The following is a 57,671-nucleotide window of genomic DNA, read 5'->3' as shown; positions in this document are numbered from 1 at the left end:
TACTTACCAAATGGCATGGTTTGGTTAATCGCTTCAATTAACGCTTGCTGATTTTCTAACACAAATACTCTCTTTTCTTATATGGTTATCACTAACTTACTTGACTCTGACATAAAAGTGTCATGTATTCACCGTACTATAACGTCAATTTTTGAATTTATCATTATCAACAACAAGAAAAGACTATGTTAATTATTAGAAAGCGTAGTGCGCATTACTGATATTACCTTATAATTTTTTGCCATATATTTTCTAATGAATCATTCACCTAATGTTACTAATATGCCTCAGTAACACACCTTAACCAGTATGGTTTTCAAATAACCACTTGAAATTGTGACAATTAATTTATTTTTACGTTAGCTTATTACTGATCCCTCTTAGTAATATCCAACTATTTATAAAAAAATGACTATTTACAGTTTTTAATAAATAGTTGGATATTATGGGATATTAATATAAATTAATGAGTATTTATGGTGCGGACATTACTGAAACGTACCCATAATGAGCGGTTATGCGCAGGGAGTGTGATTGACGACGATGGGGATATTGTAAGAGCCTTGGGCTTTGTGAACCCTAAATGCATCATATTTAGAAGAGCAAATTGAACTATTAATCGACCTTCTTGAGCCTGTAAAACAGTACTCAAAGGGGTTGCAAATCAGTAGTAAAATAACACACACTAGAAAGGCCATTCGTAAAATATCAGGGAATCAATTTGATAGTTTACTTGTAACTATTTACCTATCGTCACTCCCGAGGTCTTTAAATCGGGAGTCTAGAATGTTAAACACTGAGATTCCAGCTTAAGACACAACTGGAATGACGGGAATACTAGGTATGGTGAATAGATACGTTTACTTGAAGATTTAAATATTTGTACTCATCTATTTCTATCTAGAAATGAGTTAACTCACGAAAGAATTTATAGTGGAATAAATCGCCAGACACTCTTAAATCAAATCGTCCGGAGATATCAGATAGGGCTATTATTTCAGCCGAACTATATCAACTAGCGAATGAATTAACTAATTTCAGGGCTGTTATTCATAGACACATGCTATCTGAACTTCCAAGAGCAATAGAGGTTTGGTCACATGATTGCGCATAACAAGCGTTTTAACAAGGGCAAAAAAAACAGTTGGTTTTTGCTCCTGCGTCACTATTTTATTGCCCATTAAACGGGCATTATGCAACTAGGGAATATCGCAATTTGAACTCACAAGAAGTCATCGAAAATATGGAAAGTTGGTTGTCATCATTCTCTGAAGACACCCCCGATAATATTTGTGCTTTATATGATGAAAAAGCATTCTTGTGGGGAACTTTGTCACAATTAAAGCTAGATAATACAACCCTTATAAAAGGTTACTTTAAAAATATTTTTAAGTATCGAAATCGTTATGTTGAGTTTAATAACTCAACGATTCGTCTTTTTGGTGATATAGCAGTATGTAATGGGCAGTATACGTTTAGATGGTTTAATGATGATGTGAAAGTAACAACAGTAGCTAGGTTTAGCTTTGTATACAGAAAGAAGCACGGTCGTTGCTTTATCATTGACCATCATTCATCAATTATACCTACTAGCTGCATAACAAACTGTTAATCAAGGAGAATTCAGTGTCTATTACTGGTGAATGTTTTTGCGGAGAAGTTAGATATAAAATTTCAGGTACATTACGTGATGCCCGTTCATGTCATTGCTCTAGATGTCGAAAGGCATTCAGTTCTCAAGCCTCAGCCTATGCTCTAATTGATGCTAGTGAATTTGAATGGTTATCTGGTCATCATTTACTTACTTCATATTTAGGGAAACACGGGTTTGGTCTCCAGTTTTGTAGTAAATGCGGCTCTACTATTTGTGGCGTATTTAATGGTGTAGTCCATGGAGTAACTTTAGGTTGCATCAATGGTGATCCTCACATTGAATTAGGCAGGCATATATATGTCGGTTCTAAAGCTAATTGGGAAACAATTGCTGATGGTATTCCTCAATATCATGAAGATGTCATTGAAAATGCATAACAATATACTATGAATTAGCAGTTACACCATATTCAGACGCTTTGAGTAACGCCATTCGTTTAAACTCAGCAGGGTATCGTTGATAACTTTTGGCTTTTGTCATGAAACACCTCCTGTTATATCTCTACAACAATTATAGTGTGTCCACGGAAATGGGGTAAAACTAAACAGCTTCAATTAACGCTTGCTGATTTTCTAACACAAATATACTCTCTTTATTTTCTTGTTTATACAAAAATCTCTTGTCATTAATTTACCATAAATCTGACATAAAAATATCATATATTCAGCTTACTATAAGATCAATTTAAGATACTTATCATTATCAATAGCAAGGATATACCATGTCAATTATTAGAAAGCGTAGTGCGGCTCATAAAAGTTATCTCCCTAACAGCGCTCGCGATAATCAATATATTTTAGCCGAATTTACCATTAGCGATGAGCTAATTAAACGGTTCTCAGTAAAAGCTAGCACAAAAAAAATAACACCATCTACCACAAATAATTCATCAGAGAACTATTGTGAGTTTTATCAAAATTTAGCCAAGGTGTTATTTGATCTATCGGAGCTTTTTGAAGTGGAAAATTGCCTTTTTATTGCCAATGATAAACTGACTCGGGTGCGCTTTAATCAAGAAATGCACCAATGGCAAACCAATCAACAGATTTTGTTTTATTATAATCCTGAAAGTCATCAATTAAAAAAGTCGTTTTATGATGCCAATAAACGTGCAAAAAAAATATCGTTATTATTTCTGACTACGGGCACAAACATTAGAGAGAATGCTGCTGGATTTCATGCAAAAATATCACAATTGGTAACAGCCTTTTCGAATAAAACAGCAATTGAACTAAGTGATATTCGTCTACGCGATCACCAACATATTACTTACGACTTATTTAATGAAAACAAGCTTAACAAAAATAAACCGACTAATAATAAACACTCAAGAACACAAGAGCATAAGTTACGCTCTCTCATTAATCGCTATGCTAGCCAACAAGTAACACTACCTGAGTTTCATAGTTCGATGACCTACGCGATAATTAATTTACCTATATCAAATAGGCTACTCAATATGGTTGATGTTGATCCAAATTCAACGGATCCATACAACCCACTTTATACCTATTTAACAGATACCTTTACCCAATCAGCAAAACGCTATAATTTAAATAACGGTGCTTTGATCGCCAATGGTTTAGTGCCTATTGTTCGTTATAGTATCCATGAAATTACCTCTCGGATGGGCGAATTACAAATGCTTGGCTATAACCCAGCACAAAACCCTTGTGGTATTGTCAGTAAGTGGGATGCAAGTGAATTAGTTGATAATGTGCAATTGGTTTTTGTTGCTACCGATAAAAATCAAACCGAGCACGGCTTTGGCCGTTTTCTTAATCAAATAGAGCAGGCAATAAAATTAATGGCTACTGAACTAGAAATGGAACCTCACAAAGAAGAAGTTATTGTTAGGTTTCATCAACATGTTGCTTATAATTTTTAAATACTCTTACTTAGCGTGATTTCATAAAAAGCTCAAATGGGACAGCGTCTGACAATTTCATCCGCGCTAATCTGCAAAAATCTATGGACAAAAAAAGCTCACTATCTTTAACCGAAGGAGCTCTGAGTTAATTAATTTTTTATTGTTGATAATAACACCGGTAAAATTTCTTTTACTGGTAATGCTTTAGCAAACAAAAAACCCTGATATTGACCGCAGCCATAGGATTTTAACTCGGCTAATTGCTGTTCAGTTTCTACACCCTCGGCAATTACTTTTAGGTTAAGGCTGTTTGCCATAGCAACAATGGTTTTACAAATGATTGCATCATCTGGGTCGGTGGTAATGTCTCTTACAAAAGAACGATCGATCTTCAATGTGTCAAGCGGAAAACGTTTAAGGTAACTTAAGCTGGAATAACCGGTTCCAAAATCATCAATGCTTAATTGCACCCCTAATGCATGAATTTGATTCAACGTATCAATAGTTCTTTCAACGTTGTTCATCATCGCGCTTTCTGTTAACTCCAATTCTAATAATTCAGGAGGCAGTCCGACCTCTTCTATAACCTGCTCAATTTGTGCAACAATATCCGACTGACTGAGTTGCATCGCGGATAGGTTGACTGAAACCACTAAGTTTTTTATTCCCTCTTGGCGCCATTGTTCTGCTTGGGCCACGGCCTGTTGTAGCACCCAGTGACCAAGTGTGTTTATATAGCCGGTTTCTTCGGCAACAGGAATAAATTCGGCTGGGGAGATAAAGCCTTTTTCAGGATGGATCCAGCGCAATAGTGCCTCAACGCCGCGTATCTCATTTTTGTTAATGCAAACTTTTGGCTGGTAATAAACCTGTAGTTGGTTGCGCCCAATAGCTTGATAAAGTTCACTTTCAAGTTCAATACGTTGATTGATATGTTGATCGATGCCGCGATTAAAGAACTGATAACAATTTCGCCCATGAGACTTACTATGGTACATGGCTGCATCAGCATTTTTCATTAGGCTGGTGAAGTCTTTACCATCTTGTGGATACACACTAATACCCGTGCTCAGTGTCATATATACTTCCTTTGTCCCAATACTGATGACTCCTTCGAAGGCGGCTTGTAGTTTGTTAACAATAATTTCAGTGTCAACATCACTGGTAATGTGAGTTAACACAATAATAAACTCATCCCCTCCAAAACGGGCAACGGTATCGGTTTCACGAACGGTTTCTGTTAAACGTTTGGCGACCTCTTTAAGCAGAGCGTCTCCCTGCTGGTGGCCTAATGAATCATTGATGTTTTTAAAACGGTCCAAGTCGATAAATAGTAATACCACTTGTTCTTGGCTTCGATTTGCATGAAGTAATGCTTCGTTCAACCTGCATTCAAGTAGATTGCGATTAGGTAGGCCTGTAAGTGGATCGTATAGTGCAAGGTGTTTAACTTTTTCTTCAGCAAGTTTACGTTCTGCAACTTCGTCGTGTAATAGCTCAATGGTGCTATTAAGCTCATGAGTACGTTGTTTGACGTGTAACTCGAGTTCTTGATAAACTTGTTTACGTGATAGTTCGATTTTTTTTCGTTCGGTAATATCCATGAAAATCCAGATAATACCTTTTTCAATATCATTTGGGTCGCAGGCACTTCCGCGTACATCACACCAGATTTGGCTTCCGTCTTTACAGCGCAGTAACATCTCTTCTGAATAGCTTTCGCCTTTATTTATTGGGCCGTAACAGCGTTCTCCAGCTAATTTCCAGTCAACATCATTCATGTACCATAGTCGTGAAGAAGCACCCTCAACTTCACCACATTGATAGTCGAAAATTTCTTCAAAACGGCGGTTGCAGCGTGTCAGTTTATTATCAATCATGCATATAATTCCAACCATTGCATGATCTAGAATGACGCGTTGCTCATCAAGTAGCTTGTTTAAGGCCTCTTGAGCGAGTATTTCTTCATTAATATCTTTGCTAATCCATATCGTCCCCTTACTTAAATCGGAGGAATCAATGGCTCTGCTTTGAACTTCGCACCAAACGGGCGTGCCATCTTTTTTGCCTAATAACATTTGAGCAGAAAATGTTCGCCCGGTTTGTAATGGCTCGTAACAAAGTTCGCCGGCATTGTTCCAATCTTCGTCTGATAAGTACCACAGGCGAGAAGAACCACCTTCTAATTCACCAAAAGTGTAGCCGAACATTTCTTCAAACCGCTTGTTGCACTGAGTCACTTTACGGTCTTTTAAAAACACAATCCCAACCATGGCATGGTCTAGGATCAGTTGTTGCTGGGCAAGAATATCATGCAATGCATCTTGCGCCAGCTTAAATTCATGTATGTCTTCAACAATCCAAATAGTTCCTTCATCTGGGTTGTCAGGATCAATTAACTTGCCGGTTAAACTTGCCCAGAAAAGCTCGCCATTACGGCGCTTCATTTGTATTTTAGTTCTGTAGCGTAGTCCTTTATTGAGTCTCAGATAGGCTTCAACACCTAATTTTCTATATGTTTCTTTATCTGGATACAAGATTAAACTTTTGTTATTAACCAGCTCTTCATGAGAGTAATCAAAAATTTCCTCAAAGCATTTATTGCAGCGTAATATGCGACGGTCACGAATAAAGCCAATGCCAATACTGGCATTATCAAGTACCGCATCATGCTCTTTAAGGGAGGTCAGTAACTGTTGTTCATTTTCTAAGTAGTTGTGAACATCATATTCGAATACATGAAAGTTGATAGAACCATCATTCCAAATGATTTTTTCAATACTAATATGGTGCCACCTATCGCCATTACGGGTATGAACTTCCATATCCCCTGAGAAGCTTTTGGTTACCCTTAGCTCATCCCATACTTTTTGTGCCTCATTTAGAGAAGAAAAATGGTCGAAAAACTTTTGATCTGACTTTAAAAAATGTTCGTTAGCGGTATTAGAGCGCTCGATCAATTCACCACTTTCGTTATACAGTGATGATATTCTTTGTGACATTTTAACAACGTCTGAAAATTTTTCTCCTGATCTATCCCTCGCTTGTGATGGGTGTGCTTGAAATAGATACTCATGTTGGCCAATCTTAAGAAAAGAAATCTCATAAAGAGTGTTGTTCTGTTCTGGAAGAGTCAGTTCAAAAGCTGGTCTATCTTCTAAAGAAATAAGTTGCCATTCAGTTGGAGGGGTAAGTTGACAAAAATCTGCCTGTGTTTGACAGTCCCAGAGTAACCAAGCGGCCTTATTTCCCCATACATAACATCTCGTTTCGATGTTATAGCACCACACAGGTTGTTGTTTGTTATCCTTAGACAAAGCGGGTACAGCTTGAATATCTGCTGTCTTTATTTCCTTTAAAGAAACCATCTCTTAACTATATAATTATTATTAATAAAACTAGAGTACATTTTTGTGAGTCAGATCACTACATGTATTCTCTAATTAAGACTAAGGTATAAACATCTAACACAACACTAAGTATCTCTATCCCTTACCCTAAAAGTCACTCATCTGCGAGAATCTGTGGACAAAAAAACTCTCTATCTTTGCCCAAGCCCCCCTAAGTATCCCTAGCCCTTATCCTAAAAGTCACTAATCCGCGTTAATCTGCGAGAATCTGTGGACAAAAAAGCTCTCTATCTTTGACCAAAGGAAATAAGCATTCAATATTTTTCAGTATTGAACAGCTCTGTTTATGCCGCGCCTTGAGGCCTTTTTTGCAGTTTTCTTTGTAATGTTCTTCTGTGCATAGACAGTTGTCGAGCAGTGGCAGATATATTACCGTCATTGGCTTTCAATACTTGTTGAATATGTTGCCACTGTACTTGCTCTGCTGATAGCGTTTCACCATCAAGTTCAGTATTTGTTGAAATTTCACAAGCTTTGCTTTCATTAAGTGCGGCTAATAAAGTTTGTGTATCAAGCGGCTTAGTTAAATAATCATCTGCGCCTAATTTAATAGCATCTACGGCTGTTGCAATACTCGCAAAACCCGTCAGTAGAACAATACGACTTTTTGGACGTAGTTGGCGAATAGGTGTAATGATATTCAAGGTTGTTTCTTGAGCTAATTTCATATCCAGCAATATATAATCAGGCATGTGTCGGTGGCAAGCTAGCAATGCTTCTGAGTTTGTTTCAACATGAACGCAATCAAAGTCATGCTTGGTTAAACGGCGCTTTAACGTATTGGCAAAAATAATATCATCTTCAACTATCAATAATTTTTTCATCTTTTTAACTGTTTACCGGTAAACTTAACGTGACTAAAGCGCCACCTTGATGATGATTAGTTAAGGCTAACTTTCCGCCTAACCGTTCTAAACTTGCATGACTTAACAATACAGCCATACCTAAACCTTGTTCACTATTGACCGGCTTTACACCTAGCTTTTTAAGCTTCTCCAAGGTAAAGCCAACGCCATAATCTCGAATAATAAATTGCCAGTTACCACTGCCAACTTGGCTGATTAACGTGATTTCATTACTGTTGTTGGCTTTCGTTGCCCGAACAGCATTATTAATTAAATTCAAAATAGCAGGTAGTAATGCCGCATCAGCCATTATTTCAGTATTTAGTGGTTGCTGCTCTACTAATTCAACATTTATTTCAGGATAATTTACGCGCAAATTATCTAGTAAATTTTTAAGTAAATCGCCAATATTTGTAGCAGCAATAGTTTGCTCTTTAATATCGAATACCATAGCACGAAAAGCATCAAGACTATCACTGCAACGAGTTAACTGGCTTTGTATGTCATTAATAATCTCATTATTTGGAAAATCTTCACTGAGTTCATCAGCAAGCAATTGCACGGTTGCAATAGGCGTAGCAAGTTGGTGGGTTATTTGTGCAGACGCAACACCCAAAGAAGTGACCTGTTCTTGCTTTAATAAATTTTCTCGATAAGCTGCAATGGCTAATTCTCTTTGATTAATACTACGGGCCATTTTTCCAACCACAATTGCCACCACCAAAGCAGAAAACAAAAAGTTAATACCCATGCCAATAAAGTGCCCTTGCATATTACCGTGCATAACACTCATCGGTAAATACCAGAGTAAAACGCTATAAGATAGTATTGCTAAAAATGCGACTAGTGCTAGCAAAACTGGTGTTAAAGTAACCGCTGCAATAGCAATAGGGAGCAGTAACAACGACACAAAGGCATTGGTTGCTCCACCACTAAAAAAGAGTAATAACGACAAAAACAGAATGTCAGCACAAATTTGCATCAATAAAGCCAACTGGCTTATTTGATCTTTATTACGATAATAAATAAAACTGACAAAAGTGAGCCCAAGCTCTAAAACAATAACACTAAATAAGGGCAGCCAAGGTAATTCGTATTCTAATCCCAAATTAACGAAAAGAATCAAAAAAAACTGAATTACAATAGCAGCACTACGTAAAACGAGTAGAAGCTGAATTTGATTATTCATTTTAGAGATTGTTGGCATATTCTTTATTTTGAAAAATGATGGCATAAATTGTTTATTCGATAAGTCTATATAGTTTAAATGCAATATTATACTATCGTTAATATTAGCGAATGTAATGAGAGAAATCATAAAAATGGCAAATATTACTGACAAAAGCCACCTACAACATGCCACTTTAGCAGGCGGTTGTTTTTGGTGTATAGAAGGCGCATTCTCCCAAATTAAAGGAATACATTCAGCTATTTCAGGATATATGGGGGGTCACAGTGAAAATCCCACTTATGAAAATATTTGCACCGGCAACAGTGGGCATGCAGAAGTAGTACAGTTAAGTTTCGATCCTCAGAAAATTACTTACCAAGAAATTATTGAAATATTCTTTACCTTGCACAACCCAACCCAGCTAAATAGACAAGGTAACGATATTGGCAGTCAATATCGCTCCGCTATTTTTTATCATGATGAATCTCAACAGTCTACCGCTGAAAAAACCATTAGAGAAATGAGTGCAGCAAAAATATTTGAGCAAAACATCGTCACACAAGTATGTCCTGCCGAACTTTTTTATTCTGGTGAAGAGTATCATCAAGGTTATGCTAACAAAAATCCACAAAATCAATACTGTCAGGCTGTTGTTTCACCTAAGCTAGCTAAATTTCGACAAACTTTTGTTGATAAATTGAAGTAACTTATCGTTAATTGGTAAACTGATTTGAACATAGCGCTATTCCCCTGACATGCCTCTTATACTTCAATACGCAAGATTTAGCATCTTGAAGTGTTGTGGGTATAAAGCCAGCATCCCAATAACTTCACACATCATAAAATCACAGAATACTTGTTGATCGCAGTAAATAATGAGATCTGCGACAGAAAATGAAATTTAGGTGTTCTACACAATATTCACTTATGCCACCAAATCCGACATTAGCTTTTGAGTTCCTAATGTCGACTTGGAGCATCAAAGCGGTCGTAACGAGCCTGTAGAATTACTCGTTTTTTTATATTATTTTTTAATCAAAATACTCTAACTGGATTATTTTCTTTTAACAATCAAAAACGTTTACGTTTTTGGCGATTTTAATTTTGCCATCGTTGATCATGGAATATTGGCTGACTTTGTACTTATTTTCTGATTTTGAAACTATTTCCGAGGGAAAATATGAGGGTTTTAGCCTTAATGTAGGCTATTTCTTAACTTTTCAATATTATGTACTAGGCAATACATTTGCCATTGGCTATTTACTTTTTCTTGTCCTCGTAAGGTGAATTTATTCATGCCTTTATTCACGGTAATATTACCAAAACAGGCTCGATAGCACCCAGTCGTTTACTGTATTGTCGTCGTCCTACGGGGCTATCTATTTTTACTTTCATTTTATCGCTGTAGCTTACTACCAGAGTAGACTCATCTGGAAATTGCACCTGTCGCCCTGTTTCTTTGGGTGGTTTACGCATGCATTATTGTTGCAAAGGGCAAACTCGACAGTGTTTTAAAAAGCCAGATAACCGTGTGTAATGTTTACCCTCTGTTATAATCTGCTTGCTCTGTAACCACATGCTTTTGCCCGCAGGACAACGGCAGGTCTTCGTGGTTTTATCAAAGTAAAAATCATCTCGACTAAATTGTTTAGGTTTGCCTTTACTGCGTTTCAATCGTCTTTTTTCTTTTTCCGTTTGATAGGTTTCGCTCTCTTTAAACAAAGGATTTCGGCTTCTAAACGCATTATCTGCCATGTAACTATCTAACCCTGTTGATGCCATATATTTAAGGTTATTCTCACTATGAAAACCACTGTCGGCAGTAAACTTGGCTGTTATGAAGGTCTCTGGTGTACCTAAATTGGTTAATTGTTTTCTCAGTTGGTCAACGGAAGGTTTTAAGGTTTGTTGTTCGGCAACACTACCCCATGCTTGGGCTTGAAGAATTATTTGATGCTTGTCATCATTAATGGCAATACCGTTGTAACCTTGGATAGTGCCTTTACTGGTAGTCATTTTGGCGCTGTATGGGTCGGTAATATTACTTTTACGGGCTTGCACCTGCTGCCTATTTTTTCTTCGTGAGTAGCGAGAAAGTATCCAATTTTTTCCGCTCTATTATCTAGCTTTTCTTTTTGCTTTAAGTCGTGATTGATTTCATCTTCACCCAGACCATCTTGCGCTTGATGTCGGGCTAATATTCGTTGGCTAGCTTTACGTAACTTAACTTCTTTACGTTGAAGTTCTTCAAAAGTACCGCTCCATTCTTTACTGGCATTAGACTTTATTTTACAGCCATCAATGGCAAACATGTTGCGACCAATCAAGCCTTCTCTATCGCAAATCATTAACACTTGAGTAAACAAAGGTTCAATCTATGTTTTCATCCGAGCAACAAATGAGGCAATGGCTGGTCAGGAACGCGCTTATACATCACCCGACAAACTCATGAAGGTAATATTGGTTTCGCAAGCATTAGCAATACGACGACTGTTAATCAACCCTCGTGAGTAGGCAAACAAGATTATTTTAAGCATCACCGCAGGTGAATAGGCGGCTGCGCCGCCTTTGTCATTGTTAAACCACTCATCAAATCCAGATAAATCGAGATGATTCTCGATAATATGCGCAAGCGCATATTCAAATGTTCCAGGTATTATCTGTTGTGAAAAATCAACGGGAATGAACTTACTTTGGCAGGATAAATCAGGTTTGTAGTTCGCCATAACATTTTACTGTCGGGGAATAATACCTATTAGATCACAGGTAAGAACACGGTACAAGGTTAAAAAACAAACAATTAAAAATAAGAAAAAGGAACTTGAAAACGTTCCTTTAGGTGAAATTCTACAGCCTCAACGCCCTGTTAAGGGGCAAATTACTGTTGGCTAAAATGTTTGAGGCACGAAAAACAGCCAACTGTAAATTTTCCGTTTAATTGCCTTGTTAGCCGTGTTATGCAAAAGCCTTATGGTATTCAATATTTCCGTTTGGCATGTCACCACCTAAAAGTAATGATTGAAAATACTCTGGCGGAACTCCTTCAAATACTAACTCACTAAGTGCTTTAAAACCGAAACGTTTGTAGTACTCAGGTTCTCCGAGAAGTACGCAACCTTTAGCATTTAACTCGCGGATAGCATTTAAGCCTGAAAGTATTAATTGTGAACCTACTCCTTGGCTTTGATATTCAGGTTTCACAGAAACTGGGGCTAAACCATACCACTCGATGAATTCATCGTTTATTTTAACTTTAGAAAAAGCTATATGACCGACAACCACGTTATTAACCTCTGCAACTAAAGATACAGAAAGGGCATTATCGTTACGTAATTTAGCTACAATTTCATGTTCTGTTTGGTTGCTGTGCGGATGACTTTTGAATGCTTCGATAGTGATTTTTTCAATAGCATTAATATCATCATCCGATTCTGGTCGAATATTTACATTCTGATTCATACACTAAACCTTGGAAATACGGCTAACGCCCATTTAAGGGGCAAATTGCTGTTGGCTAAAATAAGTGAGGAACGAACAAAAAGCCAACTGTAATTTGTCCGACTTGAAAACCCTTGTTATGGTGTCCAAGGACTAGTGTAATTTATTGGTTTATTTGGAGGGCTAATTGAGCTTTTACCACAATTAGTACAAACAAACTCTTCTTCATGGTGATGCTTTAGTTCTTTATAGCCTTTTGAAAGCATGACTTGAGGAGGAAAAGTACATTTGCAAAGTTTGTAACCTAGTGCCATCGCAATTTGAGATTCCGCTAATTTAGCTGCTTTATCAGCTTCTACCAAACTTTTTGATATAACGTCTTTTTCTGCACTCTCAGGTAACAAATCTTTAGTTTTTTTAATCAAACCAATTGATTCACCTAAAAGTGAAACTCCTATTTTTACGCTTTCCATTGCGGAATTTAAATCATCCACTGAACTCTCCTATTTGATGACACCATAACGCCTTGCTAAGCGGCGAAAAACAGTTGGCTAAAATAGTGAGGAACGGACGCCAGCCGACTGTTTGGCGTCCGTTTAAGCAACTTGTTAGCTTTAAAAATCGAATTTAACACCGAAGCTTAAAACATCAGTACCATCGTATTGCTCATACATAAATTCAGCAGAGGTAGATTCATTAAATTTATAGCCTGCGCCCCCCCCGATACCAAATTCCCATGAATCATCTGTTTCAGAATAACCACCATAACTAGCCGTTAATTCTACGTTAGCGTAAGAAGGAGCAGCAAATAAATACACCCCATTTTCAAGTGAATATTGACCGCGAACAGATAAAGCAATAAAGCTATCCATTTCTACATCAACACCATATACAGTATCATCACTGATACCAGTACCGATACGCACCTCTGGAATAAAATTAAAATTAGTATTGGAATCAATTTTGTAACCAAGAGATCCAGAAATACCACTTAAACTAATATCTATACCATCTTCATCATCTGATAAGTTGATGTAACTTACGCCACCAACCCAGTTTGCAAGTGAAGAAAATGAAGTTCCAGCTATCAATATAGCCAGTGCAGTTTTTTTAAACATTTTATATCCTTTATGCTTAGTTATGAAAATTTAAGTTTAAAGCTAACAATTTAATAGTGCGCAACTTGCGCATTTTTCTACTGATAAGTCGCGCACTTCCATACTTTAACTATTAATAACAAATTGAATAAAACATTGCTAGTTAAAGCACTTATAAATATTTTGTCATATTCATCTATGGACAATAATGCGCTAATTGCGCATTTACATGAATATAGGGGAAACCCCACCAACCTGTATAAATTTACAGTTCCTTGTTGGTCGATATATGTAAATTAAAATTGTGAACTCACCAATGACTCCTGTGGTGGCTTCTACAACTTTCATGTTGGATTCTGACTGTCGGCAATGGTAACAAAACGGTCCAAATTCTTATATAAATTATCACCGATATTATGTTTACTATCTTCAAGGGTAGCTGACATTAGCAGTATTTTTCTATGGCATTTCGCCCCCAATAGAGATAGACAAATTTAAATAACTCTCCGAAGTAATAAAAAGTAAGGGTTTTTCTTTAATAAATATGGATATTTAGAACAAACGAGACCCGACACATAAGTCAACTCAAACAAAAAATGTAACTAATTGTTTTTACTTGATTTACTTATTATACCTATTTCAACCAAAACACCTCTAATTAGGTAGCCAAATTTACCATGCCACTACATCTTGTGCTTCGGCTAAAAAACTTAGGGTAATATTTCTTTGCGCTTGCAACATTATTTTCTAGTTTAGGAGTGTTTTTTATAATCAGCCATCCATGGTCAAGTTTATCCGTTAAATATTACTGTGAAGTGTTAGGGTCTGTTGATCTTTCGCGGTTAAATTTTGTTCGCCTTTTTTAAAGAGAGTAAAGCGCTTTAATCGCGGCGAGTAGTATGTAGCCTAATCATTCTAAGCAAATACTACTCAACAATGAGTAAAACGCTTTTAGCCTAATCCTTCGGACAGCATTTTTTGGTCATTTTTACGGCGTTATCACCTTTTTATGTAGAACAACCACATGACAAAGGCTCTACCTTGTATAAATACCCAACAAATCGCTGCAAAAACAATCTCAAAAGATCAACAGACCCTACTATTTAATATTAGAGAGTAACTTTTATTTGGAGTAAAGTTTATATAATATTTTACGACTTTACTCAGGGTTAATTACAATTAAAAATTTAGTTTGTAACCCACTAATATTTTATCATCCGCTTCAAAAACTTCTTCCGCTTCATCACCCCAAGCACTATATTCTACGTAAAAAGACCCCAGTTTATGTTCATAAATAGCGTCTAATATCACCTGATTAGAATCAACAGTTAAACCACTTGGCGAGTCCATATTAACAATCGCATATTTTGCCTGTAGCTGAATTTTTCCTATTTTATAACCGGCATAAACTTCATAAACCTTTTCTTCAACTATCTCACCACCAGGATTTAAGCCAGCATAATAACGTAAATCACTAGAGTCTTGATAATGTGCTGCTAGGCTCAAATCACCATGGTTATAAACTACTTGATATGAATCAACTTCATTGTCATTCTCAAACGCAGTTAGCTCGTATCGTGAAGCCGAGAAAGTAAATTCATTAATAACGTATTTAGCTGCGATATTATAACCAAGAATATTTTCACTCTCAGTTCCTGCTGCATCAGATTTTACATCGCCATTATTTAGTATTGCCATGAATGCAACTTGAAATCCTGCCATATCTGGCGTTGTATAAGTTACAGCGCGATCAGGGCGTAAGTATTCAATGTAATGGCCATTACCCGCTGCGTCTATTGCGTAAAGTCCATAACGACTTGTATGACAAATAACCCCTGCTGATTCATTAGTACAACCCGCTGATTCGTCAACATCAGAGAAAATATCGATAGCATTATCAGTAAAATTCCATGCTGGTGAATATTGCTTACCAATTAATAATGAACCGTAGTCACTCTCTAAACCAACATTAGCTAAACGAGCACGTTGATCGTTACCCGCAAAAGAGCCATCGTCAGTAAAAAGTCTAAATTCAAAATTGTATGTTGCCTTAACACCTTCAAGAATTTCTGCCGACCCATAAGCACCTAAGCGAGAATAGTTATCTTTGTATTCTATTTCACCTTGTTTAGTGTCTTCTAATTGAACTCGAATACTGCCGTACCAGTTAAACAGCTCATTATTTGCTTGTGCCATATTTGGTGCAATCATTACTACTGCTAACGCAAGACCAGTGTTAAATTTCATGTTATTTCCCCTATTGAACAAGTTAATTATAATTGTGTGAACATATTCATAATTTTTAACAAAATTGAGAATGCTTCAATTAAAAAATACATTCATTTTTTGTTTCAAATTAATAGTAAGGAGATAGGATGAAACATTGAAGTCAATTAACTTAATCACTTAATAAGTGAATCTTATACAGACCATGTTTTTAAACTTACAACTTAACGTAATGTATTGTATTTAATAATAATCCTCCATTATCTTCATTGTAGTTACTGAGGTGTTAATTACATAAATAAGCTTCACTAAAGTACAATAAAGGCCTTGGATTTTTTGACTTAAAAAACGACAACTTTAATTGTTTTAAAAACCAATTAAAGTTACTTATCAAACGGTAATTTATTCTCATTAGATCCACGATAGCCAATCAAGAATAATGCGTCACTTTATGATCTATAATCAATAACGTTACAATGCATAACAGACCATTTCTACAGCACATAAGCCAGCAATGTTAATAGAACCTACATTGCTCATAATTGCATTAATAGTCATCATAGCCGGCTCTGCACTTCAAAGTATATCTGGCTTCGGATTAGCAGTAATTGCCTCCCCTATTTTAGTCTTAATAAACCCCAATTTTTTGCCTGCACCTATCTTAGCACTAGGCTGTATATTGTCTCTGTTAAGCTGCATTCGCTATCGACACCAATTGCAGTTTGGCAATATACAGTTAGCATTACTCGGTCGTATTCCTGGCTCAATAATAGGTATTGCCTTATTAGCAGCATTACCACAATTATTATTTTCTATCTGTTTCTCACTGTTTATTATGCTATCAGTACTGTTAAGTTATAGGGGTATGAGTATTCGTCATTGTTCACGAAATTTTCTTTTTGCTGGTTTTTTTTCGGGGCTGATGGGTACAACAACTTCAGTAGGAGGGCCACCTATTGCGTTGGTTTATCAAAATAGTAAACTTAGTACCGCTAGAGCAGAATTAGGGTTGTTTTTTCTGGTTGGAACGCTAATGTCTCTCATTTTGTTGTTAGTATCAGGTAATGTTAACACTCAGCAGTTACAACTAACCTTGCCCCTTATACCTGCGGTATTTGTCGGCTTTGGTTTATCGCTGTTGTTAGAAAAATATTTTAAACAAGCTTTTTTAAAACCATTAATTGCCACTGTATCTCTTGCCTCTTGTTGCCTTATTTTACTCAAGGCTTTCTTAGATTTTTAAAAAAAGACTTGTGTGAAATTAGGCTATAAGTGGTTCTATTCTTAACAGCTATAGCAGAATTTCTGCTATAGCTTAGTTATTTTTACCTTGTCCTTTTACTTTTGCTCAGTATCACCAGTCTTATATGCAGTTCGTGGATCAAGCACAACAGCTGAAGAAGCTGCTGTTCCTTGCATAACAAAGTGTTCTTGTTTATCTACAGGTAATGCTTGACGAGCGACCATTCGAAAGATCACAAAACATGCCAATAACACCTGGATCACCGCAAGAAAATAGAACAAAGCAACGCCACCAAAACTATCCATCACGATGGAAGCTGAATACGGTCCAATAATACCGCCAATGGCAAATGCTAAAATCATTGACCCCATGGCTGAAACCATCTCACTTTGGCGTAATTTATCAAAGGCCTCAGTTATACTCATTGGATAAGTACAGGCAATAATTCCACTCGTTACTGCTGTTACTATGAACATAGCCCATTCAATTTTTAATGATGCCAATACTGTCACTGCTATATCAGCTACTGCTGATATTATCAACAGAACTAGCAAAACCGTACGTCGATCAAAACGATCAGATAAGTAGCCAACAGGAAATTGTAGAATAAAGGCCCCCAAGATGGCAGCGCCCATATACAGGGACAGTTGAAAACCTATAATATCGTATTCTTTAGCAAAAATAGGCAATAAGCTAAAAATTGCAGAATAGATCATGCCAGAAACCAAACAGCTAACAACCCCCAACGGTGATCGTCTATAAAGTAATAGTAAAGACATCGAGGTTACTTCTTCAATCACCGGTCCTGTGTGACGGCTCAATACCATAGGAATCACTGCTGTGCATAACAATATACCAGCAATAACGAACAGTGCATTATCTTGGGGACTAGTGACATTCATAAAAAATTGTCCTCCAAATAACCCTGCTAACATAACCGCATTATGAATTGCCAGTACTTGACCACGCGTTTCTTTACTAGCACTATCACTGAGCCAGCTTTCCATTGCTGTGAAGGCACACGCAATGCAAAACCCCATCACAATACGCATTGCGCCCCAAAGTATGGGATCAGCATAAAGGCTACAAATCAATATACTCACAGCGCCCAAAGAAACACACCCCGCAAACATACGGATGTGTCCCGCGCGTTTGATCAAGCTAGTGCAATATAGCGAACCAAATAATAAACCGACAAAGTAAAGCGATAAAACAAAACCGATAGTGTCCGTACTAATACCATCAAGACCCATTCTAACTGGCAGTAACACATTAATTAGACCCGTTCCAAGTAATAAGAAAAAACAACTGAGAAACAAAGAAAACGATGAAATAAAGGTTTGTCGCATAAAAAAGTTCTCTTTCTTGGCTATTATTATTAATGATTAGTAACGAAAAAAACCGGTAAAAAACCGGCTTTATATTCGATAAAAGTTTTAATCGTTATTTGATCAAAATACCTATTGTGGTACAGCCGCATACGCAACAACTTCACAAAGCATTTCTTCACGTGCCAAACCTGCAACAATCATTGCCGCTCGGTTAGGGTAAGGAGCCTGAAAATACTCAGCATAAACTTTATTAAACGCTGGCAACTGATCGCGAGCGGTTACATAGATAAGTACTTGAGTCACATCATCCATAGTCAGTTTAGCCGCTTCAATAGTATGCTTGAAGTTTTCCATTGTTTGGCGTGCTTGCGCTTCAATGCCACCTTCAACAACCTGCCCTTCTGCATTAATTGGGATCTGCGCTGTTGATAACGTGTTATTAGCAATAATTGCCCATTCTAACGGTGCTTTAGAAGCAAATAGTTCTGTTTTCACTGGTGTTTTCATGAATTTTACTCTGTAATTTAATTTAATCGATGACACAACGCTTTAACAAAAAATAGCTTTTGAATGTCAGGTGCGTTTGTCATCACAATGAGAAATTAACCATCATGATAAGCCCCCTTAAATTAAGGTACCTACCATGATTAATTAGTTTGATTTATAGCCCTTGCTCATCAGCCATCTTGCGAGCAATTTGCGGTGCATTCCATAAGGACGGTAACAAAACTAAGGACACAGGTACTGCCGTTACCACAATAAAGGATTGCAGCGCTGATATGCCGCCTGAGCCAATAGAGATAAGTAAAGCTGCCATAACCCCCATGATAATACCCCAGAACACACGTAATGAACTCTGTGGAGAATCAGTACCTGTCATCACCATAGATATTGAGTAGGTCATTGAATCACCTGTTGTCGCAACAAAGATAGTTGTTAGTATCAAGAACAAGAACGATATTATCCAACCTAATGGCAACTGCTCTGTAATAGCAAGTAATGCTGCGGGTAAATTAAAACCAGTGAAAGGTTCTGAAATAACACCTGGCGTCGCTAATTCAAACGCTATACCGCTGCCACCTACAATAGTGAACCAAAAACAGGTAATAATAGGCGCAACAACTGAGATAGTTAAAATCATCTGACGAATGGTACGACCACGAGAGATACGTGCAACAAACATCGCCATTAACGGACCATAACCTAAGAACCATCCCCAAAAGAAGACTGTCCACCAATCAAGCCATGCGGTATTCGCACGATAAGTCGCCATTGGAATAAAGTTCTGTATGTAAAGACCAAAGGAGTGTATATAACTGTCAAAGATAAAAGCAGTAGGGCCAAATAGTAAAATAAATACCATTAAACATATCGCTAAAATAATATTGATACTACTCAAAAGTTGGATGCCTTTAGTAACACCACTCACGGCAGATAAAGTGTAAATACAAATAAGACCAAACAATATGGCAAGTTGAGTCGAATAAGTATTAGGAATGCCAAACAGTTTTTCTAAACCAAAGCTTACCTGTAAACCAAGGAAACCAATGGGCCCTACAGTACCCGCCACAACAGCGATAACACAACAAGAATCAACAATCGCACCAAACGGACCTTTCATCACTTTGTCACCAAAAACAGGATAAAGCAAAGTACGCGGCTTTAAAGGTAAGCCTTTATCATAATGCAGATGCATAAGCACTATGCCAGTCAAACTCCCCAGAATAGCCCAAGCCAGGAATCCCCAATGCATAAAACTTTGCGCCAAGGCATTATAAGCAGCTTCTGTTGTGCCTGTTTCTCCACTAAAGTAAGGAGATGGGGAAGTAAAATGTGCCATTGGCTCTGCTGCAGCCCAAAAGACACCGCCACCCGCAAGTAGCGTACACATTATGATGGAAATCCATTTAAAGGTGGACATTTCAGGTACTTTTAATCCCCCTAAAACAACTGAGCCCGTGCGCCCTACCGCCAAAAAAATTCCAATAATAAAAGTTAGGAGCAGCAGTACTTGCCAGTAAGCGCCAAACATTTTGGTTGATGCAGCAAAGGTTGAATTAACCCAGCTAGACACCATTTTGATATCATACAGTGCCAAGATACAAAATAGCACAAGCGCGCCACCACTGATCAAAAACACGGGTATGTCTACCCCTTCTAGAAGTTTGGTTTTCGGCATGCTAACCTCTCTCTCTTGCACAATAGCTTTAGAAGTATTCATTATTATAGTCTCCTGATAGATCTCTTATCGTTATAATTTATATTTCACTATCTTTGTAATGGTTTTTACTCAATACAAACTAGCTCCCCAACACTTGTGGTTTTAACCCCTCATCGAGTAAGTTCAACCAGTTCATGCCCATGACTTTGGCGATATCTTCCGTCCTAAAGCCTCTGTTTTGTAAACCTTTTGTAATATTTGGAAAATCACGGCTATCACGAAACCAAGATAACGGACGAGGCCAATCAGCATTTGCTTTTGAGCCTTCTCCATAATCCATTTCCTTTGACCAACGTCCATTACGCATCCATTCAAGTACCGATAAAGGTTGTTCTTGACACAAATCGGTACCAATACCAATATGATCAATACCCATTAAATCAGCAGTATTTGCCACCATGTCGCAAAAATCATCCAAGCTACAATCAGGGCCATTTTTAAGATGAAACGGGTAAAGGCTAAAACCTAATAACCCACCTGATTCTCCCAATGCTTTTAGCACTGTGTCTGACTTATTGCGCTTGGCTTGATGGAAACTGTTCGGGTTGGCATGTGAGATCACAATAGGACGCTCAGAGATTTCTATCGCCTCCAACGTACTGCGCTCTGCACTGTGGCTCATATCAACCACCATACCAACACGGTTCATTTCCTTGATTACTTGTTTACCAAAGCGAGTAACGCCACTGTCTTCTGCTTCATAACAACCACAAGCCAATAAGCTTTGATTGTTATAAGTCAGCTGCATAATCATCAAGTTGAGTTCACGCATGATCTCAACCATGCCGATATCATCTTCAATGGGCGAGCAGTTCTGCGCGCCAAACATGATGCCGACCTTACCTAATTGTTTGGCAAGACGAATATCCGCTGTGTTTTTCACCGGCATGATTAAATCATGATGGATCTCAAACTGGCGATTCCATTCACCTATTCGCAATAGTGTTTCTCTAATTTGTTCGTGGTAAACAACGGTGACATGCACCATGGTTACGCCACCTTCTTTAAGCTGCTGAAAAATAGCCCGGTTCCAATTTGAGTACTGCAGGCCGTCAATGACAATAAGATCGTTATGCATAATGACTACTCGATTTATGAACGGATATAAGTGGTTTTTACGATAGTGTAAAATTCTTTTGCGTAGCTACCCATCTCACGAGAGCCAAAACTAGAATCTTTACGGCCACCAAAAGGTACGTGATAATCAGTGCCTGCTGTTGGCAAATTCACCATCGCACAACCTGTTTGGGCATTGCGTTTGAAGTGCGTTGCCGATTTAAGCGATTGCGTACAAATACCGCCAACCAAACCATAATTAGTGTCGTTAAGTGTGGCTAAGGCTTCGTCATAATCTTTCACTTTAATTACACAGGCGATAGGCGCAAAAGCTTCATCACGGTTAATCGTCATTGAGTTAGTAGTTTCAGTAAATAATGCTGGTGTTAGGTAGTAACCTTCGGTTTCTTCAGTGATAACATCACCGCCACTGACTAACTTGCCACCTTCTTTTTTGGCAATTTCAAGGTAGTTAAGGTTTTGTTTCATTTGACGAGCATCGGCAACCGCACCAATATGAACACCTTCACGTAGTGGGTGACCTACAACCAGTTGTTTCATTCTTGCAACAACTGCGTCAACAAAACGATCATGAATACCTTCAGTAACAATTAAACGTGATGAAGCGGTACATTTTTGGCCTGTACCAAAGAAAGCGCCGCCAACAGCACATTCAACAGCATTTTCTAAATCGGCATCATCAAGTACGATTAGCGCATTTTTACTGCCCATTTCTAATTGACATTTCACTAAGTTTGCTGCGGTTGCGATAGCAACTTTACGACCTGTTTCTAAAGAACCAGTAAAGGTTAGTGCGTTAATTTTTGTAGAGTTAATTAACAAATCACCTACTTCTGCGCCCGGCCCCATTACTAGGTTAAACGTACCTGCTGGTAAGCCTTGACGTGAAATAATTTCAGTTAATGCCCAAGCACTTGCTGGTACTTGGTTTGCAGGTTTTAAAACAACAGCGTTACCAAAAGCTAATGCTGGTGCAATTTTCCAAGCAGCGGTAGCAGTAGGGAAATTCCAAGGAGTGATAATACCAACAACACCAACGGGTTCTCTGCGGGTTTCTATTTCAATACCTGGACGAACAGAATCTGCTGTTTCACCCATTTGACGTAAAACTTCAGCGGCATAATAATGGAAGAATTGACCAGAGCGATAAATTTCGCCAGCACCTTCAGGTAATGTTTTACCTTCTTCTCGCGCTAATAACTTACCTAATTCATCTTTACGGGCAATAAGTTCATCACCAATAGCCATTAAAACTGAATAGCGTTGTTCTAAGCCACTTTCTTGCCATACAAGTTGACCTTTAATCGCAGCATCAAGCGCCGCTTCAGTTTGCTCTTGGTTAGCTTGTGCATAGTGACCAATAACATCACTCGTGTCAGCTGGGCTGATGTTTACTAGTGAAGTAGACCCTTCTACCCATGCGCCATTAATATAATTACAAAAAATTGATTCAGACATAAATACCTCCATAAAATAATTGAATTTATTATAGGCAGTATGTTTTAATAATAAAAATTAATAAAAGATATCTATTGATAAGGAAACCTTATGTCACTACCTGAATTTAAAATAGCTCAGCTGCGTCACTTTGTTTGGGTGTCAGAGTTGAAGGGATTTCATACCGCGGCAGAAAAAGCTTGCCGGACCCAACCGGCAATATCTTTATCCATTAGAGATTTGGAAAATAAACTAGGTACCGTACTGTTTGAAAAACGCAATGCGAAGACCTCAAATACTGAACTAACGCCTTTTGGCCAATACCTGTTACCTAAGGCGAAAGAACTTATTGCTCATCATGACAACGTTGCCCTAGATATGGCATTGATGAGTGAACATAAAACCGGCCATTTACGTATTGCCTCAGTACCTTCTATTGCTTGTAGGGTATTACCTGAGCTGTTGACAAAATTTATTGTTGATGTGCCTGAGCTTCATATCAGCTTTTACGATGATAACTCTGAAGCAGTATTAAGAAAGGTTGAAAAACAACAAGCAGATATTGGTATCGCTAGTTTGCCTCATGAGCATGAACATAGTGACATTACCTTTACTCCTATCTGGGAAGATCAACTGGGCGTAGTTTGCCGTGATAACCACCCACTTGCGGATGAAACTGAGGTGCACTGGAAAGCACTTCGTAAGCAAAGATTGATTAGAAATGGTACTTCGCGCCTACTCGAGGGTACCGAAGCAGAGCCTTTATTGAGCAACTCACAATTCGATATTTCGAATATGCTGTCATTAATAGCCATGCTAGAAGCAGGTCTCGGTATTACCACATTACCCTGGTTTGCGTTTCCCAACGATAATGCCAAGCTGCGCTTTATCCCGCTTACAACACCTAAAGTGATACGCCATATTGGCTTAGTTCAACTGAAAAACAAATCTTTGTCTCCTGCTGCACAAGCGCTGGCAACCTTTATTTTACACAATACCAATAAAGATAAAGTGCCTGAATAAATTCTGAGAATAATAAAATGGTCAAAGAAATTGTTGCCTTTGACCATTTAATTTATAAATATTTCAAGCAACTATCTCCGGTAATATAAACGGTTTTAGTCTAGCTAAAAGTTTGTTTCTAGCACCTTCAATAAAGCGGCTACCTACACAGTGTATTTACAGTTCAATCGCGAGCTAGCTGCATAGGCATGTAATTATCAGGTAAAGGTAAAGCCGCAACACCAGAATCTACCGCAGCTTTTGCTACAGCTAAAGCGACAGCAGCTAATAAACGTGAATCCATTGGTTTAGGAATAATATAATTTCTGCCAAAAGTTAACTCAGTTTCACCACATGCAGCTAACACTTCATTCGGAACGTCTTCTTTTGCTATGGCTCTAATAGCATGTACCGCTGCAACTTTCATTTCATCGTTGATAGTACGAGCACGAACATCTAAAGCACCACGGAAAATAAATGGAAAACAAAGTACGTTATTAACTTGGTTCGGATAATCAGAACGACCTGTAGCAATAATAGCATCATCACGAGCCGCTAATGCTAATTCTGGTTTAATTTCAGGATCCGGGTTTGAACAAGCAAAAATAATAGGATTAGGCGCCATTAATTTAACTTGATCTGCAGTCAACAAATTAGGACCTGATACACCAATAAATACATCGGCACCTTCAATGGCATCATCTAAAGTTCGTTTGTCCGTATTGTTCGCAAAAAGCTTTTTATATTCATTTAAGTCATCACGACGTGTATGCACTATGCCTTTAGTATCAAGCATATAGATTTTTTCACGTTGAGCACCACATTTGATCAATAATTCCATACAAGCAATTGCAGCAGCACCCGCCCCCAAACAAACGATATTCGCCCGTTTAATATCTTTACCTTGAATATCTAATGCGTTAATCATACCCGCAGCGGTAACAATGGCAGTACCATGTTGATCATCATGAAATACAGGTATTTTACAACGCTCAATTAATGCTTTCTCAATAACAAAACATTCAGGTGCTTTAATATCTTCAAGGTTTATACCACCAAAGCTATCGGCAATATTCGCAACTGTATTGACAAACTCTTCAACTGTTTTGTGTTTTACTTCAATATCAAACGAGTCGATGTTAGCAAAGCGTTTAAATAATAATGATTTACCTTCCATTACTGGCTTCGCTGCCATTGGGCCTAAATTACCTAAACCTAAAATAGCCGTCCCATTAGTGATGACCGCAACCGTATTACCTTTTGCAGTATACTTATAAACATCATCTGGATTAGCGGCTATTTCTCTAACTGGCTCAGCAACGCCAGGGCTATAAGCGAGAGATAGATCCTCACTGGTTTCAGCTGCCGTAGTTAATGAAACACTGATTTTACCCGGTGTAGGTAAAGCGTGGTAATCAAGTGCTTGTTGGCGAAGATCTATCATGGTAGTTCCCAAATGAGTTTGTAGGATATTTAAAATGAATATTTAGTAAATATTCATTTGTTGATTTTACTATATTTAGATTTAATCATGCCTGAACACTTGGCTCAGGACGATTTTACGAGTGTATAAATATAACCAATTTAACAATCTGTTAGGCATCTGTTTTTTGATAAATCGTCAATTGAATCGATAAGCAGTAGTCATCTACACTAAAATGACAAATACTGTCGACCATTTCTATTACGATTAATCATATTAGTTTATGTTTGCATTCACAGATTATTTCTTCTGCGCCAAGGTTGTTGCAGCTTAGTTCAATCCTGAGTTATATAGGCATGTTATTTTTAACGCCTGAAAGTCATTGATGAATAAAATAACTTAGGCAAAATATCGAAGCTATACTAATTATAGCCACGTATATAACTTGCCGTGCTGACATCGCTCTGGTGAACTTCACCATTATTGTTTAAGCTTTGTCGTTGGCTTTCATTGGGTCGGTGTTTACTCACGCTAACTATTGCGTCTTTATGTTCCATTTCTATGGCATTGAAATTATTGCTATCGTTATAGGCTAGAGAATTCATTGTGCACCTCAGTCAATTTATGCGATTCAAAAAACAGTACCGCTAGGTAGATGTATTATTCTACTAAGCATTATTTGATAATAAAAATTAATAAATAATATCTAACGATAAGAAAATATTATTAGAAAGGTATCGCTTATGAAATATTGATTAATACCACATCAACGGTAATTTTCTATCAATATTTTTCATTACCTTGCAATTAAATATCATTTACCCTTACATAAAGTATGTAAATAATTACCTTATTATTCATTACCATACCCCCCTACTATAAATTTTCCTTATCAGTCGATAGACCTTTTTGACTTGTACAAAGTGACGCAATTAGCCAAAGATAACATCACATTCAGTGAACCTATTATTTAGGTTTCACTAATGACAAGGTTAAATAATAAAATCTCAATTGGTTACAGCCTGAATTTTCTTCACGATTACAACAAGAAAATCGAAGCTAATTCAGATAACATAATTTATATAGCAAATGAGGATCAGTAAAATGACAACAGATGCAGCTATCCACTCATCAATATGGGGTGAGAATGCATTACCACTCCGTCCTGCGAGCCAGGTGATGAATTTAGAACGACTTGGTGCTTATCACCAAAGCCGTCTAAGTTTTATGCGCACTTTAGTACGTCGAATATTTCGTGAACGTTGGAAAATTAAACCTTCCGTATTTAATCTCGATAGTGACGGATACGGTACAGTCGTTTACGAAGTTCATGCGCCACATGGGCTGTTCAGCTTTGTTTTATTTTCTGACTACCTTTCACCTGATGAGCGTAATGACCGTGTTATTGCCACCAAGTGGGACCTTACCATGGCCCTAGTTGAAGGTAAGGTTGACCAAGCTTACATAGAAAAATTGCGTGAGAACGTACCTAAACAAGAAGCGGGTCGCGTAGATGCCCGTGTTTTTGTATTATCTCGTGCAAATCGCAGTGCACGTAACTTTGATTATGTAGTGAATAAACTTGCTGCCGGTGAACAACCTGATGTAGCTAAAATTGTTGAAGTGGGTTATTTATATCGTACTACGGCCGTTTATGGCAGTGGTAAGCTCGGCATGGCTGATTGGGAAAAAGTACGCGAAAAACACAAAGATTTCGCCCGCCCGTTTGCCGGTGAAATGTTTGTTTGTTTGATGTTACGTAACTTTAGTCTGTTACAAGTGGAGCATATTGCCCGCCATAAATCGCCTGAAACATTTGGCGAGATGAGACCAGAAATTAAACGCTATTTTGGTATTGGTAACTCAACCGGTTTAGGCATGGCGCCATACTTGGTTAATCACCCACTGCTTATCAACCAATGGGTGGAAATGCGTGAACTTGCCTTAGCACGTGTTCGTGCACTTGGCAGCATTAATGAACAAGTGCGTGAAACTATTCGTCAACTGATTGACCGCAGTGCACAACACACTATTGAAACACTGACTGAAGATGAATGGCAAACCAATAATAATAAAGCTGTTATTGAAGATATGGCCTACCTTAAAGATCGTATAGATCAAGGATTTGATTCATGGAATGAGTTAGTTGAGTATAGTGAGCAACATTGCTCATTGCAGGGCCAAGAAATGTTAGTGTCTTGCATGTTAGAAATATACCCTGAACTGGTTGACGAATTAGAAGATTTTCACAGCGCTGAAGAGTTTTTAGATCTTGACCCGTTGATGTCTACAGTACAGCTTAGAAGTATTATCGAAAAGCGTTATGACTGGGCACTAGCAATAGATTTTGATGCCGATGGCGCACGTGAAACTTATTGGTATCGCTCTGAAGAAAAAATGGAACCTCGTCTGGGCAGTGTTGCCGATATTGAAGGTAAAAAGAAGCAAATGGCACTCGGTGTCGGTTATGCCGTACGTAAATGTTACAACCAATTAATCGATTATATCGCTCAACACCCAGAACATACCACCGCTCGATTTATGGTTGCGCATCCGAAGTTACGCGGCATTGTCCGACGTATTCAAGGTATGAACCGTTGTGTTTATGGTGACATTCAAGCGAACCTGTTAGACAAAGAAGTACTCCCCATGCATTTATTGCGCGCAAAGTTAGCTTTTTTTGGTGTGAGTAAATTTGATCCTCGTTCTCGTTTATGGGTACGTAATACCATGTTCCAGGGCGCACCACTGTTAGAAGAAATTGGCCAAACATTTAATGACGACTGGTTTATGCCATTAGCACCAAAGCAATAGGAGAGTTCCGTGAATATTTCAATGAATGAATTAAAAGCAGCTCTGCGCAGATGCTTTGAAGCAAGTGATTACTTTGTCGGTAATTATGAAGATGCAGCCAACATGGTGCTATGGTTAGAAAAACATGGCTTAAATGGCTTGAGTGAATTCAAACGAGCGTTACCTTATATTGATGAAGATAAAAACAAGCCATTAAGTAATGTAATTTATGAAGATAGCACTTCGGCAACTATTGATGCCCATCATCGTAGCGCACTTAATTGTATTGCAGCCGCGGTAGACTTAGCACATGCTAAGGCATTAGAGAGCGGTATAGCCACAGTAACAGTACATAACTGCCATAACAGAATTTTTATTCTAAAAGCACTGACTGATCGTGGTCGTAGCGGTATTAGTGCCGCAGCGTATTGGCAAAATGGTAGTGATACAGTGACCGAACATACTGCTGCCATTCGCTCAGGTCAACGCTATCCAAGTTACAGCGAAGGGGTTACCAACCTAAAAAGCAATACAAATGACAAGCAAGCGTTGACTATTATTTGTAGTTCACGAGTAGACTTAACCTCTTCTTTGCAAAATAGCAAAAGTCACTTTATTAGTCCTAAACAAGTTGAAAGCAACAAAAAACATACTGTTGAGCATGGTATTGAAATTGATGATGATGTTTGGGAAGAGATTAATAAAATAGGCTTGGGCGTATTGGTTGAAAACACGGAGCGTTCACGAAAAGATGCTGGCGGCAATTAAAAACCCATTATATACCCATGTTACTTCAATATGTCGGATTCAGCTGGAACCTTGAAGTATCATGGGTATACCTATTCAACTAGCTTAAGTATAAAATTACTGTCGACAAAGACAATGTGTTTGTCGACAGTCCCCTAAAAAAATTCCGGCTTAAGGTGTCAACATTATGTACAATATAGCGATGAAACACCTTAGCGAAACCTTACCTATTACCGCCCCTTATGATAGCGAGCCTTCTGAGCAAAACCTGCATCAAGCACAACTTTCAGAAGCCGCTATTGCCATTAGTATCAATGGTATCAGCCAAGCGGTAATGATGGCATCGCCTAAGCATTTAAAAGACTTTGCGCTGGGCTTTAGCTTAAGTGAAGGGTTGATTGGTTCAAGCAACGATGTTTTGGATATTGTTGTTCATTCTCATGCCTGTGGATGGCAAGTTGATCTTCAAGTATTAGCACGTGTTCAACACCAACTAAAACAACGACGTCGCACGATGGCAGGGCCAAGTGGCTGTGGTCTTTGTGGGCTTGATTCGATTGAAGCGGCTATGTCATTAAGTCTGCCTCAAGAAAAAACACCTAAAGCGCTTAAGCTACCGTCCGAGCAGGTGATTATTCAAGCCAGAGATGCCTTACCGGCACTATTGAAAAAGTCAGGTGCTACCAGAGGAAATCACTGCGCTGCCTTTTTTGATTTATCTGCCAAGATGATTGCTTTTCGAGAAGATGTTGGCCGCCATTCGGCACTGGATAAACTCCTAGGCTGTTTATCCGATAAAAAACAAACAACTGCTGACGGGTTTGCTTTAATAACAAGTCGCTGCAGCCATGATTTAATCGCCAAGGCCGCCCGTTTATCTTTAACAACATTAGTCACACTAGCGCAACCAACTGACTTAGCTGTCAGCTCAGCCCGTAAAACAGGGCTAACCTTATTTTGCTTTCAACACGGGCAACTAAAACGCTACGCTTAACCAGAGAAATCACATGTCTACGTCATCAAAAAATAAGTCATCAAAAAGTAACCCTGCCTATCCTTCACCTGCTGGCGGTTGGGGTGCACTAAAAAGCTCAGCCAAACATTTGATCCACAGTGAAAATGCAGCCAAAAACGTAAAAGCCTTACTCAGGGCTAATCAGCCCGGCGGCTTTGACTGTCCTGGGTGTGCTTGGGGGGATTCGGAAAAGGCCGGTAAAATTCAATTTTGCGAAAATGGTGTCAAGGCGATTGCGTGGGAAGCCACCAGTAAACGTGTTGATAGCAGCTTTTTCAAACAGTACTCCATAACAGAGTTACAGCAATGGGATGGTCATTCACTTGAAAAAAGTGGTCGTTTAACCGAGCCAATGTTTTATGACGGGATAAGTGATCACTACCAGCCCATTAGCTGGGAAAACGCCTTTAAAGTCATTGGTGATAGCCTGCAACAACTCGCTTCTCCCAATGAAGCCTTATTATATACCTCGGGCAGAGCAAGTAATGAAGTGGCTTATTTATATCAATTATTTGGCCGAGTGTTGGGGACTAATAATTTTCCTGATTGCTCTAACATGTGCCATGAAGCCTCTGGCATTGGCATGACAAATAGCCTTGGTACCGGTAAAGGCACGGTAACAATGGACGATTTTTCTAAAGCTGACGCCATTTTTGTCTTTGGCCAAAACCCGGGTACCAATCACCCGCGTATGTTGGGAACCTTACGAGAGGCAAGTAAGCGCGGCGCTAAAATTGTGTCCATTAACAATTTAAAAGAGCGTGGATTACAAAAGTTTTCAGATCCACAAAGCCCAAAAGAAATGATATTTTTAACGGGTACCAATATCAGTCAACATTATTTCACGCCCCGATTAGGCGGCGACATGGCGTTATTACGTGGGGTAGCTAAATGTTTATTCGAACGGTTTGAACAGGACAAGTCGATACTTGATACTGATTTTATCCAAGCACATTGTCATGGTTTTGAAGCATATCAACGCAGCGTTGCATCAAGCGATTGGGAGAAAATTCTTTATCAATGTAGTTTAAGCAGAGAAGAAATTGAACAAATAGCAACAATATACGCCAGCAGTGATAAGGTTATTTTCACTTGGGCAATGGGGATCACTCAACACCATCATTCTGTCGCGACGGTACGAGAACTAGTCAACGTGCTTATGCTCAGAGGTAATGTTGGTAAAGTGGGCGCTGGCGCATGCCCTGTACGTGGTCACTCCAATGTACAAGGAAATCGCACCGTGGGGATCAACGAAAATCCACCAATGGACTTTCTTGATGCGTTGGAAAAACGTTACGCTTTTAGTGTTCCACGTGAGCATGGTTTTAATACCGTTGACTCTATTCATGCCATGCTGGAGGGTAAGGCGAAAGTGTTTATTGCGCTGGGTGGGAATTTTTCAGCAGCGACACCCGATACAGAGCGTAGTTATCAAGCCTTACAACAATGTGATTTAACCGTACAAATCAGTACTAAGCTAAATAGAAGCCATGTGATAACAGGCAAGCGCGCGTTAATTCTTCCGTGTCTTGGCCGTACTGAAATTGATCGTCAAACCAGCGGCGAACAATGTATCACGGTAGAAGACTCCATGAGTATGGTGCATAGCTCAACGGGGCAAAATGAACCTGCATCTGACAATATTCGTTCAGAGACTGCCATTGTCGCCGCAATGGCCATGGCTTCTGTAGGCGATAAAATAATCGACTGGAATAAATTAGCGAGTGATTATGCGTTAATTCGTCAAGAAATCAGTGCCGTTATTCCTGATTTTGAAGACTATAACGCACGAATAAAAGCAGGTAGAGGTTTCTACCTGCAAAACCCTGCAGCGCAACGTCAATGGCGTACCCCGATGAAAAAAGCGACATTTAGCGATGCTAAATTACCGGAGCAACTCGCACATGAATGTGCTCAATTACTGACCAAGAAACCGGTGTTAACGCTGCAAACAATGCGCTCGCATGATCAATACAATACCACGATTTATGGTATGGACGATCGTTACCGTGGCGTTTATGGTGAGCGAAACGTTATCTTTATGAGTGCTGAAGATATCAATAAACAGGCATTAATAAATGGCGATTATGTGAAAATAACAACCATCTCAAACGATGGTATTGAACGTTCTGTCACTAACTTTAAAATTGTTGAATACCAGATCCCGTCAGGCTGTGTTGCAGCCTACTATCCAGAAACCAACCCCTTAGTGCCATTAGAAAGTGTCGCTGACGATTGTGGTACACCAACTTACAAATCTATACCTGTCACGTTAGATAAAGTAAGCCCTTAATCATAAGATATTTAAAAACGGTTTCACATATAAAAAATGAAAACTTAGGAGAAGCCTAATATTTTCCTCCTATAGTTTGCAACGACGCAGTGCCCAATTTTAATAAGGATAATAACAAACAGTACAGCGCTCTATTTTGACGGAACGTAATTACCTGACTTATTTATGTGGAAGGGTCTTTGGATTCAACGCATGACACTGGGCTGGATGATGTGGGATCAAACCCATTCAGAAAGCTGGTTGGGTATGTTAGCTTTTTTAATGTTTTTCCCTACGATAGTGGTGGGGCCATTGTAACCAGTATTATACTTGGGCTGATATCGTTACTATTGTCCTTACTACTGTGGCAAAGGTGTGTGAGCTGATGCTGTTGTTTTTTACTTTGGGGATAGGCGTTGCTAATAGTGCCTATCTAGCCACTCGCCGCATTGTATTGCCCAATACGCTTAAGCAAGCCATATACCCAAGCCACTTCAAGATGAGAGTTTCAGGGCTACAGAGCAATTCTTGATCAAGGCGTATCTTTTTATTAATGATTGTTCAGGAGAATATGCTCCTGCATTCTCTAATCAGCTACATCCATGTAGCGTCCTTAAACACAGATACAACGATGAGCATGATTTGCTCTGAAGTCCCCGCAGGGCGAGTTTAAAAGGCGTATATGCTGCGTTATTGATTTCGACAAGGGAATAACCACTCTCTTCAATCAATACCTTGCTTATAAGCATTTTAATTCTCGCTGAATTCTGTAACCTTAATTAATGTAAATGGTATTATTTATCGATCAACAGTTGACAATTCAATCAATTTCCAAGATCATATAGACATCTAAACGTCTATTTACTTAATTTAACAAGAAGATATATTTTGAATAAGCAATCAGAGCTTCGCGCTAGATACAACGATATTAATCGCGGTGTCTACTTTATTGGCACAACACCACCAAAAAATGACACCCCATTAGAGGCGATTGAAACTATTGCTGAAAAATTATTAGAACGTGTTAGCGATATCGATTATGACGGACTTATCGTTTATGACATTCAAGATGAAGATTCTCGCACGAGTAAACCTAGACCATTCCCATTCAAGCTGACTCACGACACTCGTCTATACTCATCATTGCTTAATAAAAAATCAAATCGTCCGGTAATTACTTATAAAAGTGTCGTTCAATCTGACGGTGACAATTTTAACCAGTGGGCCAATGAAGCTTGGCAAGAATATGGTATTAGAGACATTGTACTGGTGGGTAGCCCCTCTAAAAAGAATAATATTTCACTGCCTTTAGCGGATGCCTACAAAACCCTAGTAGATAATGAACATGACTTTTTTATTGGCGGTGTCACGATTGCAGAGCGTCACGCAAGTAAAAAAAATGAACATGAACGCTTAATAGAAAAACATAAACAAGGGTGTAACTTCTTTATTTCTCAGGCTATATATAATCCACAAGCAACAATAGACATGCTAACTCGCTATGCTATTGAGTGTAAAAAGCAAGGCTTAAAACCTCAACGATTAATCTTAACGTTTTCGCCTTGTGGCAGTAAGAAAACCCTAGAATTTATTGAGTGGTTAGGGGTCAATGTACCTGAAGCGACAAGTTTACGTATTCTCCATTCAGAAAGTCCACTCTATGAATCGATTCGTATTTGCACCAACAGCCTACAACAAATTTTAGACGCTGTTATACCTTACGATTTACCGTTAGGTTTGAACATTGAAAGCTTAACTAATCGTAAAGAAGAAATTGACGGTTCTATTTTGCTTTATAAACTATTACGTTCAACCATGGATAATTATTTAGCAAAGAAAGAGCTGAATCAGTTAAATAAAAAATAAACGGCTTCAACTCTCATTAAAGCTATTGATTTATTTAAATCGCATTGATAAATCAATGGCTTGCACATGTTTAGTTAATGCGCCTGAAGAAATAAAATCGACCCCTGCTTTAGCGTATTCTCGCAAAATTTCTATGGTCATATTACCCGACACTTCTAATTTTGCTTTATTACGTGTTGCTATCACCGCTTGTTCAATCATCGTTGGAGTAAAATTATCTAACATAATGATATCGGCTCCTGCATCAAGCGCTTGTTGCAACTCATCCATTGATTCCACTTCAACTTCTACCGTTTTATCACTATGATTTTTCTTTGCCGTAGTAACCGCTTGTGCAATTCCACCACACGCAGCAATATGATTTTCTTTAATTAAAAACGCATCAAACAAGCCAATACGGTGATTTACACCACCACCACAAAGAACCGCATATTTTTGTGCACTACGTAAACCAGGTAAGGTTTTACGCGTATCTAATAACTTGGTGTTACTGCCTTGTAACTCTTTCACATATTTGCTGGTTAAGGTTGCTGTACCTGATAGCGTTTGTAAAAAGTTAAGCGCTGCACGCTCACCTGTTAATAGTGTTCTGGCATTACCTTCTAATTCGAACAAGGTTGTATTCGCTTTTACCATTTGACCATCATTAACAAACCAGGTGATTTTGGTAGATGATATTTTTGTTGCCTGTTCATCAGTACAACTCTGCGATTCATCTAATTGCTTAAATACTTCATTTACCCAAGCGACACCGCAAATAATACAATCTTCACGGGTAATAACTGTAGCAACCGCTTGTTCGTTTTCAGGAATTAGCATCGCTGTAATATCTTGTTCTGCACAGGCAAATTCACTATAAAATGCACCTAAATCTTCCTTGAGTGCCCAAGTGGTTGTGGTAGTTATATCTTCTTCTAACTTAGCTAATTGAGTAATGAGCATTTTTCTTATTCCTGTTAAAGAGGTTCTCGCAAAATTAATTGTTTGCCTGTTTGTTGAAAATCTAACTGCTTTAAAGCACTCATGCCTAGCAATATCTCATCATGTTTCATTGCAGGGTTTATATGTGCCGCAACATTATATAGGAAAATATTGCCAATGCTAAGCTGATCTATTTTAGTTTTATAAACAGTGACTTTACCATTTGCTGTTTGCACCGGGTAACTGCCATAACTTTCAAGCTGTAATTTATCTGCAATATGTGCAGGAATAGAAACTTGGGTAGCACCGGTATCGAGTAAAAAAGTGACTGACACCTCGTTGATAGACCCTTTAGTCAGATAATGCCCTTGCCTATTTTGCTTTAATATCACTTCAGCTTGGCCTGAACTATTCAAGCTAACTTGTGGTTGGCTATTTGGGTTGTATTGTTTATCAAGTTCATCTTCAAAGAAGAACATTAATAAAGCGATGGCCATAATCCATGCAAGCCAAACAAAGATTTTACCAATTTTGTTTGTCGGGTCATCTTCAGTCATAATAGGGTACGATTTTATTTAAAAAGTTATTGTATGTCGTTAAACGACAAGAGCAAAGCCTCAAATAGTAATAATTTTCGACCAAGCTCTCATCCAGAAACAGAAGAAAAATTAATCATTAAAAATGGTTGGATTCAAAAAACCGATCATCAATTGTCTGATTTTTTTAGTCCTAGAGAACCACAAGATGATATTAGCTTACTTGTTATTCATAATATATCTTTACCTGCTGGCAGCTTTGGCGGTAATCATATAACTGATCTGTTTTTAGGGAAGTTAAATGCCGATGCCCATCCTAGCTTTGGTGATATTGCCCAGATGGAAGTCTCAGCTCATTGCTTGATAAGGCGTGATGGCAGTATCATTCAATATGTCTCTTTTAACAATAAAGCGTGGCATGCTGGTGTTTCTTGTTTTAATGACAGAGAAAAGTGCAATGATTTTTCTATCGGAATAGAGCTTGAAGGTAGTGATGATATTCCTTATGAAGAGGCGCAATATCAGCAATTATCAAGGTTAACAGCTAGTTTGCAACAACATTATCCACTAATAACCAATGAGAACATCGTCGGTCATTGTGATATAGCACCGATAAGAAAAACTGACCCTGGAAAAGCATTTAACTGGTCTCATTTTCGTCAACTTTTACAACAACTAATAAAGAACGAAAAATAGAACAGAATACCGATAGATTCTCAGCTTAAAGCGGTGTGGTTCTGGCGAAAGAAAAATGCAAAGAGTTGGCGCGAGTCAATGAGTACAATTGATGCATCTATTAAGGCTTACAGCAAAAAGATGCAACGCTATTAACAAATAAGGTTTTACATGAGTTTACTAAGTTTACTAATTGCCCTAGCCGCAGAAAAATCACTTACTTCTTCCCTATGGCGTTTTGATTACTATTATCAAAAATATGCTAGTTTATTCCAACGTAATAAAAATTCTTCCACCTTCAAGGGGAGCACGCTTAGCTATACCGTTTTTTTATTATTACCCGTTGCCTTGATTCATGGACTCTTATTATTCGTAGGTGATGGCCTACTACATTTCATCATATCTACTTTGGTGCTTATTGTTTGTTTTGGCTGCTTCACTACACGGCACAGTTATAAGCAGTATTTACATGCCGCCTTTCGTGGTGAAGAAACGACATCAGAGATGTTTCATCAGCAACTTTTGCAAGATAAAAACTTACCATCAATGGGCTTTGGACAAGCCCTTATCTGGTTAAATTACCGGTATTACATTGCTATCATGCTGTTCTTTACCCTTTTTGGCGCTGCTGGTGTTGTTTTTTACCGTTTACTGACTACCGTAATAGAACAACAAAATGGCTGTTCATTAGATCAAAGTGAAAATTCCCCGCATAATGACAACCAATATGAAGCAGAACCAGAATCGAACAAGGAAGAAAAAATCATCGATGAAGACGATAAATTCAGTATTCCTAGTGTTTCATCAGGCTGTAAAAACTATCACAACATTCTATTCTACTTAGATTGGCTGCCTGTGCGCATTACTTCATTTGGCTATATGTTTGTCGGTCATTTTTCAAAAGCGCTACCTATGTGGTTAGAAAGCTTCTTTGATGTTAAAAAACCAACCCACGAAATATTAACTGATGTTGCGCAAAAATCAGAAGATATTATGGTAGACAAAGATGACTGCACAGCAGAGCCTTGCTTATTAGTGCGCTTATCTAAACGTAACGTTTTATTACTACTTGCCACAATTGCGACTTTAACGCTGTTTGGTGTTATTCGTTAATGGATATAAATATACGTGCCTATGTATAGGGTCAGGATCGTCATCCCCGTGGTTTTTTAGTCGGGGATCTCGTGTATTAAGCGCAATAGATCTTCGATCAGAGACTTCGAAGATGACGCTCACCATTACATCTTGAGTTAACTACATAACCATATATACCCTCTAACAGTCACCTCCAAACGCCTTCAAAATAATTCGGTTTTTTACCAAGTGTAATGTTTTCATTACTCCTAGATAAATACAACATCGCACATATTATTGCAGATACAACAATCTACTTGTAATCTTAACTTAAATAACAATTCTTGTTTGCAATTAATAGATCAATAAAAAAATTAACAAGAAAACACAATAAGTATTTAAAAAGGTGACATTGTGAAAACAGTTTCTAGTCAAACACACACAGAAGCAAAAACAGCCACACAAGGTATTACTTCATCAATAGACTGGCAAAAAATCAGCTATTTATTATTGCTTTCAAGATCAATGGATGACGTAGAAGAGCAAGAACTAGTGCCGGCAAAGTTGGTGTTTAATCAGTTTTCTGCCCGTGGCCATGATTTTGCGCAAATACTATTAGGCGTGCAATTAACACACCCGCATGATGGTGCTACTGGTTACTATCGCTCTCGTCCTTTTGTTTTATCTCTTGGGTTAGATATTGATGAAGCTGTTGCTTCACCTATGGCAAAGTCAGGTGGATATAGTGATGGTCGGGATATTGGCGTGGTCTGTAACTACCCTAACGTAGAGCGTAAAGGGGCGATGTTATTCCCTATGTGCGGTGGTGTTGGCGCACAATATTCTCCTATTGCCGGCTGGGCACAATCAATTATTTATCATAGAGATGAATTAAAAGATGAATCATACCGCGGTGCATTAGGCTTATCCATGGGTGGTGATTCATCGATGTCTACTAGTGGCTTTTGGGCTTCATTAAACATATCAACAACCAATAACCTACCGCATTTATTTTATATTGAAGACAATGGCTATGGCATTTCAGTACCACAAACCGTGCAAACGCCAGGGGGCGACCAAGTAGCTAACCTTAGTGCATATAAAAACTTAAAGATCATTGATGGTGATGGGACTGATCCCATACTTACACCACAACTAGTACAAGAAGCGGTTGATTATGTTCGTGCCGGCAAAGGTACTTGTTTATTGCGCCTAAAAGTACCCCGTTTGTGTGGGCATACTTTTCAAGATACGCAAACCTATAAACCTGAAGCAATGATAGCAGAAGAGCAAAAAAATGATCCTTTACCAAAACTTAAAAGTTATTTGGCAAAAGAGAATATTATCAGTGATACTGAGTGGCAAGCATTAGAAGAAAAAGCCTATAACGAAATTCGCGCCAGTGTTGAACGCGCTAAACAACGTCCAGAGCCAGATACCAGTAAATTGACCCGTTATGTCTATGCAGAAAAACATGAAAATGGTCAAGCTGATGTGCAACTTCGTGGTGGCTTACATGGCGATCATTACCTATTTCCTACCGTAACTGAAATTGCTAAGCCTGAAGGTCAGCGCTTAAATATGCAAACGGCTATTCGCAAAGTATTAGCGCATGAACTTGATACTAACCCAAAAGTACTTGTTTTTGGAGAAGATGTTGGCCCTAAAGGTGGCGTTCATGGCGCAACACTGGGGTTAAATGAACAATTTGGTGATCTTCGTGTTTTTGATACCTCCCTTTCAGAAGAAGGCATTATTGGTCGTGCGGTAGGTATAGCTTTATCTGGCTTAATGCCAGTGCCTGAAATTCAATTTAGAAAATATGCTGAGCCTGCTGCTGAACAAATTACCGATACCGGTATTATGCGTTGGCGCACCAATAATCAATTTGCCGCTCCTATGGTTATTCGTATTCCCGGCGGTTTTGCTGGTCGAGGGGATCCGTGGCATTCAATGAGTGATGAAGTTGAATGGGCACATAAAACGGGTTGGCAAGTGGTTATGCCTTCAAATGCCGAAGATGCCGCAGGTTTGTTACGTTATGCTTTACGTGATAATAATCCAACCATATTTTTTGAGCACAGAAGCCTACTTGATAACCGTTGGGCACGCCGCCCTTACCCCGGTGACGACTTTGTTATTCCATTTGGTAGAGCTAATGTATTAACAAAAGGCGACAAATTAACATTAGTTACTTGGGGCGCTATGGTAGAGCGTTGCGATGCTGCTATTGAAGAGCTTAAAAAAGAACATACTCCTGACAGTATTGAGCTGATAGATTTACGCACTATTCAGCCATGGGATAAAGAAACGGTATTAGAAAGTATTGTCAAAACGGGTCGTTGTTTAATTGTTCATGAAGATAATATGACTGCTGGCTTTGGTGCAGAAATTGCGGCAGTAATAGCAAAAGATGGCTTTTTTGATTTAGACGCGCCTATTGAGCGTTTAACGATGCCAGATACGCCAAATCCACATAATATTCATTTGTTAAATGCTGCGGTTCCAACCGTTGAGCGCATAGTACAAACAATTATCGACATTGTAGAATTTTAACTAAATAGCGAGTAAAAAACATGAGTACAATTGATATTATCTTACCTGCTGCCCAGTTAGAAGGTACTTCGGCTACGTTATCAAAGTGGTTAGTTGCTATTGGAGAAGAAGTTAAAGTAGGTGACCCGCTTATAGAATTAGAAACCGATAAGGTTTCGATGGAAATTTGTGCGCCTAACACGGGTGTTTTATCTACTATTATCTTTGGTGAAGGCGAAGAAATTGCTGTTGATACAGTATTAGGGCAATTAGATACCGAATTTACAAAAGCAGCAAAAGTTATAACCTCAACTGTTGCTGATACAAAAGAAGCTAATCAAGCCGAAAATAACGAAGCAGTGAACCAAAAGACAAACAACGATGAGACAAACAGCGATGAACAGAATAGTAAAGTAAGCTCGGATAACCTTTCAAGCGAGCAATTGAATATTAAAGCCGACTTTATTATAGATGATAGCGAACAATATTTGCTTGGTCCTGCCGCACGTCGTTTACTAAAAAGTAACCACATAAATCCAAACCTTATTACTGGCACAGGTCACCATGGTAGGATCACTAGAAATGACGTTCGTTCTTACATCCATGATACGCCCAACTCTAATTCCGCTATAGTGACAAATACACCAACCTTTATTCATGCTCCCGTCGCTAGACCACTCAAAGGTACTATGGTTAAGCATACCAATATGCGTAAAGCAATTGCTAATCATATGGTTAAAAGCTTGTTAGAAACATCACCTCATGTCACTAGTGTTTTTGAAATGGATATGAGTAATATTATTGAGCATAGAAAATGGCATAAAACTGAATATGCTGAATTAGGTGTTAAATTAACCTTTACTGCTTATTTTTTAGCGGCAATTGTTAAAGCGGTAAAAGAAGTTCCACAAGTAAACGCTCGCTTTCATGAAGATGCGTTAGAGCTATTTAGTGATATTAATATAGGCGTTGGTACGGCTTTAGGTGATAAAGGCTTAGTAGTTCCTGTTGTTCAACAAGTTCAATCGATGAACTTATTTTCTATTGCTCAAGCACTCAGTATACAAACTGAAAAAGCGCGCAGTGGCAACATAGTCCCAAGTGATATGAAAAATGGCACTTTTACTATTTCTAATCATGGCGTTAGTGGTAGTTTATTTGCTACGCCGATTATTATTAATCAACCTGAAGTGGCAATACTTGGCATAGGGAAGTTAGAAAAGCGAGTCTCAGTAGAAGAAATTTCAGGTGTAGATACTATGGTCATTAAACCGAAATGTTATGTCTCATTAAGTATTGACCATCGTGCACTTGATGCCCACCAAACAAATATGTTTTTAGCTAAATTTGTTGATGTTATTGAACACTGGGGACAGTAGTAATTTAACAGGGGTCAGAGTAGAATCTTCTATGTTAAATAAAAAACACTTTGACTCCCCACCCCACTGGATAATTTATCATGACCTTACCTGAAAACTTATCAAGTACCGTTAAAAAAGAAAAATCTCCACAAGGGAAAGTAAATTGTAGTTTAGATTTGCAAACATTCCTACCCTATCGCATGTACTATTTAGCCGCACAAATGTCCCAAGCGGGTTATGATTTACCTGAATTACTCAATGAAATAGGAATAAGGATTGGCGAGCGGGAATGGCGTGTTATTTCTATTTTAGGCGCTTATGGTGGTTTAACTAATGGAAATGTTGCCAAGGCTTTAAAAACTGATGCTGCCACTATTTCGAGAGCAGTAAAGGTATTAAAAAAACAACAACTCATTGACACCCTTAGTTCTAAAAAAGATCGCCGTAAAGTATTGATTTACTTAACACAAGCGGGTGCTGATCTCTATGATAAAATAACGCCTAAACGCATTGAAACAGGTGACATGATTGATAGCTGCTTTACCCATGACGAACTATCAACGTTGCATCATTTATTAAACAAACTAGATAGACATTTACAGCACATGGAAAATGAACTGGAAGACGAATGGGAGTAATGTTTTACTGTATAACTTTACTTTAATCCTTTAAGATATTGGTAAGACCAATCCAAATTCAAACAAATGTTTCAAGCATTAACTCTATTTTGTATATAAAATAACCTTGCTTTAATGCCCTCCTTCAACTATATTACAATTCAAATCCTATTTAATTTTTCTTTTTTTTGGCATAAAAACTAATGGTAATACCAATTTACCAAGGAAGATGTTAGGTACTTTTAAAGTTATAAAAATATAAAATAAAACTATTCAAGGTTTAGCCGTTAATGACACAACTATTAAAACAAAAGCTCATTCCACAAAAGCTGTCAGACATTATTTTAGCTCAACTAGAAGAGTTGATTATTGAGGGTAGTTTGCAACCAGGTGAAAAGTTGTTACCTGAGCGTGAACTGGCGAAACAGTTTGATGTTTCAAGACCGTCTTTACGTGAAGCCATTCAAAAGCTAGAAGCTAAAGGGCTTGTCACGCGTAAACAAGGAGGGGGTACGTTTGTAAGCAAGAAAATAATGAAGTCTTTTTCCGATCCTATGTTTGATTTACTGGCAAATAGTAATGAATCACAATTTGATTTATTGGAGTTTCGCCATGGTATTGAAGGCATGGCGTCCTATTATGCAGCCATGCGAGGCACCCCTACTGATTTTGAACAAATTCAAGCCAAGCATAACAATATTGGTAATAGCCAATTAGAAGATGACTTTCACTTAGAAGCAAAAGCCGTATATGAGTTTCATTTAGCAATATGTGCAGCATCGCATAATGTAGTGATATTACAAACCACACGTAGTATGGCTGAACTGATAATAGACAACATAGAGCAAAACTTAACTGTTTTAGCTAAACGTCCTGAGATATTTAGCAAGATAACAGATTATAGAACAAACTTGCTTGACGCTATCATTAGCGGAAAACCACAAAAAGCCTGGGGTGCTAGCCACCGTCACTTAGCTTTTATAGAAGAAATACTGTTAAAACTAACACAAGAAAATAGCCGTATGGAGAGATCTATGAGGCGAATATAAAAATAACTAAATAACTAAATAACTAAATAACTAAATAACTAAATAACTAAATAATTAAATAGTAATAAACAATATTGGAGACAAAACATGTCAGATCTACCAAACATTGATATTGATTCATTAGAAACACAAGAATGGTTAGAATCAATGGAATCAGTATTAGAAAATGAAGGTCCAGAGCGTGCACACTTTATACTTGAGGCATTAATTGATCGTGCCCGTCGCGGTGGAACCCATTTACCTTTTGAGGCAACAACTGCCTATGTAAACACTATTTCACCGGGACAAGAGCCCCACATGCCAGCGGATCAAACCATTGAATATCGCATTCGTGCCATTATTCGTTGGAATGCATTAGCCTTAGTATTAAGAGCTTCTAATAAGAATTTAGAGCTAGGTGGTCATGTTGGTAGCTTTGCCTCTTCAGCATTACTTTACGATGTAGGTTTTAATCACTTTTTTAAAGCGGCTTCAGAAAAAGACGGTGGCGATTTTATTTTCGCTCAAGGTCATATTTCTCCGGGTATATATGCTCGTGCATTTTTAGAAGGACGTTTAACTGAAAAACAAATGAACAACTACCGTCAAGAGTGTGATGGCGAAGGTTTATCATCTTATCCTCATCCTCATTTGATGGGCGATTTTTGGCAGTTCCCAACCGTTTCTATGGGCTTAGGTCCACTTCAAGCTATTTATACTGCCCGTTTCCTTAAATATTTAACCGATCGCGGCATTAAAGATTGTTCAGGACAACGTGTATATTGTTTCTTGGGTGATGGCGAAACCGATGAGCCTGAATCATTAGGTGCTATTGGTTTGGCTTCTCGTGAAGGTTTAGATAACTTAACGTTTATTGTTAACTGTAATTTACAACGTTTAGACGGCCCTGTTCGCGGTAATGGAAAAATAATTCAAGAGCTAGAAGGCACATTCCGTGGCGCAGGCTGGGAAGTTGTTAAAGTTATCTGGGGAAGTTATTGGGATGCGCTTATTGCCCGTGATACGTCAGGTAAATTATTACAATTAATGGAAGAGACCGTTGATGGTGAATATCAAAACTGTAAAGCCAAAGGCGGCAAATATACCCGTGAAAACTTCTTCAATAAATATCCTGAAACGGCTGCACTTGTTGCCAACATGTCAGATGAAGATATCTATCGCTTAAACCGTGGTGGTCATGATCCAGTTAAAGTTTATGCTGCTTATAAGAGAGCGATGGAAACCAAAGGCCGTCCAACTGTTATTTTAGCTAAAACAGTTAAAGGTTTTGGTTTAGGCGCGGCTGGTGAAGGTTTAAATATTGCCCATAACGTTAAAAAACTCGATATCGATTCACTGAAGCATTTCCGTGATCGCTTTAATATTCCAGTGGCTGACGCTGATCTTGAAGGTTTACCATATTATAAATTCTCAGAAGATAGCGAAGAATATATATACATGAAAGCGCGCCGTGATGCTTTAGGCGGTTCAATGCCAGCGCGTCGTGAACAAGCTGAAGAATCATTAGAAATTCCATCATTGAAGATATTTGATGCTATTTTAAAAGGTTCTGGTGAGCGTCAAGTTTCTTCAACCATGACTTTTGTTCGTGTATTAAATAGCTTACTAAAAGATAAAAAAATTGGTAAACGTATTGTGCCAATTATACCTGATGAAGCGCGTACTTTTGGTATGGAAGGTTTATTCCGTCAAGTGGGTATTTATGCTAATGAAGGACAAAAATACATTCCTCAAGATGCTGACCAAGTCGCGTATTATCGTGAAGATAAAAAAGGTCAAGTATTGCAAGAAGGTATTAACGAGTTAGGAGCGATGGCGTCATGGGTTGCTGCTGGCACCTCTTACTCAACTTGTAATGCGACAACTATCCCATTCTACGTTTACTACTCAATGTTTGGTTTCCAACGTGTTGGTGATTTAGCTTGGGCAGCTGGCGATAGCCAAGCGAAAGGGTTTTTATTAGGCGCAACAGCCGGTAGAACCACACTTAACGGTGAAGGTTTACAACATCAAGATGGTCACTCTCATGTTCAAGCAGGTTTAATTCCTAACTGTGTTACCTATGACCCAACTTATGGTTATGAAGTTGCTGTTATTATTCGTGAAGGTTTACGCCGCATGTATGAAGAGAATGAAAATATTTTCTTCTACTTAACGCTAATGAATGAGAACTATCAACATCCAGCAATGCCAGAAACAAAAGATGTTGAAGAACAAATTATTAAAGGTATTTATAAGTTAGAAAGTGTGGCAGCTAAAAAGGCCAAAGCGAAGGTTCAATTAATGGGCTCTGGTACCATTTTATTGCAAGTGCGCGAAGCCGCCCTAATTTTGGCAAATGATTATGGCGTTTCGAGTGATGTTTATTCTGTCACGTCTTTCAATGAATTAGCACGTGAAGGCCAAGATGTAACACGTTGGAACATGCTTAACCCTGAAAGCAAACAGAAACAATCTTATATTGGCAAAGTAATCACCCCTGCTAAAGGCCCTGCAATTGCAGCGACCGATTATATTAAAAACTATGCCGAACAAGTGCGTGCATTTATTGATACGGATTACCGTGTACTAGGTACCGACGGATTTGGCCGTAGTGATAGCCGCGCTAATTTACGTCAACATTTCGAAGTAGACCAAAACTACATTGTTGTTGCGGCTTTATTCGAATTAGCTAACCGTGGTGATATTGAACGTTCTGTTGTGACAGAAGCGATTAAACGTTTCAATATTGATACCAAGAAAATCAACCCACTTTACGCTTAATAGAGGCTATAGATTACTATGTCAGATATACAAAATATTTTAGTCCCCGATGTTGGTGGCGAAGAAGTTGAAATTATAGAAATTTGTGTTGCCGTTGGTGATGCATTAGAAGCCGATGAAGGTATTGTTACTGTTGAAACTGATAAAGCTTCAATGGATATACCTGCGCCGTTTGCTGGAACATTAGCCAGTTTATCAGTGTCAGTGGGCGATAAAATTAAAGAAGGTGATGTCATTGGTGAAATCAGTGCTGGCGGCTCTGCAGCTGCAGAAGAAGCGCCTGCACCGGTCGCCGCACCGTCTCCTGTATCTGCTCCTGCACCAGCGGCTGCGTCTGCTGCTTCAATTATAGAAATAGCTGTACCAGATATTGGTGAAGACGGTGAAGTTGATGTTATTGAAGTACTTGTTGCTGTTGGCGATGTGATAGCTGAAGAAGATGGTTTAATCACTTTAGAGACTGATAAAGCAACCATGGATGTACCGTCAACTCATGCTGGTACAGTCAAAGAGGTTTTAATCAACGCTGGTGATAAGGTTAAAGAAGGCAGCCTAGTTATCATGCTTGAAATCTCAGGTGGCGGAGCAGTTGCAGCGCCAGTTGCTGAAGCTTCTTCTGCACCAGCTCCTGCAGCTCCACAAACGACAGCGGCTCCTGCAGCCAGTGCCATCATCGATGTTGAAGTACCCGATATTGGCGAAGATGGTGAAGTTGATGTTATTGAAGTACTTGTTGCTGTTGGCGATGTAATAGCTGAAGAAGATGGTTTAATCACTTTAGAGACTGATAAAGCAACAATGGATGTACCGTCAACTCATGCTGGTACAGTTAAAGAAGTTTATATCAATGCTGGCGATAAAGTAAAACAAGGTAGTCTAGTAATTAAACTTGAAACGTCAGGTGGCGGTTCAGCAGCTCCTGCTCCCGTTGCTGCACAGGCTCCTGCTGCCGCGCCAGCTCCTGCCGGTAAAAAGTCATCTCCTGTACCGCATCACCCACAAGCGGGTAAAGTGAGTAAAGGCGCCATCTACACCTCACCTTCAATTCGTCGTATTGCACGTGAATTCGGCGTTGACTTAACGCTTGTCAAAGGCACGGGTAATAAAGGTCGAATTTTAAAAGAAGATGTACAGTCTTACGTGAAATATGAACTTTCTCGCCCAAAAGCCAACGCAGGTAGTTCAGTTGCCGCTGGTGAAGGTGGTCTGCAAGTGGTTAGTGCCAAAGCAATTGATTTCTCTAAATTTGGTGAGATTGAAGTAAAACCATTATCTCGTATTCAAAAAATATCTGGACCCTTTTTACACCGTAACTGGGTAACTATTCCCCACGTTACTCAGTTTGATGAAGCCGATATAACTAACGTTGAAGCGTTTCGTAAAGAACAAAACGTGATGTGCGAGAAGCAGAAACTTGGTTTTAAAATTACGCCCCTAGTCTTTATTTTAAAAGCTGCAGCGGATGCTCTGCGTGCATTCCCAGTATTTAGCTCAAGTTTGAGTGAAGACGGTGAAAGCTTAGTGATGAAAAAATACATTCACATTGGTGTAGCAGTTGATACCCCTAATGGTTTAGTGGTTCCTGTGGTACGTGATGTTGACCAGAAAGGTATTCATCAGTTATCGCGTGAATTATTAGAAATAAGCATTAAAGCACGTGATGGCAAACTAAAAGCACAAGATATGCAAGGTGGCTGTTTTACTATTTCTAGTCTTGGTGGTATTGGTGGCACAGCATTTACGCCGATTGTAAATGCCCCTGAGGTAGCAATTTTAGGTGTTTCAAAATCTGAAATGAAACCAAAATGGAATGGTAGTGAATTTATTCCTAAACTAATGCTTCCATTATCAATGTCTTACGACCATCGTGTGATTGATGGTGCGCTTGCAGCACGCTTTACCGCTCACTTAGCTGGCGTAATGTCAGATATACGCAAGTTGATTTTATAGTACGAAAGGTCGACTTTAGTCGGTTCTTATGAATTAATATTGGCGAAATTCAATAGATAAGGGTAGAATTTCGCCCATAAAAATATTTCACAAAATAAAAAACTTTAATCGGTTTTATTGAGGACAGTAACAGTATGAGTAACGAAATCAAAGCTCAAGTAGTAATATTAGGTGCAGGCCCTGGTGGCTATTCTGCAGCATTTCGCGCAGCAGATTTAGGTTTAGATGTAGTATTAGTTGAAAGCCGTGAAACACTTGGCGGTGTTTGTTTAAATGTTGGTTGTATTCCTTCTAAAGCATTATTACACGTAGCTAAAGTTATTGATGATGCTGAAGCAATGGCTTCTCACGGTGTTACTTTTGGTAAGCCAAAAATTGATTTAGATAAAATCCGTAACTGGAAAGAAAGCGTAATTGGTCAATTAACGGGTGGCCTAGGCGGTATGGCTAAAGCACGTAAAGTTAAAACTGTTTACGGTTTTGGTAAATTTACTAGCGATAAAACAATCGCAGTAGAAGGTAATGATGGTAAAACTACCACAATTACTTTTGATAACGCTATTATTGCTGCGGGTTCATCAGTTGTTGATTTACCGTTTATTCCAAAAGATGATCCGCGTGTTATTGATTCAACGGGTGCTTTAGAGCTTAAAGACGTACCGGGCGAAATGTTAGTACTTGGTGGTGGTATCATCGGTTTAGAAATGGGTACAGTATACAAAGCGTTAGGCTCTAACGTTTCAGTTGTTGAATTTGCTGATCAATTAGTACCTGCTGCTGATAAAGATATTGTTAAAATTTACACCAACTACAACAAAAAGAAATTCAACATTATGTTGTCTACTAAAGTTGTGGCTGTTGATGCTAAAAAAGATGGTTTATACGTTACTTTCGAAGGTAAAAATGCACCAGCAAAACAAGTTCGCTATGACAAAATTTTAGTTGCTGTTGGTCGTAAGCCTAACGGTAAGTTAATTGATGCTGATAAAGCTGGTGTAAATGTTGACGAACGTGGTTTTATCAACGTTACAAATGAACTACGTACCAACGTAAATCACATTTTTGCTATTGGTGATGTTGTTGGTCAGCCGATGCTTGCACATAAAGCGGTTCATGAAGCACATTGTGCTGCAGAAGTTATTTCAGGTAAAAAACACACGTTTGAACCTCGTTGCATTCCTTCAATCGCTTATACTGATCCAGAGATGGCTTGGGTTGGTGTTACTGAACGTGAAGCAAAAGAACAAGGCTTAAACATTGAAGTAGCTAACTTCCCATGGGCTGCTTCTGGTCGTGCTATTGCTTCAGCACGTACTGAAGGTAAAACTAAGATGATCTTTGAAAAAGAAACAGGTCGTGTTCTTGGTGGAGCTATCGTTGGTATTAATGCGGGCGAAATGCTTGGTGAAGTTTGTTTAGCGGTTGAAATGGGCGCTGATGCTGAAGATGTTGGTTTAACTATTCATGCCCACCCAACGTTAAATGAATCAATTGGTTTAGCTGCAGAAATCTTTGAAGGTTCAATCACTGATTTACCAAACGCGAAAGCAGTAAAAAAGAAAAAATAAAAGAGTTATCATTTAATCGATAACAACTATTTAAGCCATTATCTTACTATTAGATAGTGGCTTTTTTATTTTCAAATTATAAAAAATTACTATAACTTCTTCACAGATTTTTCTTCTTTTAACAATCTAATCAATCCCCCTCTTTTTACTCTCGTATTTCTGTTTTATACTTTGATAAATTATTAAAAATATAATGAGAACTCTCTTGAAATTTAGTGCTTCAAAGAAAATGATTCTTGCTGCATCAACACTGGTAGCTACACTATTACTTAGCGCTTGTGTGACAACAAAAAACAATAAAAATGCACTTAATGATTCAAGTAAATTAATGCATCAAACACTAATTTTTACTCCTCGCGCTGAGAACCAATACCTGAGCCAAGAGCAAGCATTTAAGCGCTCTGCTCGGGTATCTAATGTTAGCTATCAATTGAATTATAATTTGACTGGTGAAGAACATTTTTCAGCTAGTTCAACGATTAATTTTGCATTAAGCGATAATACCTCCCCTTTAACAATAGATCTCAACCAGGCACAAATAACAAGTGTCATCATTAATGGTTTTTCAATGTCCGTTGAGCAACTAGCAAAAAGTTATAATGATTGGTTTATTACCTTACCAGAAGAGCGACTTCTTAAAGGTAACAACAGAGTTACCGTGAACTTAACGCGTAAACACAGCACTAATGGTGAAGGACTACACCGCTTTAAAGATCCTGTTGATGATAAAGTTTACCTTTACTCTCATTTTGAGCCTGCAGCAGCTCAACAAATGTTTGCGCTGTTCGATCAGCCCGATCTAAAAGCTACTTTTGAAATGACAGTATCGGCGCCACAAGAATGGACAGTATTTTCAGCAACGGGGGAAGATAAAATAACCAAGCAAGGTGATTTTAACATTTGGCATTTTCCTAAAAGTAAAACCTTAAGTCCTTACAACTTTTCTCTACATGCTGGCCCGTATAAAATGTGGACAGACAATACCGGAAAATACCCATTACGTTTATTCGCTCGACAATCTGTTGCCAAACAAATAACACCTAAGCAATGGTTCACCTACACCAATCAAGGTTTCAAATTTTTTGATGCTTACTTTGGTATTAACTACCCATTTAAAAAATATGATCAAGTGTTAGTACCTGATTTCTTATACGGCGCCATGGAGAATGCTGCCGCAGTTACTTTTGCCGAAGGAAGCTTTTTAACGAATGGTGAAATGAGTCAAAGCCGTCGAGAACGCCTAGCTAATGTGATTATGCATGAAATGGCACACCAATGGTTTGGTAATTTAGCCACGATGAAATGGTGGAACGGCTTATGGCTAAATGAAAGTTTTGCTGCTTTTATGGCAACCTTAGCAACAAGCGAGGCTACCGAATTCACCCATGCTTGGCGTAGTTTTTATGCCGGTGGAAAACAAAGCGCTTATCGTGCTGATCAACGTGTGACCACCCACCCGATAGAAGTTCCTGTGCATTCAACTGCGAATGCTTTTGATAATATTGATGCCATTACTTATTCAAAAGGGGCTTCGGTACTTAACCAACTTCGCCACCTACTTGGTGAGAAAACCTTTCAGCAAGGTATTCATAATTACCTTAGTGAAAATGCCTATAAAAATGCTGTTTTAGATGATTTTATTAACAGTTTAGCCAAAGCAAGTGGTAAAGACTTAGCACAGTGGCAACAAAAATGGCTTTACCAAGCTGGTGTTAATACGATTGAAGCCAGTTATCAATGTGATGCTGGTAAGATAAGTTCATTCAAATTACTGCAAACGGCTGATCCAAGCCAACCAACATTACGAGAACAAAAAGTTCAAATTGCTCTTTTAAAAGCCAAGAATCCGGGATTTGCTTTAACTAAAAAAGTAAGCGTTATATATCAAGGAAAAAGCACTGAAGTTAACGAGTTAGTCGGTATCACGTGTCCTGATTTGGTTTATCCAAATTATCAAGACTGGGCTTTTGTGAAAGTAAACCTAGATGCTCGCTCTTTTAAAACCACTCAGAACTATTTAGCACAAATTCAAGATCCACTATTACGCTCGATGTTATGGCAAAGTTTATGGGATAGTGTTCGTGATGGTACATTACCCTTAAATGAATATTTACAAGTTGCACTAGCGAATGCGCCACTTGAGCAAGATTATACAACGTTAGGGCAAATTTTAGGACAAATATCCTCTGCTAAAGCTTACCTAAACAAAAGCTTAGGTAGTGAGCATGACTACGTCAAAGATATTGCGCAACAACTAGAAGAAATAACATGGCAAAGCACATTAGCTAATAGCGATAACAAGAATATGCAACGTCGTTGGTTTAACAGTTACTTAATTTTTGCCCATACCGACAACGCCCTCGATAATTTATACAAACTGCTTAATGGCCAACACTCTTTAGAAGGTCTAACCATAAGCCAAGATATTCGTTGGGAGATAATCACGCAACTTAGCCGCTTTGAACACCCTAAATCGACTGAATTAATTGCTCAAGAATTAACACTAGATAGCTCTGACACGGGTGAAAAGTCAGCAATTCGCGCACAGGTTATCGCACCCAATGCTAAGGTAAAAATTGATTGGTTAGCAAAAATACAGAAAAAGAACAGCGATATCGGCTTTTCTAAGTTACGCACCGCTATGTCAGCACTTTATCCAAGTGAGCAAAGTCGCTTTAATGAGCAAAGTGCAACACAAAGAATGTTGAGCTTAACAGAAATAGACAAAGCCAACGGGCCTGTTTTCATGCGCAGTTATAACAACTTAATTCCTGCAACTTGTAGTGAAGTCAGTGTCGCTAGGTTAGCGACAGCGGTAATTGAACTAACGGAATTGTCTACAGGAACAAAGCGTAGCTTACTGATAAAGCAGCAAGAAGATCAGCGTTGTTTATTAATCAAAAGTAAAATGACTTTATAGCCGCTATACTTTTATTAGGGCATATATCCGTATTGGTATTGCCCTCTTTTAGTCTCTATCTTTTTAACCTAAGGTTAAGCAGGTGTTTTGATGAACAAAATCCCCCAATTAATGATGTATGCCACGCTCTTTTCAGCGATCACAAGTTGTACTAACTTAGAAACATCAACAAACAAAGATAATAGTACTACTTTCTGGGATTTTGATCATAATCTCCAATTCAAACAAACTAAGTTGGCTGATAAACACTTTCAATTAGAAATTATCCCTAATAACAAAGTCAACTTTGAACGACTAGCCACTTTTTTACTGCGTAAGTCTTATCGTTTGTGTGGTGGTTACCATTACAAAATTGAGATGATTCAAGGTATTGAAGGCTTTGATGACAAGCGTGCTATGCCTAACTATATATTTCCTTCACTTATTGCCAAAATTAAGTGTTAACGCAGTCATAACCGTAAAGGCCTTACAAACACAGTTTGTTTATCGTGCTTTATTCTATTTTATATTAAGAAATAAAAAAGGGTCACTTTACTTAGTATAAGTAAAGTGACCCTTTGGCTTTATTCTGTCTAACGAGTAAAAATAGAGAACCTAGCTAGGATCTGCAATTTTCACTGCTGCGTGAGTAGTCATCGCTTCCGTCGGTGGAGTAAAGCTAGTTAGGTTAATACCTTCTACCGCGCTCTTGTACTCTTCGATTGTAGGAAAACGACCAAGCATAGTAGAAAGCACAACTAGAGGCGTTGAACCAAGTAATGATTCACCTTTCTTCTCTGCAGTATCAGCGACTACACGACCTTGGAACAAGCGTGTTGAAGTGGCAATAACAGTATCACCTGGTTCAGCTTTCTCTTGGTTACCCATACATAAGTTACAACCAGGGCGTTCTAAGTATAAGATATTTTCATACTTAGTACGTGCAGCGTTTTTAGGCACAGCATCATCAAATTCGAAACCTGAATATTTCTCAAGAATAGCCCAGTCGCCTTCAGCTTTAAGCTCATCAACAATATTATACGTTGGTGGCGCCACAACTAATGGTGCTTTAAATTCAATTTTTTGACCTTGCGCTTCCATGTTACGTAACATTTGTGCGATGATTTGCATGTCACCTTTGTGAACCATACAAGAACCCACAAAACCTAAATCAACTGATTTATCTGCGTAGTATGAAACAGGACGAATAACATCATGGGTGTAACGCTTAGATACGTCATCGTTGTTTACATCTGGATCAGCAATCATTGGCTCGTCAATTTGGTCTAAATCAACAACAACTTCTGCGTAGTAGTTAGCAGTATCATCAGGTGTTAATGCAGGGTTAGTACCTGATTTAACTTCTTCAATGCGCTTGTCAGCAAGTGCTATTAGACCAACTAATGTGCCAGCTTCATTTTCCATACCCTTATCAATCATGATCTGGATACGGCTCTTAGCTAACTCAATAGACTGAATTAATGTGTTATCTTCAGAAATACAGATAGAAGCTTTTGCCTTCATTTCTGCAGTCCAGTCAGTGAACGTAAACGCTTGGTCAGCTAATAACGTGCCGATATGCACTTCAATTACACGACCTTGGAAGACATTTTCACCACCAAATTGCTTAAGCATTTGCAATTGCGTTGAGTGAACAACATCACGGAAATCCATGTGGCCTTTCATTTCACCTTTAAAGGTTACTTTAACAGACTCTGGAATTGGCATTGCAGATTCACCCGTTGCCAGTGCAATTGCTACAGTACCTGAATCGGCACCGAATGCTACACCTTTAGACATACGTGTGTGAGAATCACCACCGATGATGATTGCTCGGTCATCAATCGTAATATCATTCAATACTTTGTGAATAACATCAGTCATTGAATGATAAACACCTTTTGGATCACGTGCAGTGATTAGACCAAACGCGTTCATAAAGCTCATTAACTTAGGCGTGTTCGCTTTTGCTTTACTATCCCAAACAGAAGCAGTATGACAACCTGATTGGAATGCACCATCAACAATTGGCGAAATAGTAGAAGCAGCCATCGCTTCTAATTCCTGACATGTCATAGGGCCAGTTGTATCTTGCGAGCCGACAATATTTACTTTAACACGAACGTTTGAGCCTGCGTGTAGTGGTGAGTCAGATAAAACACCAACCGCATTACGGTTAAATATCTTCTCAACAGCAGTTAAGCCTTGACCTTCATGTGAGATTTCTTTTGAAGCTGCATATACGTTTGCAGGTTCAACACCTAAAGCTTCTGCTGCAAATGTTTGTAGTTTCTTACCGAACGTTACCGCATATGAACCACCAGCTTTCATAAATTCTTGCTTTTGTGGTGTAAACGCCGACGATATATCAGCAAGCTCTTCGTTACCGTTGTATAACTTCTGCGCTTTGGTATCAATAGTTAATACAGTACCTGTAGCAACTGAGTACGCTTCTTCTAGCACTGCATCGCCATTTGCGTCAACAACTGCATTACCACTTGCATCTACTTTCTTAACCCAGTTTTTAAGGTCAAGACCAATACCACCTGTTACATCAACCGTTGTTAGGAAGATTGGAGCGATACCATTCGTGCCAGCAACAATTGGTGCGATGTTAATAAAAGGTACATATGGACTTGCTTTTTTACCTGCTAATAGTGCAACGTTGTTAACACCAGACATACGAGATGAACCAACACCCATAGTGCCTTTTTCAGCAATTAACATCACTTTTGCGTTAGGGTGCTTAGCTTGTAATGCTTTTATTTCTGCTTGAGCTTCTGGAGTGCTCATGCATTGGCCGTGTAATTCACGATCTGCACGAGAGTGAGATTGATGACCTGGAGATAATAAATCAGTAGAGATATCACCTTCACCAGCAATACAAGTAACTACTTCTATTTTTTCTGCAATATCAGGTAACTTAGTGAAAAACTCTGCTTGTGCATAACTTTCTAAAATATCTTTAGCGATGCTGTTACCTGCTTTAAAAGCAGTTTCAAGACGAGCTGTATCAGCGTCGTATAAAAATACTTGTGTTTTTAATACGTCTGAGGCTTGAGCAGCTAACGCAGCGTTGTCACCTAATGCAAGATCAAGTAACACTTCAATTGAAGGACCACCTTTCATGTGAGAAAGTAATTCAAACGCAAATTCAACTGAAATTTCTGCAACAACAGCTTCACCTAAAATAATCTCTTTTAAGAATTTAGCTTTTTCACCAGCGGCACTTGTTGTACCTGGTAAAGTGTTATAAATGAAGAAATTAAGCGAATCTGCACGATACTCATTTCCTGAGTCTTTAATTTGCTCGATAATCTCAGCTGTTAACTCAGCACCATCAATTGGCTTAGGCGCTAATCCTAGCTCGTTCTTACGACTTTCAATTTCTGCTATATATTCTAAATAAAGGCTCATTAAATACTCTCTCTAGCTATAGGATGCTAATAACATTGTTATTAGCAGGGGAAAATTTTGAGCCTATTTTAGCAGTTTTTCTACTGACTACTAATCATTTGGTTAAATAAGCGCTATTCATGTAGAATATAGGACGTAGAAGTGTCAGTTATAGTAGTTATATTAGATGATTAGTTACACTAAAAACTCTCTTTTAAAGGTGTTTTTACGTACCAAAGTAGGTGATTTTACGAACTAAAGTCCCCTGTATCTATACAAGCTTTCGTGGCTAATCTACGATTATATAGGCAGATGTACAATGCGTCTAATCGCTAAAAACTACGTTTACCCTATCTATTCAAGCTACCTACCTCAACCTACTATTTCAACACATCATGCACCCATCTTAACGAGCCTATAATGTTATACTCTCTTGCATAAGATCACTTGTAACTATTCAAGTGTGCCTTTATGCCTTTTTAAGTTTAACTGTGTTGCGCATGTTACCCGTGATGTTCTCTTTATTGGGCGCTAAACTTGATGGTAATAAGCTCGATTTATCTACTTTGGCATTCATCGCTTGGTTTGGTCCTCGCGGTATTGCATCAATTTTATATGTACTCATTGTTGCGCATGAAGTGGGAGAGGTATCAGGTTTCGAAACCTTGTATGCGACAGTGATGGTAACGGTATTTTTGAGTATTATTGCTCATGGATTAACGGCTCAGCCATTAACAAATTGGTATGGGAAGTCCCATAAAGATAATTAATTGGTAGTATAAAAATAGTCATTAATTTTCACTGTGATACTTACCTTTATTCCATTTAATGACTTGGAGTAAAGGTAAGTAAAAAAACAGCATTAAGCTTATTTTTTTGTAGAGAGTGCTACTTTTTAAATTGCTCAGATTTTTTGTTTAATTTTTCTTGACGGCGTTCATTCATAATTTCTTGCACATCGCCACCAATATGGTTTTCACCACGCGCTGCAGCTAACGTAATTTGGCGCTCACGTTCAGCAAATCGGCTTCGTTGCTGCTCGGTTACTTTATCATGACAACGATGACAGCTTACGCCTTTAATGTAATGTTTATTCTGCTTTTCTTGCTCAGTTAAGGGAAAACGACAAGCAAAACATTGATCATACTGACCTTGTTCTAAACCGTGATTGACGGCTACACGACCATCAAAAACAAAACATTCGCCTTGCCACATGGTGTCAGTACTTGGCACTTCCTCAAGGTATTTCAAAATCCCGCCCTCAAGATGATAAACTTCTTCAAAGCCTTGCTCTTTTAGGTAAGCGGTTGATTTTTCGCAACGAATACCGCCAGTGCAGTACATGGCAACTTTCTTATGCTTGTTTTTATCTAGATTTTTTTCTACGTATGCGGGAAATTCACGAAACGTTTCTGTATTCGGATTAATGGCATTTTTAAAGGTGCCTATTTCAATTTCGTAATCGTTACGGGTATCAACCAGCACTACATCGGGATCAGAAATTAAGGCATTCCAATCTTTTGGCTTTACATAAGTGCCGACCACTTGGTTAGGATCAATACCTTCAATACCCATAGTGACAATTTCTTTTTTCAATTTCACTTTAGTGCGATGAAATGGGTTTTCTTCGTTGTAGGATTCTTTATGAGATATATTGTCTAAACCTGGCTGCTCAGCTAAAAAAGCGAGTACTGCATCAATACCTACTTGCGGGCCAGCAATGGTACCGTTAATGCCTTCCGCGGCTAATAATAGGGTACCTTTAACCTCAACACTGGTCATTTTATTTGATAATGGCTCACGTAATGCTGCAAATGCGTCTAAACGCACGAACTTATATAACGCACAAATAGTGATGGTTGATGGTGTTTGTACTGTCGCAGATGTAGATAACTTTTTTTCTGATGAACTCATGGTCTCTCCATTGAGCTAACTGGAACGTAAATCCAGTGCTATAGATTAATAATCAAAACCTGATCTAGATCAAGGTTTGCTTGGGAGGCGCATTCTAGCAGAAAGGATATCTGTTTAATATGCTTAAATTCCGCTCAAATTTAAGTCAATATCGAGTAGGGTGAGGCTCATGCCTCATCCCTCTCACAGAACCGTACGTACGGACCTCGTATACGGCTCATGCAATTTACTATTTCTCATCACTTTGATCAGTAATAAGAAGCGAGAACGCCTGT

42 protein-coding genes and 1 pseudogene (1 of these 43 running past the window's edge) are annotated in these 57,671 nt (G+C 38.5%); 23 read left to right on the top strand and 20 right to left on the bottom strand.

The genetic code is table 11. The features are described from left to right. Positions 1-62: the 5' portion of a DUF3820 family protein gene (locus tag DWA31_RS12450; protein WP_114326903.1), read on the bottom strand. It extends 160 nt beyond the left edge of the window; only the first 62 of its 222 coding nucleotides appear in the window; the start codon lies at positions 60-62; its stop codon lies beyond the left edge, outside the window. A gap of 1,154 nt (positions 63-1,216) precedes the next feature. Between DWA31_RS12450 and DWA31_RS12445 the strand changes: the two genes are divergently transcribed. From DWA31_RS12445 to DWA31_RS12435, 3 genes are all read left to right on the top strand, one after another. Beyond that, positions 1,217-1,612 carry a DUF4440 domain-containing protein gene (locus tag DWA31_RS12445; protein ID WP_114326902.1) on the top strand — a complete coding sequence of 132 codons (396 nt, stop codon included), beginning with the start codon at positions 1,217-1,219 and terminating at the stop codon, positions 1,610-1,612. Between the two features lie 14 nt (positions 1,613-1,626). Further along, complete coding sequence (locus DWA31_RS12440) at positions 1,627-2,031, top strand: GFA family protein (RefSeq protein ID WP_114326901.1); 405 nt, start codon at positions 1,627-1,629, stop codon at positions 2,029-2,031. A gap of 344 nt (positions 2,032-2,375) precedes the next feature. Then, complete coding sequence (locus tag DWA31_RS12435; protein ID WP_114326900.1) at positions 2,376-3,542, top strand: DUF3083 family protein; 1,167 nt, start codon at positions 2,376-2,378, stop codon at positions 3,540-3,542. A 131-nt stretch (positions 3,543-3,673) separates the two neighbouring features. On the opposite strand, the gene DWA31_RS12430 is transcribed toward DWA31_RS12435, so the two are convergent. The 3 genes from DWA31_RS12430 to DWA31_RS12420 form a co-directional block, all read right to left on the bottom strand. Further along, the gene (locus DWA31_RS12430; protein ID WP_114326899.1) at positions 3,674-6,892 is read right to left on the bottom strand and encodes an EAL domain-containing protein; all 3,219 of its coding nucleotides are present in this window, start codon (positions 6,890-6,892) and stop codon (positions 3,674-3,676) included. 326 nt (positions 6,893-7,218) lie between these two features. Then, the gene (locus DWA31_RS12425) at positions 7,219-7,758 is read right to left on the bottom strand and encodes a response regulator transcription factor (RefSeq protein WP_114326898.1); all 540 of its coding nucleotides are present in this window, start codon (positions 7,756-7,758) and stop codon (positions 7,219-7,221) included. 4 nt (positions 7,759-7,762) lie between these two features. Further along, positions 7,763-8,986, bottom strand: a complete 1,224-nt coding sequence (locus tag DWA31_RS12420) for a sensor histidine kinase (protein WP_210725594.1) — start codon at positions 8,984-8,986, stop codon at positions 7,763-7,765. Positions 8,987-9,101: 115 nt separating this feature from the next. Between DWA31_RS12420 and msrA the strand changes: the two genes are divergently transcribed. Continuing rightward, complete coding sequence (msrA, locus tag DWA31_RS12415) at positions 9,102-9,656, top strand: peptide-methionine (S)-S-oxide reductase MsrA (protein ID WP_114326910.1); 555 nt, start codon at positions 9,102-9,104, stop codon at positions 9,654-9,656. A 489-nt stretch (positions 9,657-10,145) separates the two neighbouring features. Here the strand turns inward: msrA and DWA31_RS17870 are convergent. From DWA31_RS17870 to DWA31_RS12380, 5 genes and pseudogenes are all read right to left on the bottom strand, one after another. Further along, positions 10,146-11,676 (bottom strand): annotated as a pseudogene (locus tag DWA31_RS17870) (transposase). 229 nt (positions 11,677-11,905) lie between these two features. Then, positions 11,906-12,409 (bottom strand): GNAT family N-acetyltransferase, encoded by a 504-nt coding sequence (locus DWA31_RS12395; RefSeq protein WP_114326894.1) that lies wholly within the window; start codon positions 12,407-12,409, stop codon positions 11,906-11,908. A gap of 116 nt (positions 12,410-12,525) precedes the next feature. Then, positions 12,526-12,882, bottom strand: a complete 357-nt coding sequence (locus DWA31_RS12390; RefSeq protein ID WP_114326893.1) for a hypothetical protein — start codon at positions 12,880-12,882, stop codon at positions 12,526-12,528. Positions 12,883-13,002: 120 nt separating this feature from the next. Continuing rightward, positions 13,003-13,506, bottom strand: a complete 504-nt coding sequence (locus DWA31_RS12385) for an outer membrane beta-barrel protein (RefSeq protein ID WP_114326892.1) — start codon at positions 13,504-13,506, stop codon at positions 13,003-13,005. Positions 13,507-14,664: 1,158 nt separating this feature from the next. Continuing rightward, a complete protein-coding gene (locus DWA31_RS12380) occupies positions 14,665-15,732 on the bottom strand; it encodes a porin (protein ID WP_114326891.1) in 1,068 nt (355 codons plus the stop codon). A gap of 511 nt (positions 15,733-16,243) precedes the next feature. Here DWA31_RS12380 and DWA31_RS12375 point away from each other — a divergent pair. Continuing rightward, complete coding sequence (locus tag DWA31_RS12375) at positions 16,244-16,954, top strand: sulfite exporter TauE/SafE family protein (RefSeq protein WP_245942610.1); 711 nt, start codon at positions 16,244-16,246, stop codon at positions 16,952-16,954. Positions 16,955-17,049: 95 nt separating this feature from the next. Here the strand turns inward: DWA31_RS12375 and DWA31_RS12370 are convergent, their stop codons facing one another. From DWA31_RS12370 to DWA31_RS12350, 5 genes are all read right to left on the bottom strand, one after another. Further along, positions 17,050-18,303: an MFS transporter gene (locus DWA31_RS12370; RefSeq protein WP_114326889.1), complete on the bottom strand. Its 1,254-nt coding sequence runs from the start codon at positions 18,301-18,303 to the stop codon at positions 17,050-17,052. A gap of 111 nt (positions 18,304-18,414) precedes the next feature. Next, positions 18,415-18,792, bottom strand: a complete 378-nt coding sequence (locus DWA31_RS12365; protein ID WP_114326888.1) for a RidA family protein — start codon at positions 18,790-18,792, stop codon at positions 18,415-18,417. Between the two features lie 154 nt (positions 18,793-18,946). Continuing rightward, positions 18,947-20,506: a BCCT family transporter gene (locus DWA31_RS12360; protein ID WP_114326887.1), complete on the bottom strand. Its 1,560-nt coding sequence runs from the start codon at positions 20,504-20,506 to the stop codon at positions 18,947-18,949. 79 nt (positions 20,507-20,585) lie between these two features. Beyond that, a complete protein-coding gene (locus tag DWA31_RS12355; RefSeq protein ID WP_114326886.1) occupies positions 20,586-21,584 on the bottom strand; it encodes a dipeptidase in 999 nt (332 codons plus the stop codon). A gap of 14 nt (positions 21,585-21,598) precedes the next feature. Beyond that, the gene (locus DWA31_RS12350; protein ID WP_114326885.1) at positions 21,599-23,041 is read right to left on the bottom strand and encodes an aldehyde dehydrogenase family protein; all 1,443 of its coding nucleotides are present in this window, start codon (positions 23,039-23,041) and stop codon (positions 21,599-21,601) included. 90 nt (positions 23,042-23,131) lie between these two features. On the opposite strand from DWA31_RS12350, the gene DWA31_RS12345 reads away from it, so the two are divergent. Further along, positions 23,132-24,043, top strand: a complete 912-nt coding sequence (locus tag DWA31_RS12345; protein ID WP_114326884.1) for a LysR family transcriptional regulator — start codon at positions 23,132-23,134, stop codon at positions 24,041-24,043. Positions 24,044-24,206: 163 nt separating this feature from the next. On the opposite strand, the gene DWA31_RS12340 is transcribed toward DWA31_RS12345, so the two are convergent. Further along, positions 24,207-25,466, bottom strand: coding sequence for a malic enzyme-like NAD(P)-binding protein (locus tag DWA31_RS12340; protein ID WP_114326883.1), 1,260 nt, complete (start codon positions 25,464-25,466; stop codon positions 24,207-24,209). 401 nt (positions 25,467-25,867) lie between these two features. Continuing rightward, positions 25,868-26,050, bottom strand: a complete 183-nt coding sequence (locus DWA31_RS12335; protein ID WP_114326882.1) for a hypothetical protein — start codon at positions 26,048-26,050, stop codon at positions 25,868-25,870. Positions 26,051-26,549: 499 nt separating this feature from the next. Between DWA31_RS12335 and DWA31_RS12330 the strand changes: the two genes are divergently transcribed. The 5 genes from DWA31_RS12330 (at position 26,550) to DWA31_RS12310 (ending at position 34,138) form a co-directional block, all read left to right on the top strand. After that, positions 26,550-28,259: a hypothetical protein gene (locus DWA31_RS12330; protein WP_114326881.1), complete on the top strand. Its 1,710-nt coding sequence runs from the start codon at positions 26,550-26,552 to the stop codon at positions 28,257-28,259. A 9-nt stretch (positions 28,260-28,268) separates the two neighbouring features. Further along, entirely contained in the window at positions 28,269-29,006 is a 738-nt protein-coding gene (locus DWA31_RS12325; RefSeq protein ID WP_168427336.1) for a DUF3726 domain-containing protein, read from the top strand. A gap of 166 nt (positions 29,007-29,172) precedes the next feature. Beyond that, positions 29,173-29,979, top strand: coding sequence for a formate dehydrogenase accessory sulfurtransferase FdhD (gene fdhD, locus DWA31_RS12320; RefSeq protein ID WP_114326880.1), 807 nt, complete (start codon positions 29,173-29,175; stop codon positions 29,977-29,979). 13 nt (positions 29,980-29,992) lie between these two features. Continuing rightward, positions 29,993-32,293: an FdhF/YdeP family oxidoreductase gene (locus tag DWA31_RS12315; RefSeq protein ID WP_114326879.1), complete on the top strand. Its 2,301-nt coding sequence runs from the start codon at positions 29,993-29,995 to the stop codon at positions 32,291-32,293. Positions 32,294-33,160: 867 nt separating this feature from the next. Beyond that, positions 33,161-34,138 carry a methylenetetrahydrofolate reductase gene (locus DWA31_RS12310; RefSeq protein WP_114326878.1) on the top strand — a complete coding sequence of 326 codons (978 nt, stop codon included), beginning with the start codon at positions 33,161-33,163 and terminating at the stop codon, positions 34,136-34,138. Between the two features lie 30 nt (positions 34,139-34,168). Here the strand turns inward: DWA31_RS12310 and nadC are convergent, their stop codons facing one another. Continuing rightward, positions 34,169-35,080 (bottom strand): carboxylating nicotinate-nucleotide diphosphorylase, encoded by a 912-nt coding sequence (gene nadC, locus DWA31_RS12305; protein ID WP_114326877.1) that lies wholly within the window; start codon positions 35,078-35,080, stop codon positions 34,169-34,171. Positions 35,081-35,094: 14 nt separating this feature from the next. Beyond that, complete coding sequence (locus tag DWA31_RS12300) at positions 35,095-35,616, bottom strand: retropepsin-like aspartic protease family protein (RefSeq protein ID WP_114326876.1); 522 nt, start codon at positions 35,614-35,616, stop codon at positions 35,095-35,097. Positions 35,617-35,649: 33 nt separating this feature from the next. Here DWA31_RS12300 and ampD point away from each other — a divergent pair, with 33 nt between their 5' ends. The 11 genes from ampD (at position 35,650) to DWA31_RS12245 (ending at position 52,551) form a co-directional block, all read left to right on the top strand. Then, positions 35,650-36,291, top strand: a complete 642-nt coding sequence (gene ampD, locus DWA31_RS12295) for a 1,6-anhydro-N-acetylmuramyl-L-alanine amidase AmpD (RefSeq protein WP_114326875.1) — start codon at positions 35,650-35,652, stop codon at positions 36,289-36,291. A 150-nt stretch (positions 36,292-36,441) separates the two neighbouring features. Next, entirely contained in the window at positions 36,442-37,383 is a 942-nt protein-coding gene (ampE, locus tag DWA31_RS12290) for a beta-lactamase regulator AmpE (RefSeq protein WP_114326874.1), read from the top strand. A gap of 375 nt (positions 37,384-37,758) precedes the next feature. Further along, entirely contained in the window at positions 37,759-39,900 is a 2,142-nt protein-coding gene (locus DWA31_RS12285) for an alpha-ketoacid dehydrogenase subunit alpha/beta (RefSeq protein ID WP_210725591.1), read from the top strand. Between the two features lie 20 nt (positions 39,901-39,920). Continuing rightward, positions 39,921-41,258: a dihydrolipoamide acetyltransferase family protein gene (locus tag DWA31_RS12280; RefSeq protein WP_114326873.1), complete on the top strand. Its 1,338-nt coding sequence runs from the start codon at positions 39,921-39,923 to the stop codon at positions 41,256-41,258. A gap of 80 nt (positions 41,259-41,338) precedes the next feature. Beyond that, positions 41,339-41,878 (top strand): MarR family winged helix-turn-helix transcriptional regulator, encoded by a 540-nt coding sequence (locus tag DWA31_RS12275; protein WP_114326872.1) that lies wholly within the window; start codon positions 41,339-41,341, stop codon positions 41,876-41,878. A 269-nt stretch (positions 41,879-42,147) separates the two neighbouring features. Further along, positions 42,148-42,906 carry a pyruvate dehydrogenase complex transcriptional repressor PdhR gene (gene pdhR / locus DWA31_RS12270; RefSeq protein ID WP_114326871.1) on the top strand — a complete coding sequence of 253 codons (759 nt, stop codon included), beginning with the start codon at positions 42,148-42,150 and terminating at the stop codon, positions 42,904-42,906. Positions 42,907-42,993: 87 nt separating this feature from the next. Continuing rightward, the gene (gene aceE / locus DWA31_RS12265) at positions 42,994-45,669 is read left to right on the top strand and encodes a pyruvate dehydrogenase (acetyl-transferring), homodimeric type (RefSeq protein WP_114326870.1); all 2,676 of its coding nucleotides are present in this window, start codon (positions 42,994-42,996) and stop codon (positions 45,667-45,669) included. 18 nt (positions 45,670-45,687) lie between these two features. Then, positions 45,688-47,619 carry a pyruvate dehydrogenase complex dihydrolipoyllysine-residue acetyltransferase gene (gene aceF / locus DWA31_RS12260; RefSeq protein ID WP_114326869.1) on the top strand — a complete coding sequence of 644 codons (1,932 nt, stop codon included), beginning with the start codon at positions 45,688-45,690 and terminating at the stop codon, positions 47,617-47,619. 134 nt (positions 47,620-47,753) lie between these two features. Next, positions 47,754-49,187 (top strand): dihydrolipoyl dehydrogenase, encoded by a 1,434-nt coding sequence (gene lpdA, locus DWA31_RS12255; RefSeq protein ID WP_114326868.1) that lies wholly within the window; start codon positions 47,754-47,756, stop codon positions 49,185-49,187. Between the two features lie 328 nt (positions 49,188-49,515). Further along, positions 49,516-52,107 carry an aminopeptidase N gene (gene pepN / locus DWA31_RS12250; RefSeq protein WP_114326907.1) on the top strand — a complete coding sequence of 864 codons (2,592 nt, stop codon included), beginning with the start codon at positions 49,516-49,518 and terminating at the stop codon, positions 52,105-52,107. A gap of 90 nt (positions 52,108-52,197) precedes the next feature. Next, on the top strand, positions 52,198-52,551 hold the full coding sequence (locus DWA31_RS12245; RefSeq protein ID WP_245942609.1) for a hypothetical protein: 354 nt from the start codon (positions 52,198-52,200) through the stop codon (positions 52,549-52,551). A gap of 150 nt (positions 52,552-52,701) precedes the next feature. Here DWA31_RS12245 and DWA31_RS12240 read toward each other — a convergent pair whose 3' ends face one another. Then, positions 52,702-55,503 (bottom strand): bifunctional aconitate hydratase 2/2-methylisocitrate dehydratase, encoded by a 2,802-nt coding sequence (locus DWA31_RS12240; protein ID WP_114326867.1) that lies wholly within the window; start codon positions 55,501-55,503, stop codon positions 52,702-52,704. A gap of 470 nt (positions 55,504-55,973) precedes the next feature. Here DWA31_RS12240 and DWA31_RS12235 point away from each other — a divergent pair, with 470 nt between their 5' ends. Next, entirely contained in the window at positions 55,974-56,252 is a 279-nt protein-coding gene (locus DWA31_RS12235) for a hypothetical protein (RefSeq protein WP_245942608.1), read from the top strand. Positions 56,253-56,370: 118 nt separating this feature from the next. Here the strand turns inward: DWA31_RS12235 and trhO are convergent, their stop codons facing one another. After that, on the bottom strand, positions 56,371-57,396 hold the full coding sequence (trhO, locus tag DWA31_RS12230) for an oxygen-dependent tRNA uridine(34) hydroxylase TrhO (protein ID WP_114326866.1): 1,026 nt from the start codon (positions 57,394-57,396) through the stop codon (positions 56,371-56,373). Positions 57,397-57,671: the final 275 nt, after the last annotated feature.

This window comes from Candidatus Colwellia aromaticivorans (assembly GCF_003333305.1).
GTDB classification, from domain to species: domain Bacteria; phylum Pseudomonadota; class Gammaproteobacteria; order Enterobacterales; family Alteromonadaceae; genus Colwellia; species Colwellia aromaticivorans.
Note: the sequence above shows the minus strand (reverse complement) of the source record. Positions and strands in the feature narration are given on the sequence as shown.

Excerpts from the sequence above, each read along its gene's own strand:
- DWA31_RS12435 (WP_114326900.1), top strand. The coding sequence starts at position 2,376 with ATGTCAATTATTAGAAAGCGTAGTGCGGCTCATAAAAGTTATCTCCCT.
- DWA31_RS12430 (WP_114326899.1), bottom strand. The coding sequence starts at position 6,892 with ATGGTTTCTTTAAAGGAAATAAAGACAGCAGATATTCAAGCTGTACCC.
- DWA31_RS12425 (WP_114326898.1), bottom strand. The coding sequence starts at position 7,758 with ATGAAAAAATTATTGATAGTTGAAGATGATATTATTTTTGCCAATACG.
- DWA31_RS12420 (WP_210725594.1), bottom strand. The coding sequence starts at position 8,986 with ATGCCAACAATCTCTAAAATGAATAATCAAATTCAGCTTCTACTCGTT.
- msrA (WP_114326910.1), top strand. The coding sequence starts at position 9,102 with ATGGCAAATATTACTGACAAAAGCCACCTACAACATGCCACTTTAGCA.
- DWA31_RS12395 (WP_114326894.1), bottom strand. The coding sequence starts at position 12,409 with ATGAATCAGAATGTAAATATTCGACCAGAATCGGATGATGATATTAAT.
- DWA31_RS12385 (WP_114326892.1), bottom strand. The coding sequence starts at position 13,506 with ATGTTTAAAAAAACTGCACTGGCTATATTGATAGCTGGAACTTCATTT.
- DWA31_RS12380 (WP_114326891.1), bottom strand. The coding sequence starts at position 15,732 with ATGAAATTTAACACTGGTCTTGCGTTAGCAGTAGTAATGATTGCACCA.
- DWA31_RS12370 (WP_114326889.1), bottom strand. The coding sequence starts at position 18,303 with ATGCGACAAACCTTTATTTCATCGTTTTCTTTGTTTCTCAGTTGTTTT.
- DWA31_RS12365 (WP_114326888.1), bottom strand. The coding sequence starts at position 18,792 with ATGAAAACACCAGTGAAAACAGAACTATTTGCTTCTAAAGCACCGTTA.
- DWA31_RS12360 (WP_114326887.1), bottom strand. The coding sequence starts at position 20,506 with ATGAATACTTCTAAAGCTATTGTGCAAGAGAGAGAGGTTAGCATGCCG.
- DWA31_RS12355 (WP_114326886.1), bottom strand. The coding sequence starts at position 21,584 with ATGCATAACGATCTTATTGTCATTGACGGCCTGCAGTACTCAAATTGG.
- DWA31_RS12350 (WP_114326885.1), bottom strand. The coding sequence starts at position 23,041 with ATGTCTGAATCAATTTTTTGTAATTATATTAATGGCGCATGGGTAGAA.
- DWA31_RS12345 (WP_114326884.1), top strand. The coding sequence starts at position 23,132 with ATGTCACTACCTGAATTTAAAATAGCTCAGCTGCGTCACTTTGTTTGG.
- DWA31_RS12340 (WP_114326883.1), bottom strand. The coding sequence starts at position 25,466 with ATGATAGATCTTCGCCAACAAGCACTTGATTACCACGCTTTACCTACA.
- DWA31_RS12335 (WP_114326882.1), bottom strand. The coding sequence starts at position 26,050 with ATGAATTCTCTAGCCTATAACGATAGCAATAATTTCAATGCCATAGAA.
- DWA31_RS12330 (WP_114326881.1), top strand. The coding sequence starts at position 26,550 with ATGACAACAGATGCAGCTATCCACTCATCAATATGGGGTGAGAATGCA.
- fdhD (WP_114326880.1), top strand. The coding sequence starts at position 29,173 with ATGTACAATATAGCGATGAAACACCTTAGCGAAACCTTACCTATTACC.
- DWA31_RS12315 (WP_114326879.1), top strand. The coding sequence starts at position 29,993 with ATGTCTACGTCATCAAAAAATAAGTCATCAAAAAGTAACCCTGCCTAT.
- nadC (WP_114326877.1), bottom strand. The coding sequence starts at position 35,080 with ATGCTCATTACTCAATTAGCTAAGTTAGAAGAAGATATAACTACCACA.
- DWA31_RS12300 (WP_114326876.1), bottom strand. The coding sequence starts at position 35,616 with ATGACTGAAGATGACCCGACAAACAAAATTGGTAAAATCTTTGTTTGG.
- ampD (WP_114326875.1), top strand. The coding sequence starts at position 35,650 with ATGTCGTTAAACGACAAGAGCAAAGCCTCAAATAGTAATAATTTTCGA.
- ampE (WP_114326874.1), top strand. The coding sequence starts at position 36,442 with ATGAGTTTACTAAGTTTACTAATTGCCCTAGCCGCAGAAAAATCACTT.
- DWA31_RS12280 (WP_114326873.1), top strand. The coding sequence starts at position 39,921 with ATGAGTACAATTGATATTATCTTACCTGCTGCCCAGTTAGAAGGTACT.
- DWA31_RS12275 (WP_114326872.1), top strand. The coding sequence starts at position 41,339 with ATGACCTTACCTGAAAACTTATCAAGTACCGTTAAAAAAGAAAAATCT.
- pdhR (WP_114326871.1), top strand. The coding sequence starts at position 42,148 with ATGACACAACTATTAAAACAAAAGCTCATTCCACAAAAGCTGTCAGAC.
- aceE (WP_114326870.1), top strand. The coding sequence starts at position 42,994 with ATGTCAGATCTACCAAACATTGATATTGATTCATTAGAAACACAAGAA.
- aceF (WP_114326869.1), top strand. The coding sequence starts at position 45,688 with ATGTCAGATATACAAAATATTTTAGTCCCCGATGTTGGTGGCGAAGAA.
- lpdA (WP_114326868.1), top strand. The coding sequence starts at position 47,754 with ATGAGTAACGAAATCAAAGCTCAAGTAGTAATATTAGGTGCAGGCCCT.
- pepN (WP_114326907.1), top strand. The coding sequence starts at position 49,516 with ATGCATCAAACACTAATTTTTACTCCTCGCGCTGAGAACCAATACCTG.
- DWA31_RS12245 (WP_245942609.1), top strand. The coding sequence starts at position 52,198 with ATGAACAAAATCCCCCAATTAATGATGTATGCCACGCTCTTTTCAGCG.
- DWA31_RS12240 (WP_114326867.1), bottom strand. The coding sequence starts at position 55,503 with ATGAGCCTTTATTTAGAATATATAGCAGAAATTGAAAGTCGTAAGAAC.
- trhO (WP_114326866.1), bottom strand. The coding sequence starts at position 57,396 with ATGAGTTCATCAGAAAAAAAGTTATCTACATCTGCGACAGTACAAACA.